Raw genomic sequence first — 55,253 nt, forward strand, 5'->3', positions numbered from 1 at the left:
ATCCCCAGTTCGATAGCTGGAGATTGCTTCGCTGCGCTCGCAATGAGGTCTGGAATTCAGTCTTCCGACGCTTCGCCGCTTTCGGCAGTGTCTTCGAACCAGGCTTCGACCTCGCCCGACAGCTTGATTGTCATCGGCTGACCAAAGCGGTCCTTCGACTTGCCGGCCGCGACGCGGATCCAGCCTTCCGAGATCGAATATTCCTCGACGTCGGTGCGTTCATTGCCCTTGAAACGGATGCCGATGCCGCGCTGCAGCACCTCCATGTCGAAATGGGGCGAGCGCGGGTTGGTCGAGAGATGGTCGGGGGGCGTATCGGTCATGGCATGTCTTCCGGATAAGATGATGGCGCGGCCCTAGCGGCACCGCGCCATCGTCGTCAATGGAAAGGCCGCCTAGAAACCGACCTTCAGCGTCGCAAAGAACTGCTGCGGCGCGCCCGCAAGCAGCGTCTGCGAATCGCCGCTGTTCGCAAAGCCGTTGGTGCCGATCGTCGACACATAACGCTTGTCGAACAGGTTGGTCGCATTCGCCTGCACCGAGATCTTGTCGGTAAAGCGGTAGCCGATACTGGCATCGACGATCACGAAGCTGCCAACGGAAGCGTCGTTGACGTAGCTGTAATAGCGCTTCGACGTGTAGTTCGCGCCGACCCGCGCGAACAGCGTGCCATTATCCCAGGTGATCTCGCCCTTCGCGAGATGCCGGGGCGAATTGACCACCGTCTTGCCCGCCGTCGGGACGACGATCGCGCCCGCGGCGTTCAGCACATCGTCCTGATATTGGGAGTCGTTGTAGGCATAGGATGCGAAAAGCGAGAGGTCGGGGGTCACGCGGAACGTGCCTGCGGCCTCGACGCCCCACGAGCGCACGTCGCCGACATTCTGCAGGATCGCCGGATTGCCCTGGATCCCCGATCCGTTGGCGAAGGCGATGATGCGGTCCTTGAAGTCGACATAATAGCCCGCGATCACGCCCTGAAACCGTGAGGACTTGGTGCGGAAGCCGAGTTCGTAGGTGGTCGAGGTCTCGGGCTTCAGGTCGAGCGCGTCGAAGCCTGCCTGCGTCGTGGCGAAGGGGCCACCGGTCGCCGACGATTCGAATGCGCGCATATTCTGCGTATAACTCGCGAAGACCTCGTTATCGTCGTTCAGGCGGTACAGCAGCCCCGCCTGCGGCAGGAACCAGTCCTTCGCCTCGGTGCGGCCCGAGGCGAGGCCGCCGCTGACCAGCGGTGTCGCGCGGTTGATGACGCGCAGCCCCTTCCAGCCCGCATTGATCTGGAAGGCGCCAAGGTCGAGCGTGTCCTGCACATGATATTGCAGCGTCTGGGTGTTGAAATCGAAATCCCACTGCGTCGCGAGCGGATCGGTCGGGAACTTCAGGCTGCCGCGGCTCGGCCGGTTCGCAGTATCCGCGAGGCCATAGAAACGGCGCGCCTGATTGAAGTCATTATCCTCGTACCACACGCCGATCTCGACGCTGTTCGCGCCCAGCGTGAAGACGCTCGAGGCGACGATGCCATAGCGTTCGATCTCATATTCGGTTGTGCGGATCGTGATCGGCGCACCACCGGGGGTCGTGACATAGGGGGTGAACCACAGGCCGCGGCCTTCGTTGCCGTGGTAATAGCCCTGCACCTTCATCGACCAATGCTCGTTGAACGGCACGTCGACGCCGACGCCGGCCAGCCAGTCCTTGCGAAGTCCCGCCGCGTCATAATAGGCATCGTCGACCGTCTGAACCGGCCCCGGGAAGGTCGTGCCGAAGCCGGCATAGGGCGCGGTGAAGGGCGTGCCGGCGGGGATCGATCCATTGGCGATCCCGGCGTCATAGCCGGCGCGCGCCACCTGATTCTGATAGATTTTGGCAATGGTGACCGCGAAGTCCCAGTTCTTCGCATAATTGTCCCAGCTATAACCGAGGCGATCGATCATTTCCTTGCTGAGATCCTGATAGTCGTTCTCACGGCGGTCCGAATAGTTGACGAAGCCAAAGAACTGGCCGTCGCCGACCGGCTGGACGATGCGGGCATTGACCTGATTCTGGCGCTGGACGCCGTCGCCCTTCCACTTGTCGGCATCCTGCCAGACATAGCTCAGCGACAGGCGCGGACCGCCCGCGCCGATATTGCCGCTGTCGAAACGCACGAAGGCGCGCTTGTTCTCGTCGCTGCCCCACGTGCCCGAGGCTTCGATCCCCAGCTCTTCCGACGGTTCGCGCGAGAAGAATTCGATCGTGCCGCCAAGATTGCTCGCTGAGGCTGCCGCCAGCGCGCCTGCGCCCTGTGCGACTTCGACACGGCCGACATTCTCGCTGATGATCGCGCGGCTGATGTGCAGGCCATTATGATTGCCATAATTCATATCGCCGAGCGGAATGCCGTCGAGCGTGAAGCCAAGCTGGTTCTGCGAAAAGCCGCGGATCGAGATGCGTGCCGACCATTCATAGGCGCCGAACGGGTCGGCCGCCTGGAAATTGACGCCGGGCAGCTTCTCGATCGCCTTCAGCGGGCTGATCCCCGACACTTCCAGCGCGATGTCGGCGGCGCCCAGTTCCTGCACCTGCCGTGCCTCGCCGCGACCGAGCACGACGATTTCGTCGCCGTCCGCGGCCACGTCCGAACCGGCTGCGGCACTGGCGCTCACGTCATCCTCGGCAAAGGCCGGCGCGGCGATGATCATCGCGGCCATCGCGATGCCTGCCCGCAGGCCGGTCCTGAACTGATTCCTCATTGCGGATATCCCCTTTGCCCGACGCCGGAATGGCGGCGGGGTTGCGGGGCGATTTAGGACGGTGAGGTTTCCGGACGGCGGCGGAGGGATGACGCGGCGATGACGGATCGAAGAAAGATCGAAGGCGACACGATATGCGTCGAATACTCCAGGAAAGAAAATCGCGTGAATCAAATAACATAGATCAAATTTAAAGGTTAGTATGCTATATAATTTGTGTTAATTAAAGTAAATTTGCGTTAATTATAAAATATTTGGAACCAAATCTTGAGTAATGATTTTATCTCTTCAGGGACCAGATCATCCACGGAGGAGAGGTTTCATGTCCTTGCACCGTATTGGATTCCGCTCGACCCATCTCATCCTTATTCCTGCCTGCCTTGCTCTTGCTGCCTGTGAATCGTCGGGCAATTATCGCGTCGGCAGCGTCGGAACCAATGGCACCGCAGGACCGGCTGGCCCTGCGGGCCCGACCGGCGCCACCGGTCCGGCAGGCCCGGCCGGTCCTGCAGGCCCTGCCGGCAGCGGCCTCGCGCTTGGCGACGCCGGCGCGCTGGCGGTCGGCGGGCTGGTCGGCCCCGGAGGCGTCGCCGGCACCGGACTGCTGGCGAACACCGGCGATCCCGCAAACGTCAATCCGGTGATCGGCGGCGTGCTCGTCAAGACCGGCGGGCTCGTCAACGTCGTCGCCGACAAGGGGCTGCTGCTCGCCAATGCCGTCGACAGCAAGGTGCCCGGCGGCACCAACCTCGTCGGCACCGTCATCGGCGTCGTGAAAAGCACCGGGGTCGCGCTGGTCCAGACCGGCGAAGGCAAGCAATATCTGGTCGATGGCCTCACCGCCGCACCGGGTCAGCTGATCACCGCGACTATCGGCAAGGCCACCGCGCTCGGCTCGCCCGGCGCCTCGCCGCTGATCGGGGCGAGCATCCTCTCGCCCGGACAGCAGACCGGCTCGCTGCTGACCGTCGGGGTCGGCTCGGGCGGCCAGCTCGTCACGCTCGGAAACGGCACCAACGGCAATCTGCTCGGCGGTCTGACCGGCGGCGGACTCGCCGGCGGCGCGCCCAACCAGCCGGTCGGCACGCCCGTCGCGCTGGTCAGCAATGTGCTCACCACCACCACCGGCGCCGTCAGTCAGGTGACCGGCGGTCTGACCGGAGGCCTCACCGGCGGCGGGACCGGCAATGGCGGCAATGCGGTCACCGGGCTGGTCCAGGGCGTCACCGGCACGGTCTCCGGCCTGCTCGGCGGCCTCGGCAGCACCCCCAAGGGCGGCCAATAGGCCCCTATGCGGCACCGCACCGTGACGCTGATGCGTCGCGGCCGTACCGCGGCGGTGGCGGGAGCTTTGCTCCTCCCCGCCGCGGCATGGGCCGCCCAGCCCGCGGCGACGCCGATCGACGGCCGTCCGCCGCTTGCCCCCACCGGCGACAATCGCGAGCCCCTTCCCGATCCGAAAGCCCCCGCAGTCGAACTCGGCGAGGTCAAGCTTGGCGCGCGACCCGATGTGGTCATCCGCGAAATCCGCTTCCTCGGCGACGGCGTGCCCGAGAATGTCGGCCGAGCCGCGCAGCGCTACGTCGGCAAACCCGCCTCGGCCGACACGCTCGCGCGCCTCGCCGGAGCCATGACGCGCGCCTATGGCCGGTCGAGCGTCGCGCTGTTCACGCTCGTCATTCCCGAACAGGATCTGTCCGACGGCATCGTCAAGGTTGCCTCGGCCGAAGGCTATATTTCGCAGGTCACCGTCAGCGGCGAAGCCGACAGCGGCCCCGCGCCGCTGATCCGCCGCATGGCCTCGACCCTGCCCGGCAAGCGCCCGCTACCCCGCGCGCGCTTCGAACGCACGCTCGGCAATATTGGCGATCTTCCGGGCGTCACCGTCAAACCGGCGCTCGCGCTCGCCGGCGAACCCGGCGCGGTCGCCCTTGACCTCAATGTCGATGCGAAGCGGCCCACGGTCGGCCTTGGCTTTTCGACACGCACCAGCCCCTATGTCAAAGACGGGATCATCGAGGCGAACGCCCGCGGCACCAGCCTGATCCGTTCGGGTGACGAGACCCGGCTGACCGGCGCCGCGGCGGTAAATTTCAAATCCTTGCTCTACGTCGCCGCCGCGCATTCGACCCCGATCGGCGCCGGGGGCACACGCGCCGAGCTGTCGGCCGCCGCGCTCCGCACCCGTCCGGTCGGGCTTGCGATCGACGGCGACGCGTGGAGCGCCGGCTTCGGCGTCACCCACCCGCTGATCCGCAGCACGCGGCGCAACCTCATCTTCTCGGCGCGGCTCGACCATCTCGATTCGAAGAATGCGCTCTTCGGCTCGACGCTGGCCGCCGAAAAGACATGGACCGCAGGTACCAGCCTTGCCTTCCGGATGAGCGAAGACCGAACCGTGATCGGCGCCCGGCTGGGGCTATCGAAGGGTCTCGACATCTGGGGCGCCAACGTCGGCGCCGACGTTGGCGAGGTCGGTTTCCTCTATGCCGATGCGGGGCTGGAGGCGAATCAGGCGATCGGCAAGGCGATGGTGCTGCGGCTTGCCGCCGCCGGTCGCTGGACGCGCGATCGCCTGCCCGCCGCGCAACGCTTCAATGTCGGCGGCGCGACCTTCGGCCGGGCGTTCGACGAGGGCCTCGTAGCAGGTGATCGCGGCGGCGCCGGATTCGCCGAACTCGCCTTGCGGCCGCTCCGCACCGGCAAGCTCGCGCAGAGCGAAATCTATGGGTTCGCCGACTATGCCGACGTGACCCTGCTCGCGCGCGCGACCAATCCCCGCATCGGCTATCAGCTCGGCAGCTGGGGCGGCGGCGTCCGTCTCGCCTATGCCGACAATGCGACGATCGGACTCGAGGTCGCCGACGCGTGGAAACAGCCGGTGCCCGGCTTCGATCAGGGGTGGCGCGTCGCGCTCAGCTGGAAGCTGTCGATCCGCCCTTGAGCACCCGTCAGGCGCCTTCCGAACGACTGAGCGCAAGCCGTTCTGCAACCGGGTAGAGATCCTGCTCCTCGCGCTCGATCCGCATCGCCAGTGCGTCGAGGATACCGGTCGTCTCGGCGCAGAAGCCCGCCCAGTCGGCCGCGATCGTGTCGGGCGTCCAGCGGGTATCATAGGCGATGAAGTCGCCCGCGATATGGCCCATTTCGTCGACGAACTCCTTCGCCAGCCGGCTGAGCCCGGGGTCGCCGCGCGACTGCAGCTTGGGATAAAGCGCCCAGTCCTCGCACTTCAGGTGCCGCGTCAGCGTGTCGCGCAACATCCCGCGTACCGACGCGAGCTCGGTCGAACGCGGCGGGGAAGGCGCGGCGACCATGTCCATCAGAAATCCGGATAGCGTCACCAGCGCCGAATGTTCGGCGCGCAGCCGTTCGATCTCGCGCATTTTGGGCAAGGGGCACCCCTGATACGAACGGTCCCCGAACCCGTGCTAGCCCGCCCCCCTGAAAAGAAGGTTAACCACGCCTTGAATATCGTCTCTGCTCACCCCCGGCGACCATCGAAGCCGGTTGCCAAATGCGCGCGCGGTTCATAGGGCCCGATGATAATCTTTCGCAATAATCTGGACCCGCCCTCTTCATGCAACGATCGACCATCCGGGCGTGGTTCCTGATCCACAAATGGACGAGCATCGTCTGCACGGCGTTCCTGCTGATGCTGTGCCTCACCGGCCTGCCGCTGATCTTTCACGACGAGATCGACGCCCTGACCGAGACCGCACCGCGCTATGGCCTGCCCGGCACGGGGTCATCGGGTGAGGCGCCGGGGTTGCACCCGCTCGACGAGATGCTGGCCAGGGCGCTTGCCGCACGGCCCGGCGAGGTGCCGGTGTTCATGGCGTTCGACAATGACAATCCGTCGATGACGATCACCACCGCGCCGCGCGCGGACTCGCCCGACAGCGAGATGACGATCCAGCTCTGGGACCGCTCGACCGGGCTCGCGACCGGCGCCGTCGACGAGGATGGCGTGATGCATTTCATCCTCCAGCTTCATACCGACATGTTTCTGGGGCTACCCGGCATGCTCTTCCTCGGGGTGATGGGGCTGCTCTTCGTCGTCGCGATCGTCTCGGGCGTCGTCCTCTACGCGCCTTTCATGCGAAAGCTCGACTTCGGGACGCTCCGCACGAGGCGGAGCGCGCGGCTCAAATGGCTCGACTATCACAATCTGCTCGGTATCACGGCGCTCGCGTGGATGACCGTCGTCGGCGCGACGGGAATCATCAACGCCTTCGCAACCCCGATCTTCGCCCAGTGGCAAAATGGCGAGCTGGCCGAGATGGTGCGCGCCTATGACGGCAAGGGCGCACTGTCCCCCGAGAACTACGGCTCGATCGACCGCGCGATGGCGGCGGCACGCAAGGCGGTCCCCGGCAACAATCCACAGTTCATCGCCTTCCCCGGCGGCGGTTTCAGCAGCAAGCATCATTATGCGATCTTTTTTCAGGGCGACACGCCGCTGACCGAGAGATTGCTCACCCCCGCGCTCGTCGATGCGGAGACCGGCACCTTCACCGCCGCGCGGTCGATGCCCTGGTACGCACAGGCGCTGTTCGTGTCGCAGCCGCTGCACTTCGGCGACTATGGAGGGCTCCCGCTCAAGCTGCTGTGGGCGGTCCTCACCCTCTTCACGATCGTCGTCCTCGGCTCGGGCCTCTATCTCTGGCTCGGCAAGCGCCGTTTCGGCACCGACGCACTGGTTCGCGAGGTCGAGAGCGGCGGCACCGTCATCCCGGGCGACAGCGGGGGAGCGGTGCGATGAAGAAAGCGCAGGGCCTCCGCCGGGTTTTCGCTTTCCCGTTCCTGCTCGCGCTGCTCAGCGTTGGCGGGCTTGTCATCGCATTGACCGGCGACGGCTGGCGCGACGCGGCGGCGTGGGTCGCGCTCGGCGTGCCGGTCCTCGCGGTCGGCTGGGCGATGGCGACGCGCCGCCGCTAGTCATCAAAAAAGGGCCGCAGAGCCATGCTGCTCCGCGACCCTTTGATGGTCCCGTGGACGGGGGATCAGAAGCTTTTCGTCACCGTCGCGATAATCTGCTGACCCTCGGCAAAGAAGCAGCCTGCAAGCCCGGTGCAGCGACCGGCGTAGCGCTTGTCGAACAAATTGCTGCCGTTGATCGCGAAGCGCCAGCCCGGAATGTCATAGTGCAGCGTCGCGTCGAACAGCGTCACCGCCGGGCTGGTGAAGGTCGCCGGGATCACGATCCCGCTCGGCGTGGCCACCGTCGCACCCGGCAGCGCCACAACACCATTGCTGTTGCTGAGATAGCGCACACCGGCACCGCCGCCCAAGCCGCTGCTGTGCGTATAGTCGACGAACAGCGACGCCTTGTGGCGCGGCTGCGCCGCAAGCCGCGCGCCGACTTCGGCCGGGTTATTGCTCTCGCTGACCTTCGCGTCGATATAGCTGTACGACGCGTTGATCGACAGCTGCTGCCGGATACGCGCAACGACCTCGAGCTCGAGGCCTTTCGAGGTGACTTCGCCGGTCTGGACCGAGAAGCCCGGATTCACCGTGTCCTGCGTCAGAACATTGCCCTGAACGATGCGATAGATTGCGCCGGTCGCGAAGATCTTGAAATCGTCGCTCATGTTGCGGCCGTCGAACTTGACCCCGGCTTCGATCTGCTTGCCCTCGCTCGGATCGAAGGCGGTACCGCCGAAGGTCTGGCCGACGAGCGGCTGGAACGAGGTCGCATAGCTGATGTACGGTGCGATGCCGCTGTCGGTGACATAGGTCGCACCCGCGCGCCAGGTGAACTTCTTTTCCTTCACCTTCGGGAAGGCCGCGCCGGTCGCATAATTGTTGATCGTCATCCAGTCGTGACGCCCCGACAGCGTCAGGATCAGATTGCCGATATGCGCCTGATCCTGCAGGTAAAAGCCGGTCTGCTTCAGCCGCTGATTGGTGAAGTCGAACAGCGAGGTCGGCGCGGGGATCGGCGTGCTGCTATAGACCGGATTGAACAGGTCGATGGTCGTCGCGGCGAGGAAGTTGAACGCCGACTGCTCGCGGTAATTGCGATAGTCGAGGCCGGTGAGGATATTATGCTCGATCGCGCCGGTTTCGAACTGCGCGTCGAAGCGCGAATCTACCGCAAACTGCTGCACATCGTCCGAGAAGGGGAAGTTCGAGCGCGTCACCGTGCGATTGTCTGCCGACAGGCCGTTCGCATAGATGATCTGCTGATATTCGCTGTAATCGCTCCAGCGCGCATTCTGCGTGAAGCGCAGCGCGGGCGAGAAGCGGTGCGTCAACTCATAGCCCAGGCTCCACTGTTCGCGGCGGTAATAATTATAATCAGGCTCGCCCAGATTGACGCTGCGGCGGACCTTGCCGACCGGGTTCGGAACCAGCACGCCGACCGCAGGCAGGAAACCGTTGGTGTCGCCCTCGACGCGGTCCCACTGATAATAGCCGAGCGCGGTGACCTTGGTATCCGGGCCGATTTCATAGGTGACTGCGGGCGCGACATAGGCGCGGCGGGCGTTGACGAAATCGGTCTGGCTGTCGCGGTCGCGATACAGGCCGGTCAGGCGCGCGCTGAGGCCATTGGTCAGCTCGCCCGTCACCGTGCTGGCGATCTGCTTGAAATCGTCGGTGCCATATTTGATCTGCACCTCGCCCGAGGTGCGGGTCGAGGGACGGCGGCTGGTCAGGTTATAGATGCCGCCCGGCGGGGTCGTGCCGTACAGCACGCCGGCGGGGCCTTTGAGAATATCGACCGCCTCGAAGCCGTACAGGTCGACGCCAACGTTCGAAATCGTCGAGCTGACCGGCGCCTGCAGGCCGTCGACATATTGGACGGGAATGAAGCCGCGGAGCGTCAGAAAGTCGAAGCGCAGGTCGGGGCCGTAATTCTCGCCGACGACGCCCGCAGTATAACGCACCGCCTGCTGGACATCGACGAAGTTCAGAAGGTCGATCTGGTCGCGCGAAATCACCGACACCGACTGCGGCGTCTCGATCAGCGGCGCGGTGGTCTTGCTTGCGGTGATCGCACCCGACGGCACGAAGCGGCGGGCCGTGACGACAATGCCGCCGTCATCCTGGCGCACGGTCTCGATCCCGCCTTCGTCCTGGTCCTGCGGAGCGGGGGCAGCGTCCTGCGCTTGCGCGGCGGCAGGCAGCATCGCGGCGCTGGCGAGCAGGGCGATACGGCAGATGCCGGGCTTCGAAAAACGGCGCATGAAATTCCCTTATTGTCGAGAGGTCCTGCGCTCGCGCTTATCGAAATTGCGAATGATTTGCAATAATGACGTCGGCGCACACGCCATCGATCGGGCCATAAACCAGCCTTATCGGGCCATAGGGCGCCTTCATTGATCTTGTTGCGCACAGCACGGGCGCGGCGGCATCCCGGTCACCCCGAGTCGGGAGAGCGAAAGAATGCCGATAGCTGCGCGCGCGTCAAAAGCGCGGCGCGAGCCCCGGTCTCAAGCGCCGGAGCTTCGCGTCGCGGGCCTGACGCGGCTGTCGGTCAGACGTCGTCAGCCTCGTCGGCGGCGGCATAAAGGGCGATCCCCGCCACGACCGCCACGCCGACGACGACCAGCGCTACGGTTCCGACGTCGGACAGATTGTTGCGCCCCTTGCCCGGCAGGCTCGTGCCCCCCGTCAACCGCATCCCGGCCAGCGACAGCTGCGGCGCGGGATCCTTGCCGCGAAAGCCGAATTCCAGCCCTTCGCCGATCCGCGAGCGAAAGCCCTGCAAATCACCGCCGCCGCGATATTGCATCGGCGCGATCGTCAGCCCGGCGCTCAGCTTCTGCTCCTCGCTCCGGCTGCCGCCGAGCGAGATACGCACCCGCGCACCGACGAAACCGCCCATCTGGGTCGGCTCGGCCCCGCTTGGCGACGGCGCGCTCACCATCTGCGCCTGAACCGGCGCGATACAGGTCGCGGCAAGCGCGACGGCAATTATCGATTTTCTCATGCCCTTCCCCTTCCAATGCGCAATCTGCTGCGACTTTGTGGCGGAAAGATGAAGGCTAGCGCGCCGCCGCCCGCCAGCGCGACGGGGCCGCACCGAAGCGCCGCGCAAAGGCGGTCGCGAAGTGGCTCGGCGTCGCAAAACCGGTCGCCAGCGCCACTTCCGTTACCGGTTCCGCGCCCTGTCGCAGCATCCGCGCCGCCGCGTCGAGCCGCGCGCGCAGCACATATTGCCAGGGCGACAGCCCGAACGCCGCGCGAAAGGCGCCGGTGAAGCGCCGCGCGTCCATCCCGACCAGCGCCGCCAGCCCGTCCAGACTGTGCGGCGCATCGAGCTGGCTCTTGATTGCATCGACCAGCCGCGCGCGGTCCGATGCCGACAGACCGCGCCGCCGGGCCGAGGCCGTGCCCGCGCCATAGCGCGCCAGCAGATGCATCTGCAGCGCGTCGGCGATCGCGTGCGAGGCCATGTCCGACAGGTCGCCGCCCGGCCCCTGCACCAGCTCGGCCAGCCGCGCCGCCGATCCGAAGATGAAGTCGTCGCGGTGCTGCACCCGCGCCTCGATCGGCGCATCGCCGAGCATCGCCGTCGGCACGCGAAATTCGACGAACTCGGCGCGTTCGCCCTGCGCCAACGCAGCATAGCGGCAAGCCGCCGGGATCATCCAGATATCGCCGCGCTCGGGCAAAACGCGCCCCGACGGGCCCACCGAAAATTCGCACTCCATCCGGTCGAGCCGGCCGCCCAGATGCACGACGATGGTGTGATGCGCTTCCTCGAACGCCCAGTCGGTCGGCCGCACCAGCTTTTCGGTCGCAGCGACGAGGCCGAGGGTCCCGATCTCGACTTCGTGGCGCGACACCAGATCGCGCGGCGCCAGCGGCCGTATTCCGTCCCACACCCGAATGGCCTGCCCGATGACGCCCCTCCTTCACGACTCGTCCTGAATTGGAAACTGCGCCGGAATTTGAAAGCGGGCAAGCCGGAAGGCTCCTATTGCCAGCGCGATAGCGTCGTCGCGTCTGCGGCGGCGTCCCTCCCCCGTCAGACAAAGGAGACCAGCACATGACGGATCACAGCATCAAGGGTAAGACCGTCCTCATCGCCGGCGGCGGCAAGAATCTCGGCGGCCTCGTCGCCCGCGATCTCGCCGCGCAGGGCGCCAAGGCGATCGCGGTTCACTACAACACCGCCGGCGCAAAGGCCGAGACCGAGGAAACGCTGGCCGCGATCCGCGCCGCAGGGGCCGAAGCGGTCGCCTTCCAGGCCGACCTCACCAGCGCAGGGGCGATGGAAAAGCTGTTCGCCGACACCATTGCCGCAATCGGCCGTCCCGACATCGCGATCAACACCGTCGGCAAAGTGCTGAAAAAGCCCTTCGTCGAGATCAGCGAAGCCGAATATGACGAGATGACCGCCGTCAACAGCAAGGCCGCCTTCTTCTTCCTGAAAGAGGCAGGCAAGCATGTGAACGACAATGGCAAGGTCTGCACCCTCGTGACCTCGCTGCTCGGCGCCTTCACGCCCTATTACGCCGCCTATGCCGGCACCAAGGCGCCGGTCGAGCATTACACCCGCGCCGCATCGAAAGAATTCGGCGAGCGCGGTATTTCCGTGACCGCGATCGGCCCGGGTCCGATGGACACGCCCTTCTTCTACCCTGCCGAGGCCGCCGATGCGCAGGCCTATCACAAGAGCGCCGCGGCGCTTTCGGCTTTCACGAAGACCGGCCTGACCGACATCGCCGATATCGTACCGTGGATCCGCATGCTGGTGTCCGATGGCTGGTGGATGACCGGCCAGACGATCCTCGTCAACGGCGGCTACACGACCAAGTGACCCCTCCCGTCCCTCCCCGTCGCGCTGCGGCGGGGAGGGAATGTGTGCGAAGGGGCGGCCAATCAGCCAACTACTGGCAGTGAATTACTGGATGGTATAGCCGGCCAGCCGCCATTGCCCGTCGCTGTCGAGGCTAAAGGAAACGACTTCCTCCATGGTCGAACCGTTCTGGCCCACCGTGGCAAAGCGGACCGACATATATTGACCCGCCGGCAGGGATCCGCTCGCCTTCGCGACGGGAACCCGCATGACCGATACCCAGTCGCGCGTGCGGATGCTGCCCAGAACCGCCCGGCGCTGCGCGACATTCGCAATGAAGCGATCTTTGGGCACGCTCGCCTTCATCACTGGGGAAGAGGCGTCCCAGACGATCGCCATTTCATAACGATCCACGGCGCCCACGACGCCCAGCGCCGCGTCGAGGAAATTCGAGGGACCGAGGGGCGCCGCGCGAGCGGGGTTCGTCGCCGGCGATGAAGCCACAGGCTGCGCGCTCGCGGCGGGAACGGCCGCCAGACCGAGCGTAACCAACAGAGCAAGCGTCATGTTTTTCATACTGGAATCCATCACCACGGCGCCTCGCCCCATAGCAGGACGGCCCGATCGGAGCCATCGGGCATTCCGTCGTCAGAACTGAAAGCCGACCCCGACGGCAGCGCCGCCCTGGCTTCTTGAATTGTAGCTGCCGGTCGCCTTTACAACCACGCGGCCATTGTCCGACGCCTTCGAAAAGCCGAACGCCACCGCCTGCTCGCCTTGCCAGGTCGACACGCCGACCCCCGCGATGCCCATTCCCGGCTCGAACGCCTGGGGCACCTGACTCATCGCCATGGCCGCGGCGGTCCCGCCGTTCGAATCGCGACGTTCCCGACGAAGGTCGAAACGCAGGTCGGCAAGCGCCGCGTCGGTATATTGATTGGCCTGGCTCAGCGTGCCGGCAAGACCCGAGTTGAGCTGCCCCAGATTGATCGCGTCGGTCGCGGCAACCGCGGTGCCGACATTGGTGATCCGGTCGCCGCCCATGTCGATGCCGTTCCCGTTGATCGTGGGACCGCCGGTGATCGCGATACTCTCGATCCCCGTCAGATTGGGATTGACCGCAACCTGCACCTCGCCGCCATTCTGATGGATCATGATGTTGTTGCCGGCGGTGAACGACGCCGTCGCACCGGCGGGGACCTGCGTCACCGACGTGCCGGTCGTCACACCCGATCCGACCATGCCGGTCGTGAGGTTCCAGGCACCGCCGCCGCCGCCGCTGCCCGCGTTGGCACTGACGGCCTGAAGCGCATCCTGAACGTTTGAATAGACGTTGCTGCCGATCACGATCTGCGCATTGATCCGGTTCGTCGCGGGATCATAGGTCGAGCCGGGACCGATCGCCGCCGCCATGCTGTCGCCCAGCGCGACGAGCTGGCTGCCGTTCACCGCCTCGGTGCTTGTGGACGACAGGGTCGCGGCCGTCACGCCGGTGATCTTGCCCGTGCCGCCATCGTTGATCGTCACGGTGCCGAACCGGGGCGCCGCCGCAAGCTGGATATTGATCGCCCCGGTGCCGGGATCGGTCACGGTGCGGATATTGGCACCCGAATAGGCCCCGGTCGTCGTCGCATCGCCCTGAATGAGCAGGACTTGCCCGCTCGACCGCGTCACCGTGCCCCCGGCATTGCCGCCGAAGCCGATATTGACATTGCCGATTGCGGCGCTGAGCTGACTGACATTGACGGCGTCGGTGGCATCGACACCCGCCGCGACGCCGGTGACGCGATTGCCGCCATTGTCGAGACCCGCCCCGGTCAGCGAGACTGTGCCATTGGGTCCGCCACCGATCGACACCCCATTGGTATCGAGCGTCGTATTGCCTGTCGTCACGCTGTCGAGCGCGATATTGTCGGCGAGGTCGAAGGTCACGTCATTGCTGCCGGCCGTCTTCGACACGACGATGTTGCCGTCGCTGTTATTGAGATCGACATCCGTTCCGGTCGCGCTGGCGGTCCCGACATTGCTGGCGTTCGCGCCCTGCGCGCTGATGTTCCAGCCCGCATTGGCGGCCACCGCCACGGCATTGAGCTGATCCACATTGACCGCGTCGGTACCGTTCACCCCGGGGCCGACGTTGACGATGGCCAGATTGCCCGCGTCGATGCCGGTGGCAAGCACGCCCGGACCGCCGGCAATCGAAAATCCGTTGGCATTGAGCAGCGCGCTCCCGATCCGGAGGCTTCCGGCCGCGGTCAGATCGATATCGGGATCGAGCGCGATCACGAAGCGGCCGTCGTCGTCGACGCCCGTTTGCGTAACGCTGATATTGCCATCGCCTTCGAACGTGACGTTGCCGTTCGCTCCGACATTGACGCTATTTCCGTTGATATCGGTGAGGTTCCAGCCTGCTGCGGCGAGCTGGCCGATCGTCTCGAGCGCCTCGTTCGTCGCCGCAAGCTGCGATCCGTTCACCGCGTCGGTACTCGCCGAACTGATGCGGCCCGCCGCAACATTGGTGATCGTTCGCTCGACCCCCGGCGCGCCGACCGAGACCGTTCCGATCGGCGTGGTCCCGGCAAAGCCATAGTCCGTACCGAGGATCGTGACCTGAAACGTCCCGACGTCGGGCGCCGTCTGCGACCCCGCGCCGAGCGCGACCGAATTGTCTTCGCTGGCCACGGCACCGCGGCCGATTGCAGCGGCATCGGACGCCGATGCCGAGGCGAAACTGCCGAGGGCAAGACTGTCGGCGCCGCTGGCAATCGTGTTGGCGCCGATCGCGGTCGCGCCCGAATCCAGCGCCTGCGCGGCGGTGCCGACGGCAACCGCATTGCCGCCCGTCGCTGTCGCGGAATAACCGTTGGCAAGCGATTGATAGCCGCTTGCCTGCGCCTCGCTTCCGAGAGCGGTCGAATTCTCCCCGCTGGCACTCGCATTGGTTCCCATTGCTATCGCGCCTATTTGCGACGCTTCGGTACTGTCACCGATGGCAATAGAGCCACCCTGCTGCGCCTGCGCGCTTTCGCCCATCGCGATGGCCGAGAAGCCTCCGGCGAAGGCGATGCGGCCGATCGCGATCGAGCTGCCACCGATGTTCGCGGACGCGCCATTGCCGATGGCGACGGCGCTGTCGGCGCCCGCGCTCGACGTCGAACCGAGCGCCACCGCGCGATATCCCTGCGCATTGACGCTGTCGCCCATTGCCAGCGAGCCCGGTCCTGTCGCATTGCTCGCGCGCCCGATCGCGACCGAGCCATCGCCGGTCGCTGTATTGGCGGCGCCGATCGCAACCGCGCCATCGCCCTCGGCATGCTGGTTGGTGCCGACGGCAACCGCGCCCTCGTTCGGACTTGCGCCATTGGCCGATGAATCGGCGCCGATGGCGACGTTCAGTCCGGTGATCCCCGACATGGTATTGACGCCGATGGCGACGCCGCCGATGCCGCTCGCCGTCACCGAGCGGCCGATCGCAATCGATTCCTTGGCGAACGCGACGGCGTCCCTGCCGATCGCCGTCGCGCTCTCGTCGCTCGCCGACGCGTTCACGCCGATCGCGATCGCATTCTCGCCGGTCGCGGTGGCACCGCCTCCGCAAACAACCTGATCGCCGGGCGCCGCGGCGGTTTCGAGTAACTGCGACGGAATCGGACCGCCGGTTGCAGGATCGATGCAGACCGCGTCCTGCGCCTGGGCAGGCACGGCAAAGCCCATGCTCATGACCGCGCCGAAGGCCAGGCTACCAAGAGCCAGATGCTTCCGGTCGATGCCCGGCGCGCGGTGCGCCTTGCGCAACGCCCGCAACAGCTTGCGCCGCGCGCTCCAGCCCGACTGGCCCGTCAGCGAAGAACCGATGGGCGCCCTACCCGGCATATCCGTCTGCATCTTGTCCCCCATGGAAAATAAAAGACCGTGCAGGGAGAATCGAATATCTTGGTTAATATCCTGTTGATACTGATGGATTTTCAGTAGTCCGGACGCCGCGAAACAAAACCATTCCGGCAGCATTTTTCCGTAAACGACGTCGCCCGGCCGTCAGGCCCCCGTCAGGGCTTCGTGCCGTAATCGATCCGGATGCGGACCCACGTACCGACCAGCACCCGCCCCCCGACGCGCGGCGGCCGGACCTTGAACTGCCAGGCGGCGGCGAGCACCGCGCGCGTGATCTGCGATCCGTTCGGATATTCGTCGAGGCCGACGCAATCCTCGACGCGATAGTCGGGCGCGGTGCGGCAGGCGATCAGCCCCCAGCCCGGCCCGCTCGCGGTCGACAGATAGCCGCGCAGCTCGCTGTCGCTCGGCTCGCGATACCACGCCGCGGCGTACATCGGCTGCCCGTTGGGCGCCGTCCCCACCCGCGGCGTGTCGCGATAGGCGGGCGATCCGCCGGTATCGGGCGGGCCATAGACCGCGCCGCCGGGCGGGCGGACATTGACCGCAGGCGGCGTCGGCGCGGGCGCCGGGGCCGGCTGGGCCGGCGCGGGCAAGGGCGAACTGACCGGCGGCGGCGGAAGCGGCGAGGCCTGTTGCGGCGGCGTCGGCGGCTGGTCGGTCGGGGGCCGCGGCGCCACCGACGGCTTCTCGGCCTGCTGGCGTTCCTGCGGGCTCGGCTCGGACGCCTGCTCGGACACCTCGCTGGCCTGCAGCGCCACGGTTGTGACGACCTCTTCCCTCACGTCGGGCGGCGACCCGAGCCCGAAGGACAGCAGCAGGAACAGCAGGATCGCGGTGATCAGGACGGCCAGGCTTATCGCAAGCGCACGCCGCCCTGCCCCGATGCTGAGCTGTTCGACATAGGGCGAGACTGGGGAAGGACTCAGGGGAAGCAATCTTTGAACGCGGCGGCCGCCGGCCGCCTTATTTCGCGCGATCCCGCGGGGGTCAAGCCGTCAATCGCTTGTCGCCCCGCCCGTCGTGCGTGCGCGCCGCCGCGAGGGCCGCTTCCGCACCCCGGCCACGCCGTCATCCGCCGGCGCCGGAATCAGCGGCAGCGCCGGCGTCACCTCGCCGCGCGCCTCGGCGCCCTCGATCCATTCGCGCCAGCCCTCGGGAATATCGCCGCCCGCCGACACCCAGTCGGCCTCGCCCGCGAAGCGCTGCACCGGCGCGGCATCGACCGGCGCGCCTTCATACATCTGCAGCGGCCCATGATAGGGCGCATCATGCTCGCGGAGCTGTACCAGTTCCACGCCCGGATCGCCCATCTGCATCGCAATCGCCTCGGCCCCGCCCTCGTCGGCGGCGGCGATCAGCGCGCGCTGCCGTTCGGCGAGCGCATGCAGCGCCGCGTCGATCTCCGCCTGCGCCTGATTGTCGAGCGCCACCCCGTCGAACCCGTCGAGCAGCGTCGCCGCCTCGTCCTGCCGTCCGTTCGCGTCGAGCGAGGTCGCGGCATCGCCATGGATCACCGTCCGCACCGTCGTCGTCGAGGCTTCGGCCATGGCACCCGCCGCCGCGCCGCCCTCACCGCTCCCGGCCACCGCAGCGCCCGCCCCGGCACTGGCGCGCGTCGAGAAATAGTTGATCGTCGTCCGCTTGCCGCCCGCATCCTGCCCGAAATGGCGCAGGCAGAACATCAGCAGCGCGTCATTATGCTTGCGCCGGAACCCCAGCAGCTTGCCCGCAACGAAGACGGGCACCAGATAGCCGTCGATCGCGCGTTCGAACGCGATATCCTTCAGCCGCGCGACCCCGAAATCGAGCGCCGCCTCCCACGCCCGTCGGAAGCTCTCCGCGCCGGGCGCGCGCCGCAGCGTATAACAGTTCGTCTGCGCCATATTGACCATCGCCGCCGCGCGACTGACCGATCCCGTATCTGCGAGCGCCGCGATAAACGCCCGCTGCCGCTCGGGCGTCCACCCGTCATGCCGATATTTGCGCGGCACCGGCGTAAAGTCGGGAAGCGGCGGCCGAGCCTCCGCCGCGATCGGTGTGCGGTTCTGCATGATATGCCCTCCTGTCTGCCAAACCGGACAGGATATGACGTGGCGGAGGAATGTAGGAAAGGGGTTTGTTTATGGTTTGTTCCTTCGCATCACTTTCAAAGTACGTCTAAAAGAAATGCGTCACACTCTGAGCTTGATAGACCAAATTTAGCGGGACAGGAGGACTAGCTTGGGCCGCTTGATCCTCGCGCGCTGGATCGCCGGCTCGTCAGGCTGCCGATTAATTGCTCGCTCTACCACGGCAGGGATCTCACCGCGCTTTGAGACGTGGACCAAGGATGGCAAATTTGCCGGTGCGGCCTTTCTTTCTGGCGGTGATAGCCGAGTGACCTCAGCCGATTTGAATTCCAGCTGAGGCGGAGCATCTTCGATGTTTGGCTGTGCAATCTGGCGCTCGGCAATCGCGGCTACTACCGCCTGGCGAGACGCCGCCGGTCCAATGATTAGAGACAAATCAGGCGGCGAATTCTCGGCTGGACATAAGATGGTCGATAAAGGGAAAAATAGGTGTCGCAGGTACTCTACTCGTTTCCACCTCGGCCGCTTTCCTTCAGCTTTAGCTTTTACCAGAGCACGGACGATGGCGTTAATTTGTCGGCCATCAGCGAGTTGAATTCCCGATATCTCGCCCTGCGAAGCGTCGCAGGCGCCCAAGGGATTGTAGAACGCGTAAAGTGGAATGGTCGGCAACTTCTCCTGGACTGATGACCGGATTAGTGTGGATGCCTGCTTGCCCGTTCCGTGAGGATGATCCAACTCTCGATATGAACCCCGGAGCCAGTTGGTTGGGTTAGGGATCAAGCGTTTCGACTGAATCCTGTACTGGACACTATCGCCGGTGGTCGGCTGAAAGATAACGAGATCAAAGTCTCCCCCTGTCGATGCCTCAGGCGGAGTGAAGACGGTAGCGTCCTCGCCACCGATCTTTAGCAACGACGCGATAATGATGTCCGTAACGCTATCTTCTCGGAATCGTCTTCCAATTTTTGTTTCAAGTTCGAGGAAGTCGGCCGCCATTGCCGGTATTCTTTCCGCGAGGTCACAGGGCGAAGTAAAAATCGGCGTCATGTGCCCCTATCCATAATGCGATCTCTTCGATCTCTTGCCCCGGATGTTCAATGTAATGATCCTTTAGATTTACCGAAATACGAACCAAATTGACTCGAACGCAATTATCCTCCTAATTTATCGTCATAGGGGGTAGCGATGACCACGAAAATTCAAATGCGGGCAGGAGAGGTCGAGTTCACTCTAGAGAGTGACATGCCTATTGCTGTGTCCGATATCAGAGATTTTTTAGCGCAAGTGCAGGAATTGGCTCAATCGATAGCCCCTCCTACAGCAACAGCGCCACCGCCAAGTTCAAGCATTGGCAACGCGACAAATGGTCAGCTCTTGCTGGAGGATAGCACCCCCAAGCTCCATGTGAACAGTGTCGCAGAAAGACTCAATGCCTCGTCAGGGCCTGAAGTCGCGGTAGCTTCCGCAGCTTACCTACAAATTGTTCAGGGGAAGCAAAGCTTCACGCGAAAGGAACTGCTCGACAGCATGAAAGCGGCTACGAACGTTTACAATCAAAACATGAGTTCAAACTTATCGTCGATAATCAAAACGTTGACCGGGTCAAAGTTCAATCAACTCGCCAATGATTCCTACGCTTTGAAGGGCGATGAAATTAAGGATTTACGTGGCAAGCTTGCTGACTGAGGATGACCTCAAGCAATGGCTCCACAAAGAGCTTAGGCAACTGGACAAGTTGCTTCTCATACTTGCGACCTTCGATGTGCCGGTCAAAGTGGCTGGAATAAGAGAGCGTGCGGCGGAAGCCGGGCTCAAAATGGGGAAGAGTTGGAATCCCTCGGCGACTATGAGCCGCAGTAAAGGACTCGCCATTAATATACCGGACGGATGGGAGATTACCGATGCAGGCCGGAATCATCTTCGCAATCTGGGTATTTCTTCTCTAAGCCCAGCAGCGGTGCAAGTGGCTTTCGACCTTCGTGCCCATTTAACTAAGCTCCAAAATACAAATACCCGCGCCTTTGTCGAAGAAGCAATCAAGTGCTACGAAGGCGAACTATATCGCTCGGCTATAGTGATGTCTTGGATTGCCGCAGTCGATGTTCTCCACAGGACTATAGCGTCGAAGCATCTTTCGGCCTTCAACATAGAAGCCAAGAAAGTCGATCCTAAGTGGAAAGATGCTGCGAATGAAGATGGCCTCGGTCGTATGAATGAAGAAGCGTTTCTGATCAGGTGCGCCAGCATAGGGGCGCTTGGAAAAAATCAGAAAGACACTCTGCTTTCAGCCCTCAAACTGAGGAACGGGTGCGGTCATCCCAATAGCTTGAAGGTTGGCCCAAACATGGTTGCCAGCCACATTGAAGCATTGCTGCTAAACGTATTTGAACCCTTCCCCGTATAGCGTGGCATTGCATAGGCTGGCGGGAGAATCGCCAAGAGTAAGAATCTCGAAATTCCTCGCGCTAACCCAGCTCAACCGCCCGCCACTCCCCCACCGCCAACTCCCCAATCTCCCACCCCCCGATCCGCCACCGCACCAGCCGCAGCGTCGGATAGCCGACCGCGGCGGTCATGCGGCGGACCTGGCGGTTGCGGCCTTCGGTGATCGTCAGTTCGATCCAGCTATCGGGCACGCTCTTGCGGTATCGCACCGGCGGGTCGCGGTCCCACAGCTCCGGCGGGTCGATGCGGCGGACGGTCGCGGGGCGCGTCGGGCCGTCGTTGAGCGTGACGCCGCGACGGAGCGCCTCCAGCGCGGCTTCGTCGGGCTCGCCCTCGACCTGCGCGAGATAGGTTTTGGGCGTCTTGTGCTTCGGCGACGAAATGCGCGCCTGCAGCGCGCCGTCGTCGGTCAGGATCAGCAGGCCCTCGCTATCGCGGTCGAGCCGCCCCGCCGGATAGACGCCGGGCACGTCGATATAGTCGGACAGCGTCGCGCGCGGGCCGCCATCGCCTCCCGCTCCGCCCCCGGTCATGCTCTTGTCGGTAAACTGGCTGAGCACACCCCACGGTTTGTTGAACAGGATCAGCGTCATGGCATCAGGCTCCCAAAAGACTTCGGGCGACCGCCTCGGCGACCTTGATCCCGTCGACCGCCGCCGACAATATGCCCCCGGCATAGCCCGCACCCTCGCCCGCGGGGAACAGGCCGGCGGTGTTCAGGCTCTGAAAATCCTCGCCGCGGGTAAAGCGCACGGGCGAGGAGGTGCGGGTTTCGACCCCCGTCATCACCACGTCGGGATGGTCGTATCCCGCGATCTGGCGCCCGAACACCGGGATCGCCTCGCGCATCGCCTCGACCGCGAAATCGGGCAGGCACTGCGCCAGATCGGTCGGGGTGACGCCGGGGCGGTACGATGGCACGACGCTGCCCAGCGCGGTCGACGGGCGCCCCGCGAGGAAATCGCCGACGCGCTGCGCGGGCGCCTTATAGTTCGATCCGCCTGCGACGAAGGCGAGCGATTCCCAGTGCCGCTGGAACGCGATGCCGGCGAGCGGGTCGCCCGGATAGTCGCGTTCGGGGTCGATCGCGACGACGAAGCCCGAATTGGCGTTGCGCTCGTTGCGCGAATATTGGCTCATGCCGTTCGTCGCGACGCGGCCTTCCTCGGACGTCGCGGCGACCACGGTGCCGCCGGGGCACATGCAGAAGCTATAGACGGTGCGACCGTTCTTGCAGTGGTGCGAGATATGATATTCGGCGGCGCCCAATATGGGATTGCCCGCATCGGCGCCGAAGCGCGAGGCGTCGATCCACGATTGCGGATGCTCGATGCGGACGCCGATCGAAAAGGGCTTCGCCTCGACATGCACCCCCGCCGCATGGAGCATCGCAAAGGTATCGCGCGCGCTGTGCCCGATCGCGAGGATGACGCGGTCGGCCTCGATATAGTCGCCGCCCGACAGGTGCACCCCCTGAACGCGGCGCTCGCCCGCGCCGTCGGTGACGATATCCAGCCCGTCGACCTTGTGCTGCCAGCGATATTCGCCGCCCAGCCCCTCGATCGTCTCGCGCAGGCTTTCGACCATCGTCACCAGCCGGAAGGTGCCGATATGCGGGTGCGCCTCGGTCAGGATTTCGGGCGGCGCGCCGGCCTTGACGAACTCGGTCAGCACCTTGCGGTCGAGGTGCCGCGGATCCTTGATCCGGCTGTACAGCTTGCCGTCGGAGAAGGTGCCCGCGCCGCCCTCGCCGAACTGGACGTTCGATTCGGGGTGCAGCACGCTGCGCCGCCACAAATCCCATGTGTCCTTCGTGCGTTCGCGGACGACCTTGCCGCGGTCGAGGATGATCGGGCGGAATCCCATCTGCGCCAGGATCAGGCCGACGAACAACCCGCACGGCCCCGCGCCGACGACCACCGGCCGCTTGATGCCCTTGGGGGCCTGCGTGATGAATTTATACGCGGTGTTCGGCGTCTGCTGGACGTTGCGGTCCTTGCGAAAGCGCGCGAGCACCGCGCCCTCATCCTTTACATTGACGTCGACCGAATAGATCAGCTTGATATTGGTCTTGTCGCGCGCATCGTTCGCGCGGCGCGCGACGACGTAGCGGATCAGCTCGCGGGGCGAAATGCGCAGCCGCTTGCAGATCGCGGCGGGCAGTTCTTCGTCCGCATGGTGCAGCGACAATGTGAGTTCGGTCAGGCGAAGCATCGCCCGCCTTTAGGGCGCAACCCGGCAGGGGGAAACGGGATTCAAAAGAAAAGGGACGGCCATCGCTGACCGTCCCCTCTTGATCCTTACGCCGCTTCCTTCTTGCGCGACGCCTTCTTGCGCTCGTGCGGATCGAGCAGCGCCTTGCGGATGCGGATATTCTTTGGGGTCACTTCGACCATTTCGTCGTCGTCGATATAGGCGATCGCCTGTTCCAGCGTCATGCGGCGCGGCGGGGTCAGGCGGATCGCGTCGTCCTTGCCCGTCGAACGGAAGTTCGTGAGCTGCTTCGACTTCATCGGGTTGACCTCGAGGTCGTCGGGCTTGGCATTCTCGCCGATGATCATGCCCTCGTACAGCGCCTCGCCGGGCGAGACGAACAGGATGCCGCGCTCTTCGAGCGGGCCGAGCGCATAGGCGACGGCTTCGCCATTGCCGTTCGAGATCAGGACGCCGTTCTGGCGACCCGCGATCACGCCCTTGTACGGCCCGTATTTCTCGAACAGGCGGTTCATGATCCCAGTGCCGCGCGTGTCCGACAGGAATTCGCCATGATAGCCGATCAGGCCGCGCGACGGGCCCGAGAAGGTGATGCGCGTCTTGCCGCCACCCGACGGACGCATGTCGGTCAGGTCGGCCTTGCGGATCTGCATCTTCTCGACGACCGTACCGCTATGTTCGTCGTCGACGTCGATGACGACGGTTTCATACGGCTCGGTGCGCTTGCCGGCTTCGTCTTCGCCGTACAGCACCTTCGGACGGCTGATGCCGAGTTCGAAGCCTTCGCGGCGCATCGTTTCGATGAGCACGCCGAGCTGAAGCTCGCCTCGGCCCGCGACGTCGAAGCTGTCCTTGTCGGCGCTTTCGGTGATGCGGATCGCAACGTTGGTTTCGGCTTCGCGCATCAGGCGGTCGCGGATCATGCGGCTCGTGACCTTGCTGCCCTCGCGGCCCGCCATCGGCGAATCGTTCACGGCAAAGCGCATCGACAGCGTCGGCGGGTCGATCGGCTGCGCGGCGATCGGCTCGCTCACGCTCGTGTCGGCGATCGTGTTCGCGACGGTCGCGTTGGTCAGGCCCGCAATTGCAACGATGTCGCCCGCGCGTGCTTCCTCGACGGGAACGCGATCGAGCCCGCGGAACGCGAGCAGCTTCGAGGCGCGACCGGTCTCAATCACCTTGCCGTCCATGTCGAGCGCGTGGATCGGCTGGTTGACCTTGACCGTCCCCGACTGGACGCGGCCAGTCAGGATGCGGCCAATGAAATTGTCGCGGTCGAGCAGGGTCGCAAGGAAGGTGAAGGGCGCGTCTTCGGGCAGGCCCGGGGTCGGGACGTGCGACACGATCGTCTTGAACAGCGGCTCGAGCGTGCCCTCGCGCGCTTCGGGGCTTTCCGAGGCATAGCCGCCGCGGCCCGAGGCATAGAGGATCGGGAAGTCGAGCTGTTCGTCATTCGCTTCGAGCGCGAGGAAAAGCTCGAACACTTCGTCGAGCACTTCGGCGGCGCGCGCGTCGCTGCGGTCGATCTTGTTGACGACGACGATGGGCTTGAGGCCGAGCGCGAGCGCCTTGCCGGTCACGAACTTGGTCTGCGGCATCGGGCCTTCGGCCGCGTCGACGAGCAGGATGACACCGTCGACCATGCTGAGGATGCGTTCGACCTCGCCGCCGAAGTCGGCGTGGCCCGGGGTGTCGACGATGTTGATGCGCGTCAGGTCGGCGCCTTCTCCCCACTCGACCGAGGTGCACTTCGCAAGGATGGTAATCCCGCGTTCCTTTTCGAGGTCGTTCGAGTCCATCGCGCGCTCTTCGACGCGCTGGTTGTCACGGAAGGTGCCCGACTGGCGGAACAGCTGATCGACGAGGGTGGTTTTTCCATGATCGACGTGGGCGATAATGGCGATATTGCGCAGAGACATGCGGAAACGGACCTTGATGGAAGGGGGCAGCGCCCGGAGCGCCGCGAAACGCCGCGCCCCTAACAGAAGAGGTGCTGCATCGCAACAAAATTGCCCGCCTCGAACGACGCGTCAGCGACAGGGCGACGAGGCAGCATGATAATCGCCGCCCCAGCGGCGAAAGCCCGCCGTGTCGATATGGAAGCGCGTCGCGACATAAATGCCCAGCCCGACGCGGTTCGCGGCGCCGGTCTGCGCGTGGAGCGGACACAGCTTTGCGATCAGCGCGGCGCGATCGACCTTGCCCGTCGGCATCAGGTCGAGCGCCGCGAATTGCAGATGCTTGCTCGCCTTTGCGCCCTTGAAGCAGCGATTGGCGACGGAATCGCGATAGCCCGAAACGACACGCACCGGCCCGACGGCGGGAACGACATGATCGCGGACATAGCGCAGCGTCGGCACCATCGCGGGCCACATTGTTTCCGGCGGCACCGCGAAGGGTTCGATCGCCGGGCAGCGCCGCCAGCGCGCATCGCTGCGCAATATGTCCGCGAGCGGCAACACGTCACCAACGCCTTCGCGCGCCAGATAGGCTTCGAGTGCCGCGACGTCGGTTCTGGCCGGATCCGCACGCCAGACGGCGAAGCGGTCCGCGTCGCTCGGCGCGAAACGGTGGCGGATATGAGTCGCAAGCAAGGCCGCAACCAGCAGCGCGATCAGGCCGACCGCGATCCAGCGCATCACAGGCGGTCGACCAGCCGTTCGACTTCGCGCGCGGCGAGTTCCGCCGCACGGACAAGATTCGTATGAAAGTCGCCCGCACTCTCGCCATTCGCGTCGTCGGTGACGGCCTTGATCGCGGCCCAAGGCTTGCCCAGCCGTGCGGCAACCTGCGCGACCGCGCCGACCTCCATATCGACGAGACTCGCCCCCAGATTGTCCTTCAGGTCTGCCGCGGCATCGGGGCAGGCGACGAAACTGTCGCCGCTCGCGATCCGCGCGTGCGGCAGGTCGACGCCCGGGTCGGCCATCGCGGGGAAATGGGCTTCGCCGGCTTCGCCGATCGGCCATTCGCCAGCGCGATAGCGACGGAAAAGGCCCGGTTCGCTGGCGCCATAATCATGCTGGACTGCCTCGGCGATCCAGTAGGCCCCCGGCGCGGCGCCGAGTGAACCGCAGGTTCCGCTCATCAGCAGCAGATCCGCCTCGCCGCCAAACACACCCATGCACAGCGCGGCGTTGACCTTGCCAAGCCCGCAGATCGCGATGGTCAGCGCATGGCCGTTCGCGGCGAGTTGCCGGACAGCGAACGGTCCGTCGTCCTTTGTGCCTTCGCCGGGAAACAGCGCATCGCCCTCTTCGGGAAGCGCGGCGAGGATCAGGATATTGGCCATATCGCCTCTCTATCGCCTCGCGCGGCCTTGCCAAGCAGGCATGGTGCCGCCATCGCTCGTTCGATGCTCGCGCGCCTCTTCCCCGACCGCTTCGTCCCCGTGCTGCTCGCGACGATCCTGCTCGCCAGTCTGCTGCCGGTGCGCGGCGCGGTCGTGCCGGTGGCGCAGGGCGTATCGACCGCGGCGATCGTCTTTCTCTTCTTTCTGAATGGCGTCCGCCTGCCGCGAGACGAAGTGCTTCACGGCATCCGCAACTGGAAGCTGCAGGGCGGCGCGCTCGCTTTCTGCTTCGGGATCATGGCGCTGCTGGGCCTCACCGCGCAGTGGATCACCATGCCCTTCCTTCCCGCAACGCTTGCGCTAGGTTTCCTCTTCCTCGGCATTCTGCCCTCGACGGTCCAGTCGGCAACCGCAGCGAGCAGTATGGCGGGCGGCAACGTCGCCGCCAGCGTCGTTGCCGCCGCGCTGCTCAACCTTGGCGGCGTGCTTCTCTCCCCCCTTCTCTTCGCGACGCTCGCGGGCGCCGAGGGCGAGATCCATGGTGAAGCCGTCCTGCGGATCGTCGCGATCCTGCTGCTGCCCTTCGTCGCCGGCCAGCTCGTCCAGCGCTGGCTGCGTCCATGGGTTCTCGCCAACCGCGGCCTCGCGACGTTCATGGACCGCACCGCGATCGCGATTGCCGTCTATGTCGCGTTCTCGGCCGCCGTCGTTGGGGGGATATGGAACCTGCTCGACGCGCGCGAGATCGGGATCGTGTTCGCCGCCGTCGCAATATTGCTCGCGGCGTCCTTCGGCGGCGCCTGGGGATTCGGGACGCTACTGAAGCTGGCGCGGCCCGACCGCATCACCCTGCTTTTCTCCGGCGCGCAAAAGAGCATCGCGGTCGGCGCGCCGCTTGCCGCGACGCTATTCCCTCCCGCAACGGCGGGCGTGGTGCTCGTCCCGATCCTCGTCTATCATATTGCACAGCTTATCCTCTCGGCCTGGATCGCGCCCGGACTTGCGCGCCACGAAGAGGTGTAGTGCTTGAATAATACAGAGTCACATGCCATATAGAAATCGGCACTGGGGTTGGAAGGAAATGGAATGAGCGAAGAGACCGTGACGGCCACCGCGACCGAAGGACTGACGCTGACGCCGCCCGATCCCGTGCCGACTGTGGCTCCCGAAAAGGCCGCGGGGCTAGTGCCGCTGTCGGGCGAGCAGAAATCGAAGCTCGAAGAGCGCGTCGATGGCTTCATCGACGACCTCGTCGCGCAGGACGTCAATTCGCCGGCTTTCGGGCAAAAGGTCGATCAGATCACCAACATGGGCCGCAAGGAGATGCTGGAGGCAGCGAGCCATTCGAACCGCTTCCTCGACCGTCCGGTCAAGGCGATGGACCGCGACAGCGACATCGGCATGAACCTGATCGAACTGCGTAACACCGTCGAACGGCTCGACCCGTCGGCGAACGGCAAGCTGCTCAGCAAGCGCGGCCTTCTCGACAAATTGTTCGGCAGCAGCGTCACCAATTATTTCGCACAATATCGCTCGGCCCAGTCGCACATATCGGGCGTGTTGACCGCCCTGTCCAACGGCAAGGACGAGTTGCTGATGGACAATGCCGCCATCGACGTCGAGCGGCGCAAGATGTGGGAAGCAATGGGCAAGCTCGAGCAGATGGTGCATATTGCCCAGACGCTCGACGAAAAGCTCGAAGCCAAGGCGAACGAACTCGACGGCGTCGATCCGGCGAAGGCAAAGATCCTCCGCGAAAATGCGCTCTTCTACGCGCGTCAGCGTACCCAGGATCTGCTCACGCAGATGGCCGTGACGGTGCAGGGCTATCTTGCGCTCGACCTCGTCAAGAAGAATAATGTCGAGCTGGTGAAGGGCGTCGATCGCGCCTCGACCACGACCGTCGGCGCGCTCAAGACCGCGATCACCGTCGCGCAGGCGATGACCAACCAGAAGCTGGTGCTCGAACAGATCACCGCGCTCAACACGACGACCGCGAACATCATCGACGGCACGTCGAAGATGCTGAAGGACAATACCGCACGCATCCACGAACAAGCGGCCTCGAGCACGATCCCGATGGAAACGCTCTCGCGCGCCTTCCAGAATATTTATGACACGATGGATGCGATCGACACCTTCAAGCTCAAGGCGCTCGACAGCATGAAGACGACGGTCCAGTCGCTCGAAGGCGAGGTCGCGAAGTCGAAGGGCTATATCGCGCGCGCCGAGGGAGCGGCGCAGGCGCAGGCGAGCGTCGGCGGTGCCGACAGCCCGCTCGCCTCGCTCGAAGGCTAAGGATAGGCGATGACGATGAGTGAAGTCGACAAGGTTCGCCTTTCGGCGGCATCGGCGATCGAGCGGTCGCGTGAACGCCGGCGGCCGATCGGCACCAAGAGCGTCGCGCTGCGCCGCCAGCATCTCTACAAGAAGCTCGGCCGGATGCTGATCGCGGGCGGTATCGTGCTGCTCGGCGCTGCGGTGTTCGGCGCGCTGATCCAGCCGCTCGGCTTCACCGGACTGCTCGCGCTGTTCATCCTGCTGATCGGCGTCGCCGTGCTGTTCGGCCGCTCGCCGTTTCCCGAGCCGCGTCAGGCCGATCTACCCAGGACCGATCTCAAGCAGCTCGCGGGTCGCACCGAAATCTGGCTCGAAGCGCAGCGCCCCGCGCTTCCCGCGCCCGCGCGTCAGCTCGTCGACGGCATCGGCGTCCAACTCGACCTGCTCGCACCGCAGCTCCAGACACTCGACGCATCGAGCCCCGCGGCGGCGAATATCCGCAAACTGGTCGGCGAAGATCTGCCCGAGCTCGTCGCAGGCTATCAACGCATCCCTGCGGGCCTCCGCACCGAAGCGCACGCCGGCCGCACCCCCGACGAAACCCTCGTCGGTGGCCTGACGATGCTCGAACGGGAAATCGGCGACGCGGCGCGAAATCTGGCCGCGGGCGAACTCGACAAGCTTGCGACCCGCGAACGCTATCTCCAGCTCAAATATCAGGGCATCGAGAGTGAGGATCCATCGTCGATCTAGGCGAGTGATCTAGGTGCGCAGACGCTGCGTACCGCCCAGCCACAGGAACAGGATCAGCAGCAGCGGTGGCGCAAGGCCCCATTGCGCGGGTCCTGCGAGCGGCGCGAGCAGCGCCGATGACGAAAGCAACCACAGCGCCGCGAGCAAGGCGGCAACCACCGCCGCCTCAAGCACAAAGCTGCCGAGGAAGCGGCGCTCGGCGCGCGCCAGCGCGGCCTCGGCATCGATCGTCCTTTCGACGCGAGCGAGAAAGGCTCGATCACCCGCTTGCTCGCGCTCCGGCGGCGCGAGCAGCGCGCCCAGCATGGCATCGAGTTCCGCGTCATTCGGCTGCGTCATGGTGCGCCTCCTTCGCCGATCATCCTCTGCGCCTTTGCCCGCCCGCGCAAGACGAGCGATTTGAGCGTACCGAGCGGCACTCCCATGATCTCTGCCGCCTCGCCGTGCGACCAGCCATGGCCGAAGCAGAGGGTGAGCGCAGCGCGTTCCTGTGACGAGAGTCCGGCCAGCAACCGTTCGGCGTCGATCGCAGCGTCGCTGCCCGGGCGGGGATCGCTCGCCGTCGCGGCGTCTTCACCGGCCGCCAGCGCCTCGCGCCGCCGCGCGGTGCGCCGCTGATCGAGGAAGATTCGCCAGCCGATCCCGGTAAGCCATGCGGCATAGCTGCCCTGTCCGCGGTAATCGCCCGCGCGCTGCCAGGCGCGAACGAACGCCTCCTGTGCGATGTCGTCGGCGTCACTTCCCGCGACGCGCGACAGAAAGCCGCGCAGCCGCCCCTCATGCCGCAGCACGAGAAGCTGAAAGGCGGCGCGGTCTCCCCCGGCGACGCGGTGATTGAGGAGCCGGTCTTCCTCGTCACGCAGCGTCGCGCTCCCCGGCAGCAGCAGCCCGCGCGAGGCGGCGGCGGTAGAGCAGCGCAATACCGACGAAGGCTGGGAAAAGCGCCGCGCCTGCCGCAACGCGGATCAGCTGCTCATGCCCTTGGATCAGGCCGAATCCGGCCATCGCGAGGCCGATCGCGAGCAGGACGAGTCCGTTGCGATCGTCGCCTGGCGCATCGCCGCTGCGTCCGAACCCGAATTGTTCGTACGGCTTGTTGAGCTTGTCGATCATCGCAAGCGCAGTGTCCGACTTCGCGTCGAGCGCGCGGCGAATCGACCGGTGCAGCATCCACGCGTTGATCAGGCGCGCGAGCAGGAAGAAACCGATCACGAACAGCGCAACCATCGTGATATTTTCGAGCCAGCCGAAAAAGCTGTCGGTCACCGCGACCAACTCGGTCGCGGGCGGCGGCGGCGGCAGGAAGGACGCGATGTCGCGCGGATCGATATAGGCGGCGACATCGGCCGGGCTGATCGACTGGCCGGCAGTCACGGGCACGGTGACGGCGGCAGGCGCCGTCGCCGCGGGCGTCGCGGACGCGGCAGCGGCGGCTGCAAGCAAATAGGTCATCTTCTTCCTCCTTCACGCCGCATGGCATGGTGAAACCACAGGCGGCGACTCCCGGCAAGGCGCATATCGATCCGCAAACGGGGGAGCGGATCAAGTGCGCGGGAAGTCGCCGCCGGGACCGGCACAGGCCGATCACAGCCTAGACGGCACCAGCGACGCCGGTGGATGCAGCGGGAGGAAATTTTTGCGGTGCGGGCGGACTAAAGCCCTTCGCCGCCCAGCCAATGCGCGTTGACGAGGCGCCGCGCGAGCGCGCTCACCTGAATACGGATATCGGGGACCGCGACGACTTCCCACAAATCGCCGCGCGTCATAGGGCCGATCGCCAATATATGCTCCGAAGCGCGGCCCTGAGCGTCGATGATATGGCCGTCGCGGTCGATATCGAGGCCGAGGCGCAGTGCATCGGGGCGGATGCGCTTGGCACCGAGCATCCGCTTTACCAGCGGATCGGACGAACGGAGCAGGTCGCCCTGCGGCCCGGTACAGTTAATCATCCGCTGCACATGGGTGACCACCCGGCCCCCCTCGCCGCGCGGCAGCCAGCTGACCGCCAATGCATCGCGTTCGGCGGTCACGTCGGCGATCTTGCCGGCGCGGAACCGAAGCTGGCCCGACGCGACCAGCGCGTCGATCCGGTCGGCAACCTCGGGAGCGAGCCGGTGGCGGTGCACGTCCCAGAAGGGGCGCAGATGGCGCAGGAAGCGGGCACGCTTTTCCCCGTCGGCAGACGCCCACATCATCTGGGTGATCGGGCGGATCGAATCGACGACGAGCCGCCAGTCGCGCTCCCCTGATTCCCCGCGTGCCCAGCGCACGAGCTCGGAAAGATCGGGCGCGGGCTTCGCCAGCACCGGCTGTGGGCGCGGCAGGCTTTCGAGATGGCGGTGCGGGCGGAGGCCACGGCGCGACAGCGCGGTGATCGGTCCTTCATGACCATGTGCGACCAGCCGCAGGATCACGTCGACCGCGGTCAGCCCGGTGCCGATCACCAGAACGCTCGCATCCTTGTCGAGTCCGTCCTCGAACGCGCTCGCCCATGGATCGCCGATATAGCGGTGCGCGGGCAGGCGGGCGCCGTTGATCGCGGGCGGATCGTGCGGCGGCAGGTTACCGATCGCCAGCACCGCCCGGTCGGCCTCGATCAGCCCGCCATTGACGAGGCCGAGCGTCACTTGCCCGCCGCGCTCCTCGATATCGAGCACCGCGTCGTCGACGAGCTTCAGGCGCCGGCCATGTTTCTCCATCGCTGCGGCGAGTGCCTCGCGCAGATAGCGGCCATAGGTCGCGCGCGTTACGAAGGCCGCGTCGCAGCCAAGGCCACGCGCGGCCAGCCAGTTGCAGAAATGGTCGGGCCGGTCGGCAAAGGCGCTCATATTGCCGGCGCGGACATTGAGCAGATGTCCGCTCTCGCTGCTGCTATAGGCGACCCCCGCCCCCATGCGGTGACGGTCGCGCTCGATCAGCAACACCTCGACATCGGCCTGTTCGAGCAGGTTCAGCGCCAGCATCGTCCCCGAAAAGCCCGCTCCGACGATCGCGACGCGGGTGGCGGTACGAAAGCGTGGGCGCGGCGAATGAAGCTCGGTCGCGATCAGATTCACCGGCTCACCACATCGCCCGAGACGGTCACGCGCTCAAGCGCGCGCGGTTCTGGCCAGTAATCACCGACCGCATAATGCTGCGTCGAGCGATTGTCCCAGATACCGATCGCGTTCGGGGTCCAGCGGAAACGTACCTGATATTCGGGCACCTTGATCCGGTCGAACAGCAGGCGGAGCAGACTGTCGCTCTCCTCTTCGCTCACGCCGAGGATGCGCGTCGTGAAGGTAAAATTGACATAGAGGATCTTCTCGCCCGTGTCGGGGTGCGTACGCACGACCGCGTGGCGCACCGGCGGAAAATCGCGTGCGAGCTGGGCGCGCTTTTCCTCTGTCACGCGGCCGCCAAAGCTGCGGACGATGTCATGCTCGGCCTCCAGCCCGTCGATGCGGTCCTTCACCGCCTGCGGCAGGCCGGCATAGGCGGCCGCCGCGTCGGCCCACATCGTGTCGCCGCCCAGCGGCGGCAGGTGGCGCGCGCGCAGGATCGAGCCGATCGACGGTCGCTCGCGGAAGGTCACATCGGTGTGCCATTTGTTATAGGCCTGAAACGGCGCGACGGTCTCGGCGGTCAACTGGACGCCCTCGACGACCTCGATCCGCAATATCTCGGGATAGCCGTCGACCGACGGAATCACCGGATGTCCTTCGAGCTCCCCGAAAAAACGCCCGAGCCGGACATGGCTTTCGTGGCTGATGTCCTGATCGCGAAAGAAGATCACCTTGAAGCGCAGCCAGGCAGCGCGCAGCAAGGCGCCTTCTTCGTCCGTCAACGGGCGGTCGAGGTCGAGCCCGCTGATCTCGGCCCCGATCGTTGGGGTCGACGGCGAAATCGATATGCCGAGGACGCGGGCAGCATCGAAAATATCGGGAATCTGGGCAAGGCTGGCCATCTGTCTCTCCTCTCGCCGCTCGGGCGCCTGATCGGTCGACTCGGAATACGTCCCGTGAAGCCAAAGTTAACTCAATCAATCTAATTGACAAGATGCAACACGGCGGGATGCGCGAAAGTCGCGATGGGCAACAGCGCGCGGTCAGCAGCGGATGCGGATCAACGCCCCCGGACCCGCATCATCTATCTCCAGCGTCCATTTGTGCGCCGCCACGATCGCCGACACCAGCGCCAGCCCCAGTCCGGTGCCCGGCTGTCCGGCGGTCTGCGGTCCACGAAAGAAGCGCTCGGTCACCCGCTCGCGCTGATCGGCGGCAATCCCGGGGCCGGTATCGGCGACTTCGATGGCGATGCGCCCCTGGTCGCGCGCCGCGCCGATCGTGATGACCGCACCTTTGCCGCCATATTTGACCGCATTGTCGAGCAGGTTCGACACCGCCTGAAACAGCAAGTTCGGATCGGCTTCGATCTCCAGCCCGGGGGCAACCCGGCTATCGATCCGCTGCCCGTGCGCTTCGGCGTCGGGGACATGCAGTTCGGCCGCGTCGGCAAGCAGCGTCGTCAGGTCGACGCGGCGCAGCCCGGTCAGATGCCGCCCGCTCTCGATCCGCGCGATGCGTAACAGGGCGTCGAAGATCGACTGCAGCCGCTCCGCCTCGGCGAGTGCCTGATCGGCGAGGCGCTGACGCTCGTCCTCGTCTTCGGCCATTCGCAGATCGTCGAGGTCGGCGTGCAGCCGCGCGAGCGGGGTGCGTAGTTCATGCGCAACATTGTCCGACACCCGGCGCACCGATTCGACCGCTTCCTCGATCCGTCCGAGCATCTGGTTCAGCGTTGTTGCGAGCTCGTCGAAATCGTCGCCGGTTCCGCGCAGCGGGATACGCTCGGTCAGACTGCCCGCCATCACCCGCCGCGCGGTTTGCGTCACCGTATCGATGCGCCGACCGACAGCCCGGCCCATTGCAATGCTGCCGCCGATCGCCAGCGCCGCAGCGATCAGGATCAGCCACGCCGCCGCGGCCGAGAATATCTCGTCCCGATCGTCGATATCCTCGACATCGCGGCCGATGATGAGGCGTGATCCGTCGTCGAGGCGCCGCTCGACCGACAGCGCGGTATAATCCTGCTCGGTTCCGAGGAAGGACACGTCCGCATCAAGAAGTTGCCAATCGGCGAGAGAGCCGTGGGGCCAGCTCGGCAGGTTGGCCGTCACCGCCTTTCCGTCCGGCAGAACCAGCGCGTGAAAGGGACGCCGGGGTCCGGTTTTTCCCCGAAACTGCAGCGCCCGCAAAAGCGCGGCGCGCCCGCCCGTCCGGTCGACGGCAGCCAGACTCCCCGCCTCGCGTTGCACCACCGCCGCTTCCCTCAGCATCGGCCGGTAGACGCCGAACCAATAGGCGGCGGCAAACATCGCGGCGGTCGAGGTCAGGAACAGCGCGACATAGATCAGCCCGAGCCGCAGCGTCAGACTGCGCCACAAACGGCGCCGCGGCCGGGATCTCACGTGCCCGCCCGCATGACATAGCCGGTGCCGCGCACGGTGTGGATCAGCGGCGCTTCCTGACCGCGATCGACCTTTTGCCGCAGCCGGCTGACATGCTGGTCGATGATGTTGGTCTGCGGGTCGAAATGATAGTCCCAGACATGCTCGAGCAGCATCGAGCGCGTCACCACCCGCCCTTCGTTGCGCGCAAGATAGGCGAGGATGCGGAATTCGCGCGCGGTAAGGTCGATCGACCGGCCGCGCCGCCGCACCTGCTGGCCAAGCAGGTCGATGTCGAGGTCGCCGACGCTGAGCTTCGTCTCGGCGACGATCGCCGGGCCGCGGCGGCCGAGCACGTCGATCCGCGCGAGCAGTTCGGACATGGCGAAGGGCTTGGTCAGATAATCATCGCCGCCGGCGCGCAGCCCGGCGACGCGCTCGTCGACTTCGCCGAGCGCGCTCAGGAACAGCACCGGGGTGGTATCGCCCGTCGCGCGGATCGTCTGGACGATGGTCAGGCCGTCGACGTGCGGCAACATCCGGTCGACGACGATCAGATCGAAACTCTCGGACGCCGCGCGCAGCAGCCCCTTGCGGCCATCTTCCTCGATAGTGACGAGATGCCCGGCCGCCTTCAGCCCCTTGCCAATATGCTCCGCAACGCGGGCGTCATCCTCGATCACCAGTATCTGCATCATCCTTTCCGTTACCGGCTTGCGCGCGAAATCGCCACCCGGCCGGCCAACATGTCGAAAATCAAATGAAAGCCCAATCGGGGCGTCAGACCGCGCTGGCACTGCCGCATCCGGAAGGAGCAGGCGATGGCACAGGGACAATGGCAGGCGAAGGATGCGGCATCCCCCTCCCCCCAGCCGTCTTCTTCGCGGACGTCCTCCCCCCGGGCGCAATCGGCGATGCTGTCGGTCTTCGACCTCGACCGCACGCTGACCATCCTGCCGACCTACACCCCCTTCCTGTGGTTTGCGGTGCGCAGCCGCGCACCGTGGCGCCTGCTCCTTCTCCCGCTTCTGCTGCCCGTCGCGCTTCTCTATGCGCTGAGGCTGATTCCGCGCTGCCGGATGAAACAGGCGATGCACTGGGTTGCGCTCGGCAGCGCCCTGCCCGAACGCGACGCCGCACGGCTCGCCGACCGTTTTGCACGGCATCTGGTCGCGCGCGGGCTGTATGGCGAAGGCGTCGCGCTGATCGACGCCGAACGGAAAGCCGGCCGGCGCATCGTCCTCGCGACGGCGGCGCCGCATTTCTACACCGTCGCCCTCGCGCGCCGGCTGGGCATCGCCGATGTCGTCGCGACGGCGTCGAGCTGGAAGGGTGGCCAGCTGACGCCCGCGATCGCTTCGGCGAATTGCTATGGGGCCGACAAGCGCACGCTTGTCGAAGGTTTCATGGAGCGATCGGGGATCATACGCGAAGCCGCGCATATCCGCTTTTATTCCGACCACCCCTCCGACCTGCCGATGTTCGAGCTGGCCGACGATCCGGTCGCGGTGAACCCGTCGGCGAAGATGCGCGCGCTGGCCGTGGCCCGCGGCTGGCCGGTGCTGGACTGGCGGCGGTGAGCGCGATGCATATCGGTTTCCTCTTCAATCACCATGGCGGCCATCAGGTCGCGCACGCGCTGCCCGTCGCGCTGGCGCTGCTCCGCCGCGGCACCAATGCCAAGGTGAGCATTCTCGTCTCCGAAGGCAGCGAGGGCGAGGTGCGCCGCATGGCCGCGGCCGTTCCCGGCCCCACCCCCGAGATTATCCGCCTGCGCCCGCCGTCGGCGCTCGCGCGCGCCGCGAACCGGGCGAGCGGGCGGTCGATCCCCACCGACATCATCTCGACGCTGCATCGCAACCTCGACCGGTTCCGCGCGCTCGACGCGCTGGTCGTCCCCGAAAAGACCTCGCTGCTGCTGAAATCGCTGTTCGGGCTCAAATCGCTGAAGCTTGTCCACACACGCCATGGCGCCGGCGATCGCGCGATCGGCTTCGACAAGGCAAGCGGCCAGTTCGACCTTGTGCTGCTGTCGGGCGAGAAGATCCGCGACCGGCTGGCCGAGGCCGAGCTGCTGAAAGACGATGGCCATGCGATCGTCGGCTATCCCAAATTCGACATCGCGCCGCCGGGGCGTCCGCGCCTGTTTCCCAGGGACAGGCCGACCGTCCTCTATAACCCCCACCCCTCGCCCGCGCTGTCGTCCTGGTATCGCATGGGCCCGCAAATCCTCGACTGGTTCGCGAAAAGCGACAGGTACAACCTCATCTTCGCGCCGCACGTCATGCTGTTCAAAAAGCGCATGACCGCCTCGCTCTCGCCCTTCGCGCTCGGCTGGAATCTCGGCCCGCGCGCCGACCATTATGAACATGACCATATGCTGATCGATACCGGCAGCCCGGCCAGTCTCGACATGAGCTATACCGATGCCGCCGACATCTATCTCGGCGACGCGAGCAGCCAGGTCTATGAATTCATCCGCCGCCCGCGCCCCTGCTTCTTTCTCAATCCGCGCCGCCTTGCCTGGCAGGGGAACCCCGACTTCGGACACTGGCGCGCCGGCCACGTCCTCGAGAGCCTCGACGATCTCGACGCCGCCCTCGCCGAAGTCCCGCGTCTGACTCCGCCGCTGCGCGCGCGGCAGGAAAGCCTGTTCCGTTACAGCTTCGACCTGCAGGACCGCCCCTCGTCCGAGCGCGCCGCCGAAGCGATCCTCGATTATATGGCCCGCCAATGACCGCTGCTGCACCCTCCCGCCTCGCCGCCTTCATCGACTATGGCATCGGCAAGACGCTCGCCAAAGCTTGGGCCAACTTCCTCGGCCGCCTGCCGCTACCCCGCGAAGCGGGGGCCGTGACGTCGCGCTATGGCGTCCGCATGCGCGCCAACTGGCGGGACCGCACTTTTCGCTATTGCTATCATGCGACCTATGGCCGCGCCCTGTCCGACTATCTCGCGGCTCAGGACCAGCCCTTCGTCTTCGTCGATATCGGTGCCAATCAGGGTCTCTACAGCCTGCTCGCCGCCCGCAACCGCCATTGCGCGGTGGCGATCGCCTTCGAACCCGTCGCCGCGACCTTCGCGCTGCTCGGCGATAATATCGCGCTCAACGGCCTGGATGCGAAGGTCAGGCCCGTTCGCGCCGCGGTCTCGCTCCACTCCGGAATCGCGCGCATTGCGACCGATCAGGCGCACAGCGGCACCGCCAGCCTACGCGGCACGGAACCCGCGGAGGGCGAGGCGATCAGCATCCTCGGCATAGCGGGCGTCGACGCGCTGCTCGAAGGAACGCTGCCGATGATCGTCAAGATCGATGTCGAGGGGCATGAGGAAACGGTCATCGATGCCCTGATGGCGTCTACGCACCGCAACCGCATCGCCGCCATCTTCTACGAGGTCGACGAACGCTGGATCGACGCGGATGCTATCGCGGCGCAGCTGCGCGCAAACGGCTTCACGCGCTTCACCCGCTTCGGCATCGGCCGCCACTATGACATCCTTGCCGAGACGCCCAAAATTTAGGCAAACCCCTGCCTCGCCTGCCCGTTCTGCGAACGATTGCGTGCATTGGACGGCCATCGGCCGTCACAAAATGTTAACTTTCCAAGCCCTCGCGCAATCTGGCACGGCCGTTGCAGTGCAACATGGTGCACTATGCAAAAGGGGGCATCATGAAGCTGATCCTGGCTATCATCAAACCGTTCAAGCTCGACGAGGTGCGCGAAGCGCTGACCGGGCTGGGCATCGCCGGCATGACCGTGACCGAGGTCAAGGGTTTCGGCCGGCAAAAGGGGCAGACCGAAATCTATCGCGGCGCCGAATACGCCACCAACATGGTTCCGAAGGTGAAGATCGAGCTCGTCTGTGACGACGCGCTCGCGCCGCGGGTCGTCGAAACGCTCCAGCAAAGCGCCGGAACCGGATCGATCGGCGACGGCAAGATCTTCGTCCTCGACGTGGGTCAGGCCGTGCGCATCCGCACCGGCGAGACCGGCGAGGCCGCTCTCTAATGACAAAGGGGGAAACTATGACGTTCGCAAACAAGATTGCGGCGAGCGCGGGGGCCGTCGGCCTGTCGCTGTTCGCCGCGCTGCCCGTATGGGCGCAGGAAGCGGCGACGGCGGTCGCAGCGCCTGCCGCACCGGCCGCCGAAGCGGCGGCGCCCGCCCCGTTCGTGCCGACGGCCGAGATGGTCAACAAGGGCGACGTGGCGTGGATGCTCGTCGCCTCGGCGCTGGTGCTGATGATGTCGGTGCCCGCGCTGGCGCTTTTCTACGGCGGCCTTGTGCGCGCCAAGAACATGCTTTCGGTGCTGATGCAGGTGCTGACGATCGTCTGCGTCGCCGCGCTGGTCTGGTTCAGCTGGGGCTATTCGATGGCCTTCACCTCGACCGGTTCGCCGTTCCCAACGCTGTTCGGCGGACTCGACAAGGCCTTCCTTGCCGGGGTCGATGTCAACACCTTCGCCGCCACCTTCTCGAACGGGGTTTATCTCCCCGAATACGTCTTCGTGATCTTCCAGATGACCTTCGCCTGCATCACGCCGGCGCTGATCGTCGGGGCGTTCGCGGAGCGCGTGAAGTTCACGCCGCTGATCATCTTCACGGTGCTCTGGCTGACGCTCGCCTATTTCCCGATCGCGCACATGGTCTGGTACTGGGCCGGCCCTGACTTCCTGCACGCCGCGCCCACCGACATGGGCCTGCTGTGGGGCTGGGGCGCGCTCGACTTCGCCGGCGGCACCGTCGTCCACATCAATGCCGGTATCGCCGGCCTGGTCGGCTGCCTCGTGATCGGCCCGCGCATTGGCTTCAATTCGGAACCGATGCCGCCGCACAATCTGGTCATGACGATGATCGGTGCCTCCTTGCTGTGGATCGGCTGGTTCGGCTTCAATGCCGGCTCGGGGCTCGAAGCCAACGCTTTCGGCGCGCTCGCCTTCATCAACACCCTCGTCGCCACCGCGGCAGCGGGTGCAACCTGGGCGATCATCGAACAGATCATCCACAAGAAACCCTCACTCCTGGGCGGCGTTTCGGGTGTCGTCGCCGGTCTGGTCGCCATCACCCCGGCGGCGGGCTTTGCTCATCCTGGTACCGCGATCATCCTCGGCGCCGTCGCTTCGCTGGTCTGTTTCTTCTTCGTCACCACGGTGAAGAAGAAACTCAAATATGACGACTCGCTCGACGTGTTCGGGATCCACGCTGTCGGCGGCATCGTCGGCGCGATCGGCACCGGCTTCGTCGCCAACCCCGCCTGGGGTGGTCAGGGCTGGATCGATTATACCGCACCCGTGGCGAAGGCCGGCGAGTTCGATCTGGCAGGTCAGGTGATGACGCAAATCTGGGCCGTCGGCACCACGGTCCTGTGGACTGGTGTGGTCAGCGCGCTCCTGTTCCTTGCACTCAAATATACGATCGGTCTGCGCCCGTCTGCGGAGGTCGAACAGGAAGGGCTCGACCTCGCCGAACATGGGGAACGCGCCTACAATATCTAACGAGACAGGATACCCGTCGCCGCCGCTCTCTCTCCTCTTTCAAACGGAGGCGGCGGGATCCTACCCAGGTTCCTCCTGCGAACCACTGGCCGGGAAGCTTTTGCTCCCGGCCATTTTTTGTGCATGTGCTGCGCAGCATCCGGCACTTTTCCGCACCTTTCGGCGCGACGAAAAGGGTGCACAAATTTTGGGCTCGGGTGCCGCAAATTTAGCCTTTGCAACATGACATTAATATGGCATTCAGTCTGCCATGAGTTTCAGGAGGGGAGAGCCTGAAAGGCTGGGCCGGGACGCAAGTCCCGGCCCTCTTTTTTTGCGCGCGCAGCAAGCGCCCTCCCGAAACTCCCGATTTTCAGCCGTTTGTGCACCGATAGCGCAGCATCGCGAACAGGCGCCAGCCGCCATCGTCCTGCAAGACCGAATCGCTGACGGTCAGCGTTCCATCGCCGTTAAGGGCATAGATCGAGCGGCCGATCTCGACGTCGGCGCTGCCCCAATGCGCCCACCATGTTGCACCCGCAACACCCCCCGAAACCGGCCGGGTGCGACCATAGTTGTCGGTCCATTGGCCACGCACACGGCCTTTCGCGTCGAGGGCGTAAACGGCATCCGCCGAATAGCGGACCGGGGGCTCGCCCTCGATGCTCAACCGATACGCGAGCGCCGTTGTGCCCGCTTCCCCCGGCGCAATGGAAAGCGTCGCGGTCGCGGGCTTGCCGAACGCCTGCCCCTCGCCCACCCATTGCCCGTGCCAGGCCGCGAGCGTCGGCGCTTCAGCCGGCGCCGCGAGCGCGACCAGCGCCGCAGCCCACCAGATCGACATCAGGCCGCCATCTCGGACTGCGAGAACATGAAAGCGTTGCCGTCGGGGTCGTAGAATGTGAGCAATTTCACCAGCCCTGGGATATGCTGGATATCGCCGTCCTGTCGCACCCCTTCGGCGTCGAGATGCACCTTCGCCTCGACGATGTCGGCCACCTCGAACACATTGGTCGCGCCGCCGCCCTGTACGACGCTCTCGACCTCGCTCAGCCCGATATTCACCCCGGTCATCGGCGTCGCCAGCTCGCACCAGCCGATCTCGTCGGCGCGGTAGAGCAGCTTGCACTGCATCACCCGCTCATACCAGACGATCGACGCGGTCATGTCCTTGACCCCCATCGAACAGGTAAGTTCGGATCCGATCTGAAGTGCCATGTCATCCCTCTCCTTTACGATCACGGTGGCCGGGCGGCGAATCGCTGATTCCGAACCGCTTGCCCTTATGGTCTGGTTTGTATAGTTAGTAGCAAATGCGGTCAAGCAACCCCGATCCCCTGCTCGCCGACCTCGGCAGCCATCGTTGGCTGGTGCCGCTGCTCGCCGACCTTGCCGCGCACAAGGGCGCGCGTTTCGTCGAGTTGCTCCACCGGCTCGCCCTGCCCCGCGACAGCCTGTCGCGCACGCTCGATGCCGCCGCCGCGACGGGCTGGGTCCGGCGCAATCCGGGCCATGGCCACCCGCTGCGTCCCGAATATATCCTGACCGACAAGGGAGAGACCGCCGCAGCGCGCGCCGCCACGATCGCGGAGGCGCAGAAAGCAGTCGGCCTGACGCCCGGCGCGGCGACGCGCTGGAGCCTGCCGCTCGTCGCGGGAATCGGGGCGGGGCACGACCGCTTCAACGCCTTGTCGCGCCTGCTCGCGCCGGCGACACCGCGCGCGCTTTCGCAAGGGCTGACCGCGCTCGGCAAACACGGCCTCGTCACGCGCGAAATCCTCGATACGCGCCCGCCGGCGAGTCGCTACGATCTGACCGGAAACGGCCGCCTGCTCGCCGCGGCCTGCCTCGACTGACGCCTAGCCCACAGCCTTGAATCGCGCCCAGATCGGCAGATGATCCGACGCGCGCGCGGCGAGCGCACTGCGATGCACCCCTGCATCGACGGGCTCGAGGTCCGGCGAGGCAAAGATGCGGTCGAGCTTCGCGACTGGGCGGCGGCTGTGGAAACTGTGCCCCGTGTCGACCAGCCGGTGGTGCTCGCCGAAATCGGCAAGGCAGCCGCCACGATTGCGCCATTCGTTGCAGTCGCCCATCAGCACCGTCGGCAGCGCCTCACCCGCCGAGACATGGTGAAGGATCGCCTTCGCCTGCTGGCGGCGGCGCAGCCCCGAAATGTCGAGGTGCATGCCGACGACACGCAGTCGCTGATTGCCGATCCGCAAGGTCGCGGCGACCGCGCCGCGCGGCTCGAGGGTCGGCAGGCGCAGCGCATGGCTTTCCTCGACCTCGACCCCCCTGCGCACCAGCAGCGCATTGCCGTGCCAGCCGATCGCATAGGGACGCCCGTCGAGCAGATCGACCGGCACATAGTCGCTATGTTCCTCGAACATATAGGGCGGGATCGCGCTCGCCCGCGTGCCGAAACGGCGGTCGGCCTCTTGCAGCGCGACGACATCGGCGTCGAGCTCGCACAGGACCGAAAGTACCCGGCCCGGATCGCGGCGCCGGTCGAGTCCGATGCCCTTGCGCATATTATAGGAAGCGACCTTGATCATGACGTGCTTTTCAAGCGCTCAGCCGCCGTTTCCGTTCCCGGCCGCCTCGAACTCTTCCATCAGTTCCCGCGCCTCGCCCAGATCCTCGTCGAGCACCATCACGCGCACCGGAATCAGCAATCCGACGCTTTCGGCGATGTTCATCCCCGCATCGAAGCATACGGCATGCACGCCCGCGCTTTCGAGCCGACCGCGCAGCAATTCGGCCTCGACGCCGTTCGGCAGGCGGACGAGCTCGACCAGCGACATCAGGCGTCGCCTGCGATAAAGCGGTCGGTCGGGCGCGTCGGCAGGCCATCGATGCTTTGGGTACGGCCCTGGAATTTCTCGACCCACAGGTCAGGATCGGCCTGACGGTGATATTTCTGCAGCGTCTCACGCTCATGCTGCAGTTCCATCATCGGCACGCCCCAGCCGCAGCTCGTCTGCACGCTTTCGACGTCGATGACGAAGATCTGGCGCGTTCCCGGAAGCAAGGTGAAGTGGGCGGCCAGCGCTTCCCATTCCCCATCCTGCGGCAACACCGGCCGGCCGCGGCCATAGATGCGCAGGATCAGCGCGGTACGGTCAAAGGCACAAAACATGATCGTGATCCGGCCGTCCGCGGTCAGATGCGCGTGCGTCTCGTTCCCCGATCCGCCAAGGTCGAGATAGGCGACCTGATGTTCGGACAGGACGCGGAAGCTGTCGGCATAGCCCTTGGGCGACAGGTTGATCCGCGCGTCACTCGCCGCCGTCGCGGTGAAATAGACCGGCTGCCTTTCGATGAAGGCGATATGCTTGTCGGTCAGCGTGTCGGTGAATTCGGCCATGTCGGTCCTCCGTCGGGATCGGCCCCGCCTATCACCAATTTCCGCCCTCTTCTATCGCCGCTTCCTCGCCCGGCCGGTTCGCGCGGCCGAGCGCGGCGTTACGGTGCGGAAAGCGGCCGAACCGGTCGATGACGTCGAAATGCTTCTTCGCATAATCGTGGAAGATCGGATCGGCGAGCTGGCTCATCAGGCGCACCGATTCGCGCTGATCGGCAATGTCCTCGCTATGCTCGAACGGCAGATAGACGAAGTGCCGCCGCAGATCGGGCCAACCCTGCTCCCAGCCCTGCGCGACGATGCCGCGCGCAACCGCGCGCGCCAGTTCGTCGGTCGCAAAGGCCTCGGCCTGATGACGGTGAATGTTGCGCGGCACCTGATCGAACAGAATCACCGCGGCGAGCGCGGTGTCGGGATCGGTGAGGAAGCTGTCCGCTGGCAGCACGCGCAGCGCCTCGCGCCACTCGCCCGCCAGCGCGCGCACCGCCGCGTCGAAATCGGGACCGCCGCCATACCAGTCGTCCATGCCATGTGCATCGAACCAGAAGGAAAGCAGCTCGGCCGCCCAGTCGGCGGGCGGCGGTGCCAGCGGAGTCGCGTCGTCCTGCATGCGGATTATTCGGCCGCCTTGACCTTGCGATACGGCACGAACTCGCCGAGCGAGACGAAACCGCGCCAGAAATGGCTGGTCCGGTCGTGAAGCTGGACGGCGTCGATGCTGCACAGCTGGCTGCCGGTCGTCTTGGTCACCAGCACATCATCATCGTCGAGGCTGTCGGCGCCGCTGCGCGGGCGATTGACCCACAAGGTGCTGCCGTCGCGATAGACGATCGCGGTCTTGTCGATGATCTGCGAATTGTCGATGCTCGTCAGGCTGATGCAGTCTTTCGGCTCGCCGGCGACTCGTCCATCGAGCAGCTTGGAAAGCTGTTCCTCGGGGGTGCGTTTTTCCTTGGCGATGGCCGCCGCAGGCGAGGCCGCGAGCGCGGCGGCGGCAAGAATGGCGGGGATCAGCGTACGCATGGTTCGACTCCTGTCTTCAACATACCCTACCCTTCCGCCATCCTGCACCGCCGCGCGTGAACCGGGGCTGACTCAACGCGCGTTCGGCACGCTTTACCGGATCAGCAGGTCGGCAGCGGAATACCCAGCGGCCCTTTGCACTTCTTCTTTTTTTCGGGCTCGGCCGGCGTGCTGCCACCGGTCGACGATCCGCCGCTCGCCCCACCAAGGCCGCCGAAATCGGCACCGATCAGCAGCATCGTGTGCGAACGGAAGCGCACTTTCGCGGTCCAGTCGATATTCCAGACCGCGTTGCCCGCGGGCTTCGGCGGATAGGAGAAATTCGCCTCGGGCCCGAAGGCGTTGAGGTTACCGAGCATCATCTCGCCCGACGCCTTCTTGACCTCGGCGGGAATCTGGCAGCTCGTCTGGCTGGGCGGCATCACGATCTTCTTGGTGATCAGGTTCGCGACCACCGACGGCGGCAGCCAGTCCCACAGCCCGCCGCCGAACTGCTGCGACGCGCTGCTCGTCCACCAGATGATGTCGCCGCCCTTGTCCTGCCGGTCCATGCCGCCGATCGTCCACGCGACATAGCCGGTCGCGTTCGGCACCGAGTTCCAGCGCACCATCACCGACTGGTCCGCCTGGATCGCGGTCGAGGCGCTCAGCCCCTGCATATAATCCTGTGCGAGGGTGAAATTGATATCGGGGCCGATATTGCTCGCAATGCGGTGCGCGCCGAGCAGCGACGACCCCGATGACGGCTGCTTGCCGCCCTTCGTGTTCGGCCAGTCGACATAGGATTTGCTGTTCGCCTGACTGACCTCGCGGATCACCGGCACCGCGCTCGAAAACAGGTTCGGCGGCACCTGCCCCGCCGCGACCTTGGCAAAATCGATCACCACCGGCTGGCCGGGCCCGGCCTTCGCGCCGCAGCCCCAATAGAGGAGCAGGCGGCCCTTCGGACGCTCGAACTCGGTCGGATAGGTGCCTTCCTTGCGCTCGGGTGCGATCAGCGGCACCGATTTGCCAAGCTTGGCCTGCGGCAGGAAGAAATGATCGCCCTTCGGCGGCGGGGCGGTCGGCGCCTGCCCGGACCCGAGGCGGAGCAGCAGCTGATACGCAACCTTGCTGTTCGGATCGCCGCCGAACATCATGCTCATCGCGCCGCCGAAGCCGCCCTTGCCGCCACCCATCGCGGCGAAGCCGGACATCGTCGCGACATCCATTTCATAGCGTTCCTTGGGACCGCTGGTCTTCTGCGCCGACCCCGGAACGGCGGCAAGCATCGCCGCGACCGCGGCAATGGAGATGAAACGCAGACTCGAACGCATGAAATCCTCCCTGTTCCGGAAGGGTCACCCCTCCCGCGGATAACGATGCGGCCCAAATTTTCTTCTGTTTGAAGGGGGTATAAGCAGGAAAGCGCGCCTCGCCAAGTGAGGCGAGTCACAGGCATTCGTCATTGCGCTCGCAGGGACGCAATGACGCGGTTGATCAGGCCGTACCGCCCACCGTCAGCCCGCTCACCAGCAGCGTCGGCTGACCGACGCCCGCGGGGACGCTCTGGCCACCTTTGCCGCAGATGCCGATGCCCTCGTCGATCGCCATGTCGTTGCCGATGCCGGTGACCTTGGTCAGCACGCTCGGCCCGTCGCCGATCAGCGTCGCGCCCTTGATCGAATCGCCCAGCTTGCCATTCTCGATCTTGTACGCCTCGGTGCAGCTGAAGACGAACTTGCCCGACACGATGTCGACCTGTCCGCCGCCGAAGCTTTTGGCGAAGATACCATTTTTGACGCGGCTCAAGAGCTCGGCAGGATCGTCGTTGCCGCCGCGCATGAAGGTGTTGGTCATTCGCGGCATCGGCGCGTGCGCAAAGCTCTCGCGGCGGCCGTTGCCTGTCGGCTCGACCCCCATCAGCCGCGCGTTGAGGCGGTCCTGCATATAGCCCTTGAGGATGCCGTCCTCGATCAGCACCGTCTCGCCGGTCGGGGTGCCTTCATCGTCGATGCTGAGCGAGCCGCGACGGCCGCCGCCGACCGGGCTTTCCATCGCGCCGTCATCGACGACGGTGACGCCCGCCGCCGCGACGCGCTCGCCGATGCGGCCCGAAAAGGCACTGGTGCCCTTGCGGTTGAAATCGCCCTCGAGCCCGTGGCCGACGGCTTCGTGCAGCAGCACGCCTGGCCAGCCGGGGCCGAGCAGCACGGTGAACTCGCCGGCGGGCGCATCGACCGCACGCAGATTGACGAGCGCCTGGTTCAGCGCTTCGTCGATCGCGCGGTTCCACTGCGCCTCCTCGAAGAGATGGTCGTACATATAGCGGCCGCCGAGGCCGAAATAGCCGCTCTCGCGGCGGCCATTCTCCTCGACGACGATCGAGACGTTAAGGCGGACGAGCGGGCGGATGTCGGTCGCGAGGAAGCCGTCGGCACGGACAATCTCGACCACCGACCAGCTACCCGCGAGCGCAACCGATACCTGCACGACACGCGGATCGCGCGCCCGCGCCGCGGCGTCGACCTTCTGGCAGAGCTCGACCTTCTTCGCAAAGGGGATGAGGTCGAGCGGGTTCGCTTCGTCATACAGATGGCGGTTGGTGCGCGGCGGCGGCGCGGCGTGCGCCTGGCTGGAGGGGTCGAGCAGTGCGAGCGTCTCGGCCGCGCGGCGGATCGCCCCTGCGCTGACGTCGCTCGCATGGGCAAAGCCCGTCATCTCGCCCGATACGGCGCGCAGGCCGAAGCCCGCGTCGGTCGAATAATCGGCGGTCTTGAGCCGCCCGTCGTCGAAGCCGAAGCTCTCGGTCGCGCGATATTGCAGGTACAGCTCGCCGTCGTCGGCCTTGGCGAGCGCTTCGCGCGCGAGCTTCTGCGCCAGATCGGGGTCGAGCGCATCGGCACGATAGAGAAAGCGGCGGGGGTCGGTCGGGCTTGTCATCGGCCCGATATAGGCACGCCGGTGCCCCGGCGCCAGCGCTCAGAGATAATTGACGGTGAGCTGGAACGTCCCGCTGTAATCGCCCGGTGCCTGGTTCGCCCCGACGTTGAGCGTACCGCCGACATAATAGGTCTGGACCCCGCTGGGCAGCAATGTCCCGCCGAGCAGCGCAACCCCGCCGCCGCTGGTCGTCGCCGCGCGAACGAGGCTGGCGGTCATCGTCCCGCCCCCGCCCGCGCGGGTCAGTGTGACGCTGGTATCGCCGATGACGGTGATCAGCAATATGCCTCCGGTGCCCTGAAAGGTCGCGCGCTGCGACACGGCACCAACCGCTGTTGCCCCGCCCGTGGTCGAGCGCGCACCGGTGACGGCGTTGACCGTCACCGTCCCTGCGGTCGGGCCGCTCGCGATCGTCCCGAAATCCAGATCGTCAACCTTGACCAGCGAGTTCGGGCGCACGATCACCGTGGTCGCGGTGCCTGTCTGGTTGGCGGCATGGGCCGGAATGCACGCGAGCGCGCCCGCCGCTGCAGCAGCGATAGCGAGACGGCGGAGCGCCGCTCGCTGTTGGTTGGTCCCTCGAATCCCCACGATTCTGCTCCTGTCTGGAACAGACTGATAGGGTCAGGACGTGAATCGATGATGCGCGGGGATGGTGAATCCCGGCTTAAGCTTTAGCCGTGATCAGCCGCGCCGCCGGTCAGGATGAAGCGCCGGTCGCAATAACCGCAGTCGGCAAAGCCCTGATCGGGGTCGATTTCCAGCCACACGCGCGGATGACCGAGCGCGGCGTTGGCGAGCCCATCGCCGGTGCCGTCGCAGGCAATGCGGGTCTTGGGCGTGCGGATCGTCTCGGGCTGGGGTGCAGGCTGGGTCATTGACGCGCCTTTAGCAAGCGCGGTGCCCGCCCGCAATCGCCTGTCAGAGGTAATTCAGCGTGATCGTGAAGGTGCCGGCATAGTCGCCGGGCGTCTGGTTCGCCCCGACCTCCAGCGTTGCGCCGACGGGGAAGTTGTAATTGCCGATCGCGGTCGCGATCGTGAAGCGCGTCGGGGTGGTCGACAGGATCGCCGTCGGCGTCGACCCGATCTCGAAATCGCGCACCCGCATCCGCGTGCCGGGACCGGTGATGAAGATCGAGTTCGCGCCGAGCGAGATATTGACCTGCCGGTTCGGCGTGCCGAGCCCCGCGAAGCGTGCCGGCTCGCCGTCGTTTCCGACGATCGTCGCACCGCCGGTGCGGGTGCGCGTCCCGTCGGGGGCAATCCGCACCGTGCCCGCGGTTCCCGAGGCGATGATGCTGCCGAAATCGAGGTCGTTGACCTTGAAGAAGGAAAGCGGCCGAAGCACGATGGCGTCGGTCTGCACCTGCGTGCTGTTCTGCGCGAGCGCCGGCGATGCGGCGGCGGACGCGATAACAAGCACAAGGGCGGCGAAGCCGCGCTGCGTGTGCAGCGGGCAAAAGATGTGGCTGGTCCTCACGAAGCCCCTGATAGGGCCGACTTTCCAATTTAGCGTTAACGCGGCGCTTATCAGTCAATCGCGGCTTTCGCGGGCGCAAGGTCGCGGCTATGGAGGCGGCCATGAGTGAAGCCGCCATCCGCATCGACGCCGTTTCCAAAATCTATGCCGGGGGCAAGCAGGCGCTCGACAATGTCAGCTTCGACGTCCCGCGCGGTCAGATCTTCGGGCTGCTCGGGCCGAACGGCGCCGGCAAGTCGACGCTGATCAACATCCTCGCCGGACTCGTCAACAAGACCAGCGGGCATGCGAGCATCTGGGGCTTCGACATCGACGCCGATCCGCGCAACGCCAAATATTCGATCGGTATCGTGCCGCAGGAAATCGTCTTCGACCCCTTCTTCACCCCGTTCGAGACGCTGGAGAATCAGGCGGGCCTCTATGGCGTGCCAAAGGACAAGCGCATTTCGGACGCGCTGCTTGCCGCGGTTCATCTCAGCGACAAGCGCGACGCCTATGCCCGCACGCTGTCGGGGGGCATGAAGCGCCGCCTGCTCGTCGCGAAGGCAATGGTCCACTCGCCGCCGATCATCGTCCTCGACGAGCCGACCGCCGGTGTCGACATCGAGCTGCGCCAGCAGCTCTGGGAATATGTGCAGAGCCTCAACGACCGCGGCGTCACCGTGGTGCTGACGACGCATTATCTGGAAGAGGCCGAGGAGCTCTGCGACCGGATCGCGATCATCAACCATGGCAGACTGATCGCGAACAAGCCGACGCGCGAGCTGGTCGACATGGCGCGCGAGAAAATCGTCGTCGTGACGCTCGACGCCGATGTGACGGTGCTGCCGACGCATCCCGCGTTCGAGAAGGTCGAACGCGAGGGCGAGCGCGGCCTTGCGATCAGCTACAACAAGGACCGCATGAACGCGGGCGAGGTACTTGCCGCGGTCAATGCAATGGGCCACGGCATCGTCGACGTCTCGACGCGCGAGGCCGATCTGGAGGATGTGTTCCTCAACCTGACGCGGGCGGCGAATGGCTGACGCGGCGCCCCACGACGTCATCATCGTCGGCTCGGGCGCGGCCGGGCTGACCGCCGCGATCGCGCTCGCCGATCATTGCCGTGTCCTGGTGCTCGCGAAGGGCGAGCTGACCGGCGGGTCGACCGCCTGGGCGCAGGGCGGGATCGCCGCCGTGCTCGACGCGGGCGACACCTTCGAGAATCATATCGAGGACACGATGGTCGCGGGCGCCGGCCTCAACCGCCGCGAGACCGTCGAGTTCGTCGTCGAGAATGCCCCGCACGCGATCGAGCGGCTGATCGAAATGGGCGTCCCCTTCAACAAGGAGGCCGAGGCGCTGCACCTCACCCGCGAGGGCGGGCATTCGCACCGCCGCATCGTCCATGTCGACGATGCGACCGGCTGGGCGGTGCAAGCGGCGCTCCTGAAGACCGCCGAAGCGCACCCGAACATCACGCTGTTACCGGGGCAGGCGTGCGTCGACCTGATCACCGGCCGCCACGAGGAACGCTATTCGGGCTCGGGCCGCGTCTGGGGCGTCTATGCGCTCGATGAAAAGAGCGGCAAGGTCCACGCGCATGTCGGCCGCGCGACGATCCTCGCCAGCGGCGGCGCGGGGCGTGTGTATCAGTTCTCGACAGCCCCGCGCGGCGCGACCGGCGACGGCATCGCGATGGCATGGCGCGCCGGGGCCCGCGTCTCCAACATGGAGATGATGCAGTTCCACCCGACCTGCCTCTACAATCTCGAGGTCAAGAATTTCCTGATCACCGAGGCGGTGCGCGGCGAGGGCGGCATATTGAAGCACCCCGTCACCGGCCACCGCTATATGCCCGATTATGACGAGCGCGCCGAACTCGCGCCGCGCGACATCGTCGCGCGCGCGAACGACGACCAGATCAAGCGCTCGGGCCTCGACTATGTCCATCTCGACATCAGCCGCAAGGACCCCGATTTCGTCGCGGGCCATTTCCCGAACATATACGAAAAGCTGCTGACGCTTGGCATCGACATGACGAAGCAGCCGATCCCGGTGGTGCCCGCCCAGCATTATACCTGCGGCGGCATATTGATCGATCTCGACGGCCGCACCGACCTGCCGGGGCTGTACGCGGCAGGCGAATGCACCGAGAGCGGGCTCCATGGCGCCAATCGTCTGGCGTCGAACAGCCTGCTCGAATGCTTCGTCTTCGGCGAAGCGGCGGCGAAGGACATCGTCGCGCGCTGGGACCAGCTCGAACCGCCGCCCGCGATCCGGCCGTGGGACGCGAGCCGGGTGACCGACTCCGACGAGGAGGTCGTGATCAAGCAGAACTGGACCGAGATCCGCCGCTTCATGTGGAACTATGTCGGCATCGTCCGCACGACCAAGCGCCTCGAACGCGCGCAGCACCGGATCAAGATGATGACCGGCGAGGTCGAGGATTATTACGGCCACTTCCGCGTCACGACCGACCTGATCGAGCTCCGGAACCTGCTCCAGTGCGCCGACCTGATCGTCCGCAGCGCGCTGCACCGCAAGGAAAGCCGCGGGCTGCATTACACGCTCGACTATCCGAAAATGCTGCCGCAGGCGATTGATACGGTGCTGGTGCCCTAACCGCCGACGCCAAGCAGTCGTCCGACGAAGATCAGCACGATCGCGCCGATGACCGAAGCAAGGCAGCCCGCGCGGTGGAAATCGGACTGCCCGCGCGACGTCGCGAGCCCCGCGAGCAGCGATCCACCGATGCCGAGCAGGATCGTCGCGATCCAGCCCATCTGCACCGCACCGGGATAGAAGAAGCGCGCCAGCGCGCCAATGACGAGGCCAGAGATGATCGCGCCGATAATGTTGATCATGCGTTGAATCCTTCATTCAAAAACCGCTCGGCGAGCGCCGCATGCAGGGCGGCGCCGCGCGCCATCACGCTTTCGTCGAGCACCATGTGGTTCGAGTGCAGCCCGCAGCACTGACGCCAGTCACTGCCCGCCTCGCTCGCGCCGAGCCAGAACATCGCCCCCGGAACCTTTTCGAGCACATAGGAGAAATCCTCGGCGCCCATCACCGGATGCTCCATCGTCAGCCAGGCTTCCTCGCCGAAGGTCTGCTCGACGACCGATTGACCAAAGCTCACCGCGCGCGCATCGCAGACCGTGACCGGGAAACCTTCGATGACATCGACCTCGGCGGTGCAGCCATGCGCCTCGGCGATCGCGGGGACGAGCCGCTTCAGCTCGCGCGCCACCATCGCGCGGCGTTCGGGCGACAGGGTGCGGATCGTGCCGAGCATCTCGGCCGTCTCGGGGATGATGTTGTTCGTCGTGCCCGCGGCGATCTTCGCGATCGTGATCACCGCGGGATCGAAGACCGAGATGCGGCGAGTCACCATCGTCTGGATCGCGGTGACGATCGCGCACGCGACGGGAATCGGGTCGATGCTGTCGTGCGGCATCGAGGCGTGCCCGCCCGCGCCCTTGACCGTGATCGACAGCACGTCCGACGAAGCGAGCAAGGGCCCCGCGCGCCCCGCGAAGATTCCGTGCAGTGCATTGGGCATGATGTGGAGCGCGAAGGCGGCGTCGGGGAGCGGGTCGATGATCCCGTCGTCGAGCATGAAGCGCGCGCCATGATGGCCCTCTTCGCCCGGCTGGAACATGAACATCACGGTGCCGGGCAAGCGGTCGCGCGCGGCGCACAGCAGCTTCGCCGCGCCGACGAGCATCGCGACATGCGTATCATGCCCGCACGCATGCATCGCGCCGCTGATCTCGGAGGTGAAATCGAGCCCTGTTTCCTCGAGCAGCGGCAGCGCATCCATGTCGCCACGCAGCAACACGGTGCGGCCGTTCGCGGGCCCGCGCAGGATCGCGACCAGCCCGGTCGTCGACGGCCCCTCGCGAAATTCGAGCGGCAGGCCTTCGAGCGCCGCCTTGATCTTCGCAAGCGTCTTCGGGTTCTGAAGCCCCAGCTCGGGCTCGCGATGAATCGCGCGGCGAAGATCGACAAGGTCGTCGAGAAGATTATCGGCCTCGGCGGGCCAGCTGTGAGATATTTCCATGCCGCGAATGTGCCGCGAAGCCCGGCCCGTGTCGAGGCATCTCGGACAGTCCGGGACGCAGGCCCATCGTTTCGGGCGTCCGGACATTCCACATCAGCCCGAACCGCTCGCACAGGCGAATGAAGGCATAACCCCAATCGCTCTGCCCCGGATGCAATCCGATGCGTGCCGAACCCGGATAGGCGTGGTGATTATTATGCCACGCCTCGCCCATCGTCGGGATCGCCGCCCACGGGACATCGAACGCCTGCACGCCATGCGCGTCGACCGTCCAGTGCTGCGACCCGCGATTGTGCGCCAAGTGCCCTACGAGCCAGTGGCCGTGGGTCGCGACCGCGACGCGCGCCGCAACGCCCCAGACGACCCAGCCCCAACCGCCGATCGCGAAGAAGAGGAGCGCCACGGGCAATTGTTGCCACCGCCATGTCGCCTCGAGCCAGCGATAAAAGGGATCATTGTCGAGTTCGCCAAAGTCGAAACGCGGAGGATCGTCGAGATCGAGCCGGCAATAGATCTGCCACCACGCATCGCGAAGCATCGTCGCGCCGTGGCGCAGGAAGGGATGGCAGTTCGCCTGCCGTTGTGCCCAGTCGCGCGTATCGTGCGCACGGATGATGCCATACGGACCGGCCATGCCGACAATGGCGCCAAACCATACCAAGGCCCGCCGGAACCAGCGCGGCCCGGCAAAGCTGCCATGGATCATCATGCGGTGATAGCCAACGCTGTGACCGAGTAGCAGCGCCGCGCCGGTGGTCAGGACGAAGAGCATGATCGTCCCCGGCGTCACGAACAATGGCCCCGCGACCAGCGCGATCAGCGCCATCCCGCCGTTCCAGACAATGCTCGGCGCATCGACCCGGACGCTGCCCGCGACGGGGTCGGGCCCGTCTTCGTCGATCAGGAAGTTAACGGCATGGGGATCATCGTCATGGCGCATCGCTCGACTCCTGCAATTGAATAAGAACTTACTTAAATATCTAAATCCTTGTCAAGTCGGCAATGCACGCCCATCTGGGGATATATGGAACGGGTTTTTCAGGCATTGGCATCGACACCGCGGCGCAAGATTCTCGCGTATCTGGCGCATGCCGAACTCTCGGCGGGCGAGATCGCCGCGCGCTTCGAAATGAGCAAACCTGCCGTGTCGCAGCATCTGTCAGTGCTGGAAAACGCCGGACTGATCGCCAGCGAGAAGCGTGGCCAGTTCGTATTTTACCGCCTGATTCCCGACGCGCTGACCAATGTCCTCAACGGCTATGTGCAGGAAGTGTGCCCGGTGTCCCGACCGCTGAAAGCCGAATCGCGGGTGTTGGCCGACAAGCAGCGCGAAGAGAGCTAGCGCTTGCCCCCGAACAACTGCCGCCCCGCCAGATCGAGCATGATCTCTTCGCTGCCGCCGCCGATCGCGTTGACGCGGACCTCGCGGTAGATGCGCTCGACCTTGCTGCCGGTGATATAGCTCGCGCCGCCGAGTATCTGCGCGGCCTCGCGCGCGACGCTTTCCAGCATCCGCGTTGCCTGCACCTTCAGCATCGCGAAGTCGGCGGGGCGGTCCTTGCCGTTCTTGACCTGCCATGCGGCGAGGTCGACCCAAGCCTGCGTCGCCTCGATCTGGCGTTCCATGTCGGCGAGCTTGATGCGGATCGACTGGTGCCCGACGAGCGGTTTGCCGAAGGTCTCGCGTTGCTGCGCCCACTCCGCCGCCTCGGCGAGCGCGACACGGGCGTAGGCGCAGCAGCCCATCGCCATGCCGAGCCGCTCGGAGTTGAAATTGCGCATGATGCCGATGAAGCCGCCATTCTCCGGCCCGATCAGATTTTCGGCCGGGACGCGGACGTCGCCGAAGTGGATCGCGGCGGTATCGCTGCAGCGCCAGCCCATCTTGTCGAGCCGCGTGCGCTCGACGCCCGCCGAATCCATCTCGATCAGCAACAGCGAAATCCCCGCCGCGCCCGGCCCGCCGGTCCGCACCGCGCAAGTCAGCCAGTCGGCGCGCATACCGCTGGTGATGAACATCTTGCCGCCGTTGACGATGTAATGGTCACCGTCCCTGACGGCAGTCGTCTTG

The 55,253-nt window shown here is 65.4% G+C and carries 58 protein-coding genes (1 of these 58 running past the window's edge); 19 read left to right on the forward strand and 39 right to left on the reverse strand.

The window, feature by feature from the left end; genetic code table 11:
- Positions 1-56 precede the first annotated feature (56 nt).
- Positions 57-323 carry a DUF3297 family protein gene (locus tag ACQY80_RS05205; RefSeq protein ID WP_428684313.1) on the reverse strand — a complete coding sequence of 89 codons (267 nt, stop codon included), beginning with the start codon at positions 321-323 and terminating at the stop codon, positions 57-59.
- Positions 324-395: 72 nt separating this feature from the next.
- Complete coding sequence (locus tag ACQY80_RS05210) at positions 396-2,735, reverse strand: TonB-dependent receptor (protein WP_428684315.1); 2,340 nt, start codon at positions 2,733-2,735, stop codon at positions 396-398.
- Between the two features lie 322 nt (positions 2,736-3,057).
- Between ACQY80_RS05210 and ACQY80_RS05215 the strand changes: the two genes are divergently transcribed.
- Positions 3,058-4,020: a hypothetical protein gene (locus tag ACQY80_RS05215; RefSeq protein ID WP_428684317.1), complete on the forward strand. Its 963-nt coding sequence runs from the start codon at positions 3,058-3,060 to the stop codon at positions 4,018-4,020.
- Between the two features lie 6 nt (positions 4,021-4,026).
- On the forward strand, positions 4,027-5,679 hold the full coding sequence (locus ACQY80_RS05220; protein ID WP_428684319.1) for a ShlB/FhaC/HecB family hemolysin secretion/activation protein: 1,653 nt from the start codon (positions 4,027-4,029) through the stop codon (positions 5,677-5,679).
- A gap of 7 nt (positions 5,680-5,686) precedes the next feature.
- On the opposite strand, the gene ACQY80_RS05225 is transcribed toward ACQY80_RS05220, so the two are convergent.
- Complete coding sequence (locus tag ACQY80_RS05225; protein WP_428685757.1) at positions 5,687-6,121, reverse strand: hemerythrin domain-containing protein; 435 nt, start codon at positions 6,119-6,121, stop codon at positions 5,687-5,689.
- 194 nt (positions 6,122-6,315) lie between these two features.
- Between ACQY80_RS05225 and ACQY80_RS05230 the strand changes: the two genes are divergently transcribed.
- Together ACQY80_RS05230 and ACQY80_RS05235 are read left to right on the forward strand one after the other, a co-directional pair.
- Complete coding sequence (locus ACQY80_RS05230; RefSeq protein WP_428684321.1) at positions 6,316-7,500, forward strand: PepSY-associated TM helix domain-containing protein; 1,185 nt, start codon at positions 6,316-6,318, stop codon at positions 7,498-7,500.
- Positions 7,497-7,676 (forward strand): hypothetical protein, encoded by a 180-nt coding sequence (locus ACQY80_RS05235; RefSeq protein ID WP_428684323.1) that lies wholly within the window; start codon positions 7,497-7,499, stop codon positions 7,674-7,676. The genes ACQY80_RS05230 and ACQY80_RS05235 overlap by 4 nt, the downstream gene beginning before the upstream one ends.
- A 65-nt stretch (positions 7,677-7,741) precedes the next feature.
- Here the strand turns inward: ACQY80_RS05235 and ACQY80_RS05240 are convergent, their stop codons facing one another.
- The 3 genes from ACQY80_RS05240 to ACQY80_RS05250 all read right to left on the reverse strand — a co-directional run bounded on the left by ACQY80_RS05240 (position 7,742) and on the right by ACQY80_RS05250 (position 11,572).
- Positions 7,742-9,928 (reverse strand): TonB-dependent siderophore receptor, encoded by a 2,187-nt coding sequence (locus tag ACQY80_RS05240; RefSeq protein WP_428684325.1) that lies wholly within the window; start codon positions 9,926-9,928, stop codon positions 7,742-7,744.
- Between the two features lie 290 nt (positions 9,929-10,218).
- The gene (locus ACQY80_RS05245; RefSeq protein WP_428684327.1) at positions 10,219-10,674 is read right to left on the reverse strand and encodes a hypothetical protein; all 456 of its coding nucleotides are present in this window, start codon (positions 10,672-10,674) and stop codon (positions 10,219-10,221) included.
- Between the two features lie 55 nt (positions 10,675-10,729).
- On the reverse strand, positions 10,730-11,572 hold the full coding sequence (locus tag ACQY80_RS05250; RefSeq protein ID WP_428684329.1) for a helix-turn-helix domain-containing protein: 843 nt from the start codon (positions 11,570-11,572) through the stop codon (positions 10,730-10,732).
- Positions 11,573-11,736: 164 nt separating this feature from the next.
- On the opposite strand from ACQY80_RS05250, the gene ACQY80_RS05255 reads away from it, so the two are divergent.
- Entirely contained in the window at positions 11,737-12,510 is a 774-nt protein-coding gene (locus tag ACQY80_RS05255; RefSeq protein WP_428684331.1) for an SDR family oxidoreductase, read from the forward strand.
- An 84-nt stretch (positions 12,511-12,594) separates the two neighbouring features.
- Here the strand turns inward: ACQY80_RS05255 and ACQY80_RS05260 are convergent, their stop codons facing one another.
- The 5 genes from ACQY80_RS05260 to ACQY80_RS05280 all read right to left on the reverse strand — a co-directional run bounded on the left by ACQY80_RS05260 (position 12,595) and on the right by ACQY80_RS05280 (position 19,502).
- Positions 12,595-13,077, reverse strand: a complete 483-nt coding sequence (locus ACQY80_RS05260; protein ID WP_428685759.1) for a DUF4019 domain-containing protein — start codon at positions 13,075-13,077, stop codon at positions 12,595-12,597.
- Positions 13,078-13,137: 60 nt separating this feature from the next.
- Positions 13,138-16,374 (reverse strand): YadA-like family protein, encoded by a 3,237-nt coding sequence (locus ACQY80_RS05265; RefSeq protein WP_428684333.1) that lies wholly within the window; start codon positions 16,372-16,374, stop codon positions 13,138-13,140.
- 161 nt (positions 16,375-16,535) lie between these two features.
- Positions 16,536-17,318, reverse strand: coding sequence for a hypothetical protein (locus ACQY80_RS05270; protein WP_428684335.1), 783 nt, complete (start codon positions 17,316-17,318; stop codon positions 16,536-16,538).
- Between the two features lie 60 nt (positions 17,319-17,378).
- Positions 17,379-18,434 carry a hypothetical protein gene (locus tag ACQY80_RS05275; protein ID WP_428684337.1) on the reverse strand — a complete coding sequence of 352 codons (1,056 nt, stop codon included), beginning with the start codon at positions 18,432-18,434 and terminating at the stop codon, positions 17,379-17,381.
- Positions 18,435-18,581: 147 nt separating this feature from the next.
- Positions 18,582-19,502: a DUF6615 family protein gene (locus ACQY80_RS05280; protein ID WP_428684339.1), complete on the reverse strand. Its 921-nt coding sequence runs from the start codon at positions 19,500-19,502 to the stop codon at positions 18,582-18,584.
- Positions 19,503-19,640: 138 nt separating this feature from the next.
- Between ACQY80_RS05280 and ACQY80_RS05285 the strand changes: the two genes are divergently transcribed.
- Both ACQY80_RS05285 and ACQY80_RS05290 read left to right on the forward strand, forming a co-directional pair.
- Complete coding sequence (locus tag ACQY80_RS05285; RefSeq protein WP_428684341.1) at positions 19,641-20,141, forward strand: hypothetical protein; 501 nt, start codon at positions 19,641-19,643, stop codon at positions 20,139-20,141.
- Positions 20,122-20,859, forward strand: a complete 738-nt coding sequence (locus ACQY80_RS05290; protein WP_428684343.1) for a hypothetical protein — start codon at positions 20,122-20,124, stop codon at positions 20,857-20,859. The genes ACQY80_RS05285 and ACQY80_RS05290 overlap by 20 nt, the downstream gene beginning before the upstream one ends.
- A 61-nt stretch (positions 20,860-20,920) precedes the next feature.
- Here the strand turns inward: ACQY80_RS05290 and ACQY80_RS05295 are convergent, their stop codons facing one another.
- The 5 genes from ACQY80_RS05295 to ACQY80_RS05315 form a co-directional block, all read right to left on the reverse strand.
- A complete protein-coding gene (locus tag ACQY80_RS05295) occupies positions 20,921-21,493 on the reverse strand; it encodes a pseudouridine synthase (RefSeq protein WP_428684345.1) in 573 nt (190 codons plus the stop codon).
- A 4-nt stretch (positions 21,494-21,497) separates the two neighbouring features.
- Positions 21,498-23,114 carry an NAD(P)/FAD-dependent oxidoreductase gene (locus tag ACQY80_RS05300; protein ID WP_428684347.1) on the reverse strand — a complete coding sequence of 539 codons (1,617 nt, stop codon included), beginning with the start codon at positions 23,112-23,114 and terminating at the stop codon, positions 21,498-21,500.
- A gap of 86 nt (positions 23,115-23,200) precedes the next feature.
- Positions 23,201-25,033 carry a translational GTPase TypA gene (gene typA / locus ACQY80_RS05305; RefSeq protein ID WP_428684349.1) on the reverse strand — a complete coding sequence of 611 codons (1,833 nt, stop codon included), beginning with the start codon at positions 25,031-25,033 and terminating at the stop codon, positions 23,201-23,203.
- A 111-nt stretch (positions 25,034-25,144) separates the two neighbouring features.
- Positions 25,145-25,753, reverse strand: coding sequence for a D-Ala-D-Ala carboxypeptidase family metallohydrolase (locus tag ACQY80_RS05310; protein ID WP_428684351.1), 609 nt, complete (start codon positions 25,751-25,753; stop codon positions 25,145-25,147).
- Positions 25,753-26,406 carry a purine phosphorylase gene (locus ACQY80_RS05315; protein ID WP_428684353.1) on the reverse strand — a complete coding sequence of 218 codons (654 nt, stop codon included), beginning with the start codon at positions 26,404-26,406 and terminating at the stop codon, positions 25,753-25,755. Before ACQY80_RS05315 ends, ACQY80_RS05310 begins: the two co-directional genes overlap by 1 nt.
- 63 nt (positions 26,407-26,469) lie before the next feature.
- Here ACQY80_RS05315 and ACQY80_RS05320 point away from each other — a divergent pair, with 63 nt between their 5' ends.
- The 3 genes from ACQY80_RS05320 (at position 26,470) to ACQY80_RS05330 (ending at position 29,439) form a co-directional block, all read left to right on the forward strand.
- Positions 26,470-27,429, forward strand: a complete 960-nt coding sequence (locus ACQY80_RS05320) for a bile acid:sodium symporter family protein (protein WP_428684355.1) — start codon at positions 26,470-26,472, stop codon at positions 27,427-27,429.
- 63 nt (positions 27,430-27,492) lie between these two features.
- A complete protein-coding gene (locus tag ACQY80_RS05325; RefSeq protein ID WP_428684357.1) occupies positions 27,493-28,704 on the forward strand; it encodes a toxic anion resistance protein in 1,212 nt (403 codons plus the stop codon).
- A gap of 9 nt (positions 28,705-28,713) precedes the next feature.
- Positions 28,714-29,439, forward strand: a complete 726-nt coding sequence (locus ACQY80_RS05330; RefSeq protein ID WP_428684359.1) for a hypothetical protein — start codon at positions 28,714-28,716, stop codon at positions 29,437-29,439.
- A 9-nt stretch (positions 29,440-29,448) separates the two neighbouring features.
- On the opposite strand, the gene ACQY80_RS05335 is transcribed toward ACQY80_RS05330, so the two are convergent.
- From ACQY80_RS05335 to ACQY80_RS05365, 7 genes are all read right to left on the reverse strand, one after another.
- Positions 29,449-29,778 carry a hypothetical protein gene (locus ACQY80_RS05335; protein WP_428684361.1) on the reverse strand — a complete coding sequence of 110 codons (330 nt, stop codon included), beginning with the start codon at positions 29,776-29,778 and terminating at the stop codon, positions 29,449-29,451.
- The gene (locus ACQY80_RS05340; RefSeq protein WP_428684363.1) at positions 29,775-30,359 is read right to left on the reverse strand and encodes an RNA polymerase sigma factor; all 585 of its coding nucleotides are present in this window, start codon (positions 30,357-30,359) and stop codon (positions 29,775-29,777) included. The genes ACQY80_RS05335 and ACQY80_RS05340 overlap by 4 nt, the downstream gene beginning before the upstream one ends.
- Positions 30,295-30,891 (reverse strand): hypothetical protein, encoded by a 597-nt coding sequence (locus ACQY80_RS05345; protein ID WP_428684365.1) that lies wholly within the window; start codon positions 30,889-30,891, stop codon positions 30,295-30,297. Before ACQY80_RS05345 ends, ACQY80_RS05340 begins: the two co-directional genes overlap by 65 nt.
- Before the next feature lie 200 nt (positions 30,892-31,091).
- Complete coding sequence (locus ACQY80_RS05350) at positions 31,092-32,495, reverse strand: FAD/NAD(P)-binding protein (RefSeq protein WP_428684367.1); 1,404 nt, start codon at positions 32,493-32,495, stop codon at positions 31,092-31,094.
- Positions 32,492-33,385, reverse strand: coding sequence for a TauD/TfdA dioxygenase family protein (locus ACQY80_RS05355; RefSeq protein ID WP_428684369.1), 894 nt, complete (start codon positions 33,383-33,385; stop codon positions 32,492-32,494). Before ACQY80_RS05355 ends, ACQY80_RS05350 begins: the two co-directional genes overlap by 4 nt.
- Positions 33,386-33,526: 141 nt before the next feature.
- A complete protein-coding gene (locus ACQY80_RS05360) occupies positions 33,527-34,888 on the reverse strand; it encodes an ATP-binding protein (protein WP_428684372.1) in 1,362 nt (453 codons plus the stop codon).
- A complete protein-coding gene (locus tag ACQY80_RS05365) occupies positions 34,885-35,562 on the reverse strand; it encodes a response regulator transcription factor (protein ID WP_428685761.1) in 678 nt (225 codons plus the stop codon). The genes ACQY80_RS05360 and ACQY80_RS05365 overlap by 4 nt, the downstream gene beginning before the upstream one ends.
- Before the next feature lie 126 nt (positions 35,563-35,688).
- Between ACQY80_RS05365 and ACQY80_RS05370 the strand changes: the two genes are divergently transcribed.
- The 5 genes from ACQY80_RS05370 (at position 35,689) to ACQY80_RS05390 (ending at position 40,364) form a co-directional block, all read left to right on the forward strand.
- Positions 35,689-36,447, forward strand: coding sequence for an HAD family hydrolase (locus tag ACQY80_RS05370; RefSeq protein WP_428684374.1), 759 nt, complete (start codon positions 35,689-35,691; stop codon positions 36,445-36,447).
- Between the two features lie 5 nt (positions 36,448-36,452).
- Positions 36,453-37,604, forward strand: a complete 1,152-nt coding sequence (locus ACQY80_RS05375; protein ID WP_428685763.1) for a hypothetical protein — start codon at positions 36,453-36,455, stop codon at positions 37,602-37,604.
- Positions 37,601-38,389 (forward strand): FkbM family methyltransferase, encoded by a 789-nt coding sequence (locus tag ACQY80_RS05380; RefSeq protein ID WP_428684376.1) that lies wholly within the window; start codon positions 37,601-37,603, stop codon positions 38,387-38,389. The genes ACQY80_RS05375 and ACQY80_RS05380 overlap by 4 nt, the downstream gene beginning before the upstream one ends.
- A 149-nt stretch (positions 38,390-38,538) precedes the next feature.
- On the forward strand, positions 38,539-38,877 hold the full coding sequence (locus tag ACQY80_RS05385) for a P-II family nitrogen regulator (protein WP_003043080.1): 339 nt from the start codon (positions 38,539-38,541) through the stop codon (positions 38,875-38,877).
- A gap of 17 nt (positions 38,878-38,894) precedes the next feature.
- The gene (locus ACQY80_RS05390; protein ID WP_428684378.1) at positions 38,895-40,364 is read left to right on the forward strand and encodes an ammonium transporter; all 1,470 of its coding nucleotides are present in this window, start codon (positions 38,895-38,897) and stop codon (positions 40,362-40,364) included.
- A 352-nt stretch (positions 40,365-40,716) separates the two neighbouring features.
- On the opposite strand, the gene ACQY80_RS05395 is transcribed toward ACQY80_RS05390, so the two are convergent.
- Complete coding sequence (locus ACQY80_RS05395; RefSeq protein ID WP_428684380.1) at positions 40,717-41,187, reverse strand: hypothetical protein; 471 nt, start codon at positions 41,185-41,187, stop codon at positions 40,717-40,719.
- Complete coding sequence (locus ACQY80_RS05400; protein WP_428684382.1) at positions 41,187-41,561, reverse strand: VOC family protein; 375 nt, start codon at positions 41,559-41,561, stop codon at positions 41,187-41,189. The genes ACQY80_RS05395 and ACQY80_RS05400 overlap by 1 nt, the downstream gene beginning before the upstream one ends.
- 95 nt (positions 41,562-41,656) lie before the next feature.
- On the opposite strand from ACQY80_RS05400, the gene ACQY80_RS05405 reads away from it, so the two are divergent.
- Positions 41,657-42,199 carry a winged helix-turn-helix transcriptional regulator gene (locus ACQY80_RS05405; RefSeq protein WP_428684384.1) on the forward strand — a complete coding sequence of 181 codons (543 nt, stop codon included), beginning with the start codon at positions 41,657-41,659 and terminating at the stop codon, positions 42,197-42,199.
- 3 nt (positions 42,200-42,202) lie between these two features.
- On the opposite strand, the gene ACQY80_RS05410 is transcribed toward ACQY80_RS05405, so the two are convergent.
- The 10 genes from ACQY80_RS05410 to ACQY80_RS05455 all read right to left on the reverse strand — a co-directional run bounded on the left by ACQY80_RS05410 (position 42,203) and on the right by ACQY80_RS05455 (position 49,137).
- The gene (locus tag ACQY80_RS05410) at positions 42,203-42,901 is read right to left on the reverse strand and encodes an endonuclease/exonuclease/phosphatase family protein (protein WP_428684386.1); all 699 of its coding nucleotides are present in this window, start codon (positions 42,899-42,901) and stop codon (positions 42,203-42,205) included.
- Positions 42,902-42,919: 18 nt separating this feature from the next.
- Positions 42,920-43,150 (reverse strand): DUF2007 domain-containing protein, encoded by a 231-nt coding sequence (locus tag ACQY80_RS05415; RefSeq protein ID WP_428684388.1) that lies wholly within the window; start codon positions 43,148-43,150, stop codon positions 42,920-42,922.
- Entirely contained in the window at positions 43,150-43,713 is a 564-nt protein-coding gene (locus tag ACQY80_RS05420) for a pyridoxamine 5'-phosphate oxidase family protein (protein WP_428684390.1), read from the reverse strand. Before ACQY80_RS05420 ends, ACQY80_RS05415 begins: the two co-directional genes overlap by 1 nt.
- Positions 43,714-43,744: 31 nt before the next feature.
- Entirely contained in the window at positions 43,745-44,320 is a 576-nt protein-coding gene (locus tag ACQY80_RS05425; protein WP_428684392.1) for a DUF924 family protein, read from the reverse strand.
- 5 nt (positions 44,321-44,325) lie between these two features.
- On the reverse strand, positions 44,326-44,733 hold the full coding sequence (locus tag ACQY80_RS05430; protein ID WP_428684394.1) for a hypothetical protein: 408 nt from the start codon (positions 44,731-44,733) through the stop codon (positions 44,326-44,328).
- 101 nt (positions 44,734-44,834) lie between these two features.
- The gene (locus ACQY80_RS05435; RefSeq protein WP_428684396.1) at positions 44,835-46,049 is read right to left on the reverse strand and encodes a hypothetical protein; all 1,215 of its coding nucleotides are present in this window, start codon (positions 46,047-46,049) and stop codon (positions 44,835-44,837) included.
- Positions 46,050-46,212: 163 nt separating this feature from the next.
- Entirely contained in the window at positions 46,213-47,655 is a 1,443-nt protein-coding gene (gene tldD / locus ACQY80_RS05440) for a metalloprotease TldD (RefSeq protein WP_428684398.1), read from the reverse strand.
- Positions 47,656-47,694: 39 nt separating this feature from the next.
- Positions 47,695-48,246, reverse strand: a complete 552-nt coding sequence (locus ACQY80_RS05445) for a DUF4402 domain-containing protein (protein ID WP_428684400.1) — start codon at positions 48,244-48,246, stop codon at positions 47,695-47,697.
- 83 nt (positions 48,247-48,329) lie between these two features.
- Positions 48,330-48,533, reverse strand: coding sequence for a zinc-finger domain-containing protein (locus ACQY80_RS05450; RefSeq protein WP_428684402.1), 204 nt, complete (start codon positions 48,531-48,533; stop codon positions 48,330-48,332).
- 43 nt (positions 48,534-48,576) lie between these two features.
- Entirely contained in the window at positions 48,577-49,137 is a 561-nt protein-coding gene (locus ACQY80_RS05455) for a DUF4402 domain-containing protein (RefSeq protein WP_428684404.1), read from the reverse strand.
- Between the two features lie 101 nt (positions 49,138-49,238).
- Here ACQY80_RS05455 and ACQY80_RS05460 point away from each other — a divergent pair, with 101 nt between their 5' ends.
- Together ACQY80_RS05460 and nadB are read left to right on the forward strand one after the other, a co-directional pair.
- Positions 49,239-50,162 carry an ABC transporter ATP-binding protein gene (locus ACQY80_RS05460; RefSeq protein WP_428684406.1) on the forward strand — a complete coding sequence of 308 codons (924 nt, stop codon included), beginning with the start codon at positions 49,239-49,241 and terminating at the stop codon, positions 50,160-50,162.
- Positions 50,155-51,741: an L-aspartate oxidase gene (nadB, locus tag ACQY80_RS05465; RefSeq protein WP_428684408.1), complete on the forward strand. Its 1,587-nt coding sequence runs from the start codon at positions 50,155-50,157 to the stop codon at positions 51,739-51,741. Before ACQY80_RS05460 ends, nadB begins: the two co-directional genes overlap by 8 nt.
- Here the strand turns inward: nadB and ACQY80_RS05470 are convergent.
- From ACQY80_RS05470 to ACQY80_RS05480, 3 genes are read right to left on the reverse strand one after another with little or no spacing between them, the layout of a single operon-like run.
- A complete protein-coding gene (locus tag ACQY80_RS05470) occupies positions 51,738-51,983 on the reverse strand; it encodes a GlsB/YeaQ/YmgE family stress response membrane protein (protein WP_428684410.1) in 246 nt (81 codons plus the stop codon). The genes nadB and ACQY80_RS05470 overlap by 4 nt on opposite strands.
- Complete coding sequence (locus ACQY80_RS05475; protein WP_428684412.1) at positions 51,980-53,182, reverse strand: M20 metallopeptidase family protein; 1,203 nt, start codon at positions 53,180-53,182, stop codon at positions 51,980-51,982. The genes ACQY80_RS05470 and ACQY80_RS05475 overlap by 4 nt, the downstream gene beginning before the upstream one ends.
- The gene (locus ACQY80_RS05480; protein WP_428684414.1) at positions 53,145-54,122 is read right to left on the reverse strand and encodes an acyl-CoA desaturase; all 978 of its coding nucleotides are present in this window, start codon (positions 54,120-54,122) and stop codon (positions 53,145-53,147) included. The genes ACQY80_RS05475 and ACQY80_RS05480 overlap by 38 nt, the downstream gene beginning before the upstream one ends.
- A gap of 84 nt (positions 54,123-54,206) precedes the next feature.
- Here ACQY80_RS05480 and ACQY80_RS05485 point away from each other — a divergent pair, with 84 nt between their 5' ends.
- Complete coding sequence (locus ACQY80_RS05485; RefSeq protein ID WP_428684416.1) at positions 54,207-54,524, forward strand: metalloregulator ArsR/SmtB family transcription factor; 318 nt, start codon at positions 54,207-54,209, stop codon at positions 54,522-54,524.
- On the opposite strand, the gene ACQY80_RS05490 is transcribed toward ACQY80_RS05485, so the two are convergent.
- Positions 54,521-55,253, reverse strand: partial view of an acyl-CoA dehydrogenase family protein gene (locus ACQY80_RS05490; protein WP_428684418.1) — the 3' portion only. It continues 443 nt past the right edge of the window; the window shows 733 of its 1,176 coding nt (coding positions 444-1,176); its start codon lies beyond the right edge, outside the window — the gene reads right to left on this strand; its stop codon occupies positions 54,521-54,523. The two genes, ACQY80_RS05485 and ACQY80_RS05490, sit on opposite strands and share 4 nt — an antisense overlap.

Origin of the sequence: Sphingopyxis sp., assembly GCF_965279755.1 — a bacterium.
Classification (GTDB): Bacteria; Pseudomonadota; Alphaproteobacteria; order Sphingomonadales; family Sphingomonadaceae; genus Sphingopyxis.

Coding starts and splice junctions, on each gene's coding strand:
- ACQY80_RS05205 (WP_428684313.1), bottom strand. CDS start 323: ATGACCGATACGCCCCCCGACCATCTCTCGACCAACCCGCGCTCGCCC.
- ACQY80_RS05210 (WP_428684315.1), bottom strand. CDS start 2,735: ATGAGGAATCAGTTCAGGACCGGCCTGCGGGCAGGCATCGCGATGGCC.
- ACQY80_RS05215 (WP_428684317.1), top strand. CDS start 3,058: ATGTCCTTGCACCGTATTGGATTCCGCTCGACCCATCTCATCCTTATT.
- ACQY80_RS05220 (WP_428684319.1), top strand. CDS start 4,027: ATGCGGCACCGCACCGTGACGCTGATGCGTCGCGGCCGTACCGCGGCG.
- ACQY80_RS05225 (WP_428685757.1), bottom strand. CDS start 6,121: ATGCGCGAGATCGAACGGCTGCGCGCCGAACATTCGGCGCTGGTGACG.
- ACQY80_RS05230 (WP_428684321.1), top strand. CDS start 6,316: ATGCAACGATCGACCATCCGGGCGTGGTTCCTGATCCACAAATGGACG.
- ACQY80_RS05235 (WP_428684323.1), top strand. CDS start 7,497: ATGAAGAAAGCGCAGGGCCTCCGCCGGGTTTTCGCTTTCCCGTTCCTG.
- ACQY80_RS05240 (WP_428684325.1), bottom strand. CDS start 9,928: ATGCGCCGTTTTTCGAAGCCCGGCATCTGCCGTATCGCCCTGCTCGCC.
- ACQY80_RS05245 (WP_428684327.1), bottom strand. CDS start 10,674: ATGAGAAAATCGATAATTGCCGTCGCGCTTGCCGCGACCTGTATCGCG.
- ACQY80_RS05255 (WP_428684331.1), top strand. CDS start 11,737: ATGACGGATCACAGCATCAAGGGTAAGACCGTCCTCATCGCCGGCGGC.
- ACQY80_RS05260 (WP_428685759.1), bottom strand. CDS start 13,077: ATGGATTCCAGTATGAAAAACATGACGCTTGCTCTGTTGGTTACGCTC.
- ACQY80_RS05265 (WP_428684333.1), bottom strand. CDS start 16,374: ATGCAGACGGATATGCCGGGTAGGGCGCCCATCGGTTCTTCGCTGACG.
- ACQY80_RS05275 (WP_428684337.1), bottom strand. CDS start 18,434: ATGCAGAACCGCACACCGATCGCGGCGGAGGCTCGGCCGCCGCTTCCC.
- ACQY80_RS05280 (WP_428684339.1), bottom strand. CDS start 19,502: ATGACGCCGATTTTTACTTCGCCCTGTGACCTCGCGGAAAGAATACCG.
- ACQY80_RS05285 (WP_428684341.1), top strand. CDS start 19,641: ATGACCACGAAAATTCAAATGCGGGCAGGAGAGGTCGAGTTCACTCTA.
- ACQY80_RS05295 (WP_428684345.1), bottom strand. CDS start 21,493: ATGACGCTGATCCTGTTCAACAAACCGTGGGGTGTGCTCAGCCAGTTT.
- ACQY80_RS05300 (WP_428684347.1), bottom strand. CDS start 23,114: ATGCTTCGCCTGACCGAACTCACATTGTCGCTGCACCATGCGGACGAA.
- typA (WP_428684349.1), bottom strand. CDS start 25,033: ATGTCTCTGCGCAATATCGCCATTATCGCCCACGTCGATCATGGAAAA.
- ACQY80_RS05310 (WP_428684351.1), bottom strand. CDS start 25,753: ATGCGCTGGATCGCGGTCGGCCTGATCGCGCTGCTGGTTGCGGCCTTG.
- ACQY80_RS05315 (WP_428684353.1), bottom strand. CDS start 26,406: ATGGCCAATATCCTGATCCTCGCCGCGCTTCCCGAAGAGGGCGATGCG.
- ACQY80_RS05320 (WP_428684355.1), top strand. CDS start 26,470: ATGCTCGCGCGCCTCTTCCCCGACCGCTTCGTCCCCGTGCTGCTCGCG.
- ACQY80_RS05325 (WP_428684357.1), top strand. CDS start 27,493: ATGAGCGAAGAGACCGTGACGGCCACCGCGACCGAAGGACTGACGCTG.
- ACQY80_RS05330 (WP_428684359.1), top strand. CDS start 28,714: ATGACGATGAGTGAAGTCGACAAGGTTCGCCTTTCGGCGGCATCGGCG.
- ACQY80_RS05335 (WP_428684361.1), bottom strand. CDS start 29,778: ATGACGCAGCCGAATGACGCGGAACTCGATGCCATGCTGGGCGCGCTG.
- ACQY80_RS05345 (WP_428684365.1), bottom strand. CDS start 30,891: ATGACCTATTTGCTTGCAGCCGCCGCTGCCGCGTCCGCGACGCCCGCG.
- ACQY80_RS05355 (WP_428684369.1), bottom strand. CDS start 33,385: ATGGCCAGCCTTGCCCAGATTCCCGATATTTTCGATGCTGCCCGCGTC.
- ACQY80_RS05365 (WP_428685761.1), bottom strand. CDS start 35,562: ATGCAGATACTGGTGATCGAGGATGACGCCCGCGTTGCGGAGCATATT.
- ACQY80_RS05370 (WP_428684374.1), top strand. CDS start 35,689: ATGGCACAGGGACAATGGCAGGCGAAGGATGCGGCATCCCCCTCCCCC.
- ACQY80_RS05375 (WP_428685763.1), top strand. CDS start 36,453: ATGCATATCGGTTTCCTCTTCAATCACCATGGCGGCCATCAGGTCGCG.
- ACQY80_RS05380 (WP_428684376.1), top strand. CDS start 37,601: ATGACCGCTGCTGCACCCTCCCGCCTCGCCGCCTTCATCGACTATGGC.
- ACQY80_RS05385 (WP_003043080.1), top strand. CDS start 38,539: ATGAAGCTGATCCTGGCTATCATCAAACCGTTCAAGCTCGACGAGGTG.
- ACQY80_RS05390 (WP_428684378.1), top strand. CDS start 38,895: ATGACGTTCGCAAACAAGATTGCGGCGAGCGCGGGGGCCGTCGGCCTG.
- ACQY80_RS05395 (WP_428684380.1), bottom strand. CDS start 41,187: ATGTCGATCTGGTGGGCTGCGGCGCTGGTCGCGCTCGCGGCGCCGGCT.
- ACQY80_RS05400 (WP_428684382.1), bottom strand. CDS start 41,561: ATGGCACTTCAGATCGGATCCGAACTTACCTGTTCGATGGGGGTCAAG.
- ACQY80_RS05405 (WP_428684384.1), top strand. CDS start 41,657: ATGCGGTCAAGCAACCCCGATCCCCTGCTCGCCGACCTCGGCAGCCAT.
- ACQY80_RS05410 (WP_428684386.1), bottom strand. CDS start 42,901: ATGATCAAGGTCGCTTCCTATAATATGCGCAAGGGCATCGGACTCGAC.
- ACQY80_RS05415 (WP_428684388.1), bottom strand. CDS start 43,150: ATGTCGCTGGTCGAGCTCGTCCGCCTGCCGAACGGCGTCGAGGCCGAA.
- ACQY80_RS05420 (WP_428684390.1), bottom strand. CDS start 43,713: ATGGCCGAATTCACCGACACGCTGACCGACAAGCATATCGCCTTCATC.
- ACQY80_RS05425 (WP_428684392.1), bottom strand. CDS start 44,320: ATGCAGGACGACGCGACTCCGCTGGCACCGCCGCCCGCCGACTGGGCG.
- ACQY80_RS05430 (WP_428684394.1), bottom strand. CDS start 44,733: ATGCGTACGCTGATCCCCGCCATTCTTGCCGCCGCCGCGCTCGCGGCC.
- ACQY80_RS05435 (WP_428684396.1), bottom strand. CDS start 46,049: ATGCGTTCGAGTCTGCGTTTCATCTCCATTGCCGCGGTCGCGGCGATG.
- tldD (WP_428684398.1), bottom strand. CDS start 47,655: ATGACAAGCCCGACCGACCCCCGCCGCTTTCTCTATCGTGCCGATGCG.
- ACQY80_RS05450 (WP_428684402.1), bottom strand. CDS start 48,533: ATGACCCAGCCTGCACCCCAGCCCGAGACGATCCGCACGCCCAAGACC.
- ACQY80_RS05460 (WP_428684406.1), top strand. CDS start 49,239: ATGAGTGAAGCCGCCATCCGCATCGACGCCGTTTCCAAAATCTATGCC.
- nadB (WP_428684408.1), top strand. CDS start 50,155: ATGGCTGACGCGGCGCCCCACGACGTCATCATCGTCGGCTCGGGCGCG.
- ACQY80_RS05470 (WP_428684410.1), bottom strand. CDS start 51,983: ATGATCAACATTATCGGCGCGATCATCTCTGGCCTCGTCATTGGCGCG.
- ACQY80_RS05475 (WP_428684412.1), bottom strand. CDS start 53,182: ATGGAAATATCTCACAGCTGGCCCGCCGAGGCCGATAATCTTCTCGAC.
- ACQY80_RS05480 (WP_428684414.1), bottom strand. CDS start 54,122: ATGCGCCATGACGATGATCCCCATGCCGTTAACTTCCTGATCGACGAA.
- ACQY80_RS05485 (WP_428684416.1), top strand. CDS start 54,207: ATGGAACGGGTTTTTCAGGCATTGGCATCGACACCGCGGCGCAAGATT.